At 56.2% G+C, this 41,928-nt stretch carries 27 protein-coding genes and 1 pseudogene; 18 read left to right on the top strand and 10 right to left on the bottom strand.

Annotated elements, in window-relative coordinates:
• Positions 1–470 precede the first annotated feature (470 nt).
• Positions 471–674 (bottom strand): glycine zipper 2TM domain-containing protein, encoded by a 204-nt coding sequence (locus EV680_RS09130; RefSeq protein ID WP_132954436.1) that lies wholly within the window; start codon positions 672–674, stop codon positions 471–473.
• 146 nt (positions 675–820) lie between these two features.
• On the opposite strand from EV680_RS09130, the gene EV680_RS09125 reads away from it, so the two are divergent.
• The 3 genes from EV680_RS09125 to EV680_RS09115 all read left to right on the top strand — a co-directional run bounded on the left by EV680_RS09125 (position 821) and on the right by EV680_RS09115 (position 3,569).
• Positions 821–1,267, top strand: coding sequence for a CopD family copper resistance protein (locus tag EV680_RS09125; RefSeq protein ID WP_132954435.1), 447 nt, complete (start codon positions 821–823; stop codon positions 1,265–1,267).
• Between the two features lie 196 nt (positions 1,268–1,463).
• Positions 1,464–2,333, top strand: a complete 870-nt coding sequence (locus EV680_RS09120; protein ID WP_165870931.1) for a helix-turn-helix domain-containing protein — start codon at positions 1,464–1,466, stop codon at positions 2,331–2,333.
• A 267-nt stretch (positions 2,334–2,600) separates the two neighbouring features.
• Positions 2,601–3,569, top strand: a complete 969-nt coding sequence (locus EV680_RS09115) for a TerC family protein (RefSeq protein ID WP_132954433.1) — start codon at positions 2,601–2,603, stop codon at positions 3,567–3,569.
• A 399-nt stretch (positions 3,570–3,968) separates the two neighbouring features.
• Here EV680_RS09115 and EV680_RS09110 read toward each other — a convergent pair whose 3' ends face one another.
• The 4 genes from EV680_RS09110 to minC all read right to left on the bottom strand — a co-directional run bounded on the left by EV680_RS09110 (position 3,969) and on the right by minC (position 6,825).
• Positions 3,969–4,889 (bottom strand): hydrogen peroxide-inducible genes activator, encoded by a 921-nt coding sequence (locus EV680_RS09110; protein WP_132954432.1) that lies wholly within the window; start codon positions 4,887–4,889, stop codon positions 3,969–3,971.
• Between the two features lie 4 nt (positions 4,890–4,893).
• A complete protein-coding gene (gene minE / locus EV680_RS09105) occupies positions 4,894–5,157 on the bottom strand; it encodes a cell division topological specificity factor MinE (RefSeq protein WP_132954431.1) in 264 nt (87 codons plus the stop codon).
• 3 nt (positions 5,158–5,160) lie between these two features.
• On the bottom strand, positions 5,161–5,973 hold the full coding sequence (gene minD, locus EV680_RS09100) for a septum site-determining protein MinD (RefSeq protein ID WP_132954430.1): 813 nt from the start codon (positions 5,971–5,973) through the stop codon (positions 5,161–5,163).
• 135 nt (positions 5,974–6,108) lie between these two features.
• The gene (minC, locus tag EV680_RS09095; protein ID WP_132954429.1) at positions 6,109–6,825 is read right to left on the bottom strand and encodes a septum site-determining protein MinC; all 717 of its coding nucleotides are present in this window, start codon (positions 6,823–6,825) and stop codon (positions 6,109–6,111) included.
• Between the two features lie 81 nt (positions 6,826–6,906).
• Between minC and EV680_RS09090 the strand changes: the two genes are divergently transcribed.
• Positions 6,907–7,773, top strand: coding sequence for a Rossmann-like and DUF2520 domain-containing protein (locus EV680_RS09090; protein WP_132954428.1), 867 nt, complete (start codon positions 6,907–6,909; stop codon positions 7,771–7,773).
• Positions 7,774–8,345: 572 nt separating this feature from the next.
• Here EV680_RS09090 and EV680_RS09085 read toward each other — a convergent pair.
• Both EV680_RS09085 and EV680_RS09080 read right to left on the bottom strand, forming a co-directional pair.
• The gene (locus EV680_RS09085) at positions 8,346–9,179 is read right to left on the bottom strand and encodes a factor H binding protein domain-containing protein (RefSeq protein WP_132954427.1); all 834 of its coding nucleotides are present in this window, start codon (positions 9,177–9,179) and stop codon (positions 8,346–8,348) included.
• 140 nt (positions 9,180–9,319) lie between these two features.
• Positions 9,320–9,763: a YiiD C-terminal domain-containing protein gene (locus EV680_RS09080; protein WP_132954426.1), complete on the bottom strand. Its 444-nt coding sequence runs from the start codon at positions 9,761–9,763 to the stop codon at positions 9,320–9,322.
• Positions 9,764–10,001: 238 nt separating this feature from the next.
• Here EV680_RS09080 and EV680_RS09075 point away from each other — a divergent pair, with 238 nt between their 5' ends.
• From EV680_RS09075 to EV680_RS09045, 7 genes are all read left to right on the top strand, one after another.
• Positions 10,002–11,408, top strand: a complete 1,407-nt coding sequence (locus EV680_RS09075; RefSeq protein ID WP_132954425.1) for a cryptochrome/photolyase family protein — start codon at positions 10,002–10,004, stop codon at positions 11,406–11,408.
• A gap of 29 nt (positions 11,409–11,437) precedes the next feature.
• A complete protein-coding gene (locus tag EV680_RS09070) occupies positions 11,438–11,725 on the top strand; it encodes a hypothetical protein (protein ID WP_132954424.1) in 288 nt (95 codons plus the stop codon).
• Between the two features lie 116 nt (positions 11,726–11,841).
• Entirely contained in the window at positions 11,842–13,011 is a 1,170-nt protein-coding gene (locus EV680_RS09065) for an FUSC family protein (RefSeq protein ID WP_132954423.1), read from the top strand.
• Positions 13,012–13,136: 125 nt separating this feature from the next.
• Positions 13,137–14,237 carry an FAD-dependent oxidoreductase gene (locus EV680_RS09060; protein ID WP_132954422.1) on the top strand — a complete coding sequence of 367 codons (1,101 nt, stop codon included), beginning with the start codon at positions 13,137–13,139 and terminating at the stop codon, positions 14,235–14,237.
• A 56-nt stretch (positions 14,238–14,293) separates the two neighbouring features.
• Entirely contained in the window at positions 14,294–14,488 is a 195-nt protein-coding gene (gene thiS / locus EV680_RS09055; protein WP_132954421.1) for a sulfur carrier protein ThiS, read from the top strand.
• A gap of 26 nt (positions 14,489–14,514) precedes the next feature.
• Positions 14,515–14,922, top strand: a complete 408-nt coding sequence (locus EV680_RS09050) for a GFA family protein (RefSeq protein ID WP_132954420.1) — start codon at positions 14,515–14,517, stop codon at positions 14,920–14,922.
• A 147-nt stretch (positions 14,923–15,069) separates the two neighbouring features.
• Positions 15,070–15,864 (top strand): thiazole synthase, encoded by a 795-nt coding sequence (locus tag EV680_RS09045; protein ID WP_132954419.1) that lies wholly within the window; start codon positions 15,070–15,072, stop codon positions 15,862–15,864.
• Between the two features lie 225 nt (positions 15,865–16,089).
• Here the strand turns inward: EV680_RS09045 and argE are convergent, their stop codons facing one another.
• Positions 16,090–17,247 carry an acetylornithine deacetylase gene (gene argE, locus EV680_RS09040; RefSeq protein ID WP_132954418.1) on the bottom strand — a complete coding sequence of 386 codons (1,158 nt, stop codon included), beginning with the start codon at positions 17,245–17,247 and terminating at the stop codon, positions 16,090–16,092.
• A gap of 129 nt (positions 17,248–17,376) precedes the next feature.
• Here argE and EV680_RS09035 point away from each other — a divergent pair, with 129 nt between their 5' ends.
• Both EV680_RS09035 and pyk read left to right on the top strand, forming a co-directional pair.
• Positions 17,377–17,925, top strand: coding sequence for a gamma carbonic anhydrase family protein (locus tag EV680_RS09035; protein WP_132954417.1), 549 nt, complete (start codon positions 17,377–17,379; stop codon positions 17,923–17,925).
• A 143-nt stretch (positions 17,926–18,068) separates the two neighbouring features.
• On the top strand, positions 18,069–19,535 hold the full coding sequence (pyk, locus tag EV680_RS09030) for a pyruvate kinase (protein ID WP_132954416.1): 1,467 nt from the start codon (positions 18,069–18,071) through the stop codon (positions 19,533–19,535).
• A gap of 513 nt (positions 19,536–20,048) precedes the next feature.
• Here pyk and ubiG read toward each other — a convergent pair.
• Positions 20,049–20,780, bottom strand: a complete 732-nt coding sequence (gene ubiG, locus EV680_RS09025) for a bifunctional 2-polyprenyl-6-hydroxyphenol methylase/3-demethylubiquinol 3-O-methyltransferase UbiG (RefSeq protein ID WP_132954415.1) — start codon at positions 20,778–20,780, stop codon at positions 20,049–20,051.
• A 72-nt stretch (positions 20,781–20,852) separates the two neighbouring features.
• Complete coding sequence (locus EV680_RS09020; RefSeq protein WP_132954414.1) at positions 20,853–21,839, bottom strand: hypothetical protein; 987 nt, start codon at positions 21,837–21,839, stop codon at positions 20,853–20,855.
• Between the two features lie 309 nt (positions 21,840–22,148).
• On the opposite strand from EV680_RS09020, the gene EV680_RS09015 reads away from it, so the two are divergent.
• From EV680_RS09015 to EV680_RS12140, 5 genes and pseudogenes are all read left to right on the top strand, one after another.
• Positions 22,149–23,465 (top strand): M23 family metallopeptidase, encoded by a 1,317-nt coding sequence (locus EV680_RS09015; protein WP_424580118.1) that lies wholly within the window; start codon positions 22,149–22,151, stop codon positions 23,463–23,465.
• Positions 23,466–23,997: 532 nt separating this feature from the next.
• On the top strand, positions 23,998–25,470 hold the full coding sequence (locus EV680_RS09010; protein ID WP_132954413.1) for an amino acid permease: 1,473 nt from the start codon (positions 23,998–24,000) through the stop codon (positions 25,468–25,470).
• A gap of 1,021 nt (positions 25,471–26,491) precedes the next feature.
• Entirely contained in the window at positions 26,492–40,774 is a 14,283-nt protein-coding gene (locus tag EV680_RS09005) for an ESPR-type extended signal peptide-containing protein (RefSeq protein ID WP_132954412.1), read from the top strand.
• 60 nt (positions 40,775–40,834) lie between these two features.
• Positions 40,835–41,266, top strand: a pseudogene (locus EV680_RS12145) (outer membrane protein assembly factor BamE); the annotation flags it as partial.
• A gap of 60 nt (positions 41,267–41,326) precedes the next feature.
• Entirely contained in the window at positions 41,327–41,659 is a 333-nt protein-coding gene (locus EV680_RS12140; protein WP_243650381.1) for an OmpA family protein, read from the top strand.
• Positions 41,660–41,928 lie beyond the last annotated feature (269 nt).

Raw genomic sequence — 41,928 nt, 5'->3', positions numbered from 1 at the left:
GTAAGTACTGTGCGCCAACTCGGCCAGGATTTTTTTACGGATATGAAGTGGATAGGTCATGATATTTGTGTAAGTTTTTTAGGCATTCTACTATAGTTGTACTGTCTGCGGCTCGCCGCCTTGTTAGCTTACTTTTTTGAATTGGTATAACTGTACGCATGCGACAGATATCCTCAATAATAATCAAAAGCGGCCGAGACCTTTTCAAAACGCTCTTTCCGCCGCGCCTGCGCAGGCAGGGAGCCAGCCTGAAGCGCAGCTTCAGTTGTTTGACAGGTAGCCGACATCAAGACAGGAACAATCAAGTCTTTTGATAGAGAATTGATTATTTTCAGAAAAGTGTGAGATAAGCAAAGCGCTGCTTTGCACTGGGCACCCGCCTGCGCGGGTGCGACTGATATCTGGTTTTGCAAAAGCTATGAAGGCCGTCTGAAACATTTTTCAGACGGCCTTCATTCGGAAGGTGAAACTTATTTGATTTGGCTGCCAATCACGCCGCCCAATGCAGCGCCGCCCAAGGTCGAGCCGGTGTCGCCTCCGAGCAGGTTGCCGGCCACGCCGCCCACCACTGCGCCGGTGGCGGTGTTGCGCTGAGAAGTGGTCATGCTGCCGCAAGCGCTCAGAGTGGCGGCAATGGCCAGCAGGGCAAAGGTTTTTGTTATGGTGGATTTCATGTTAATGCTCCTGATATTTTCAGTGGTTTATCGAAAACAACATGTTTTCAAGTATGGCACATTTCGCCTGAAATGCGTATATTGACGAGCGTAAAGACGTTTAAAAGCTAATAAAAGTTCCGGTCAAAATTTGCAAAGGAAATGAGATGAGTGCTTATGCCGTTGCCCATATTATTCATTTGTTCTGCGCGATTGCCTTTGTGGGCGGCGTGTTTTTCGAAACCTTGGTGCTCTCGGTGCTGCACACCAAACGGGTGTCGCGCGAGGGGCGGCGCGAGGCGGAAAAAGCGCTCTCTTATCGTGCGCCCAAAGTGATGCCGTGGATTGTGGCCGGCTTGTTTGGCTCGGGGCTTTTTATGGCGCATCGCTATGCGGAGGTGTTTGCCGACCCGCTGGCCACATCGTTCGGCACGCAGCTGGTGTTGAAAGTGGTGCTGGCTTTCAGCGTGTTGGCGCATTTTGTGATTGCGGTGGTGAAAATGCGGCGCGGCACACTCACGGCGGCTTGGTCTAAATATATCCACGCGGCGGTGTTGGTGCAGATGATTTTGATTGTGCTGCTGGCCAAAACCATGTTTTATGTGAGCTGGTAAAAGGCGGGCTGTCATCAAGGTAAAATCAAGCCGGCAGGTTTTTGATTTGATAGGGTTAATCCGGCGGTGCTGCGTTTGTTGGTTTTCCTGATAATGTAAATATGTTTTAATATGGCCAGATTGTTGTCAATGCGCAGCCGTTTTTAAAATAAAAATGGCACATCATAATAATAATCAGCTCAGGAAACAGTGGTTTATGTCGGCGTTATTAAAGCAATTGGGAGAAACCATTCGGCAGCAGCGCTTGTCGTTGCAGCCGCAAGATGTCGGCCTGCCCGCCGCCGGCCGCCGCCGCGGCGGCTTGAGCCAGCAGGAGGTGGCGGTGTTGAGCGGGGTGAGCACGCGTTGGTTGGCGCGCTTGGAGCAGGGCCAGTTTAAAGCGGCCGACACCGAGCTTTTCCGGCGGGTGTTGAATATCTTGTGTTTCAGCACGCAAGAGCAGGAGCGGCTGCTGCGCCAGGCGGGCTGGCAGCCGGAATATTGGAGCGAGGTGTCGCAACAGCAGCTGCAAAATCACCTGCAAAAATTGCTCGACGGCATGGATTATCCGGCTTATGTGGTGGATCATTTGTGGAACCGGGTGCGCTGGAACAAACCGGCCGCGCGCCTGTTTACCCACTGGCTGGGCAAGCAGGTGCAATACACCAATTTTATCGATTATCTGCTGCTCGACCCGCACAGCCGCCTGTTTATCCTGCATTGGGAAAAACATGTGGTGCTGTGGCTGGGGCGCTTTTTCAATAAAATCCAACCTTATCTGGATAACGAAAGCGTGGCGCAGTTTGTGGCCGAACGCTGCGGCAAAAGCCCGGTGTTTGAGCGGCTTTACCACAAACGGCGGCAACAGCGCGGCCACAAGCTGGGCATGCGTTATGTGTTTCGCACCGGCAAAGGCGAGCGCGCGTTTAACCGCATGGCTTTTCCCGTGCAGGGCAGTAGCGGCTGGCAGCTGATTGTGTGGCTGCCGGTGCCGGTGAAAAAAGCGCCGGCGGCGGAAGAAGTTGCGGTAGCACATGCAGCGGATGCCGCTGTTTCGGTGGCGGCGCATGAGTCGGCTGCCGATTGAATCAAGGCCGTCTGAAGCTTTCATTCCTATTCAAATAAATAAGCTATTCTAAATATGATATGCACAAAGGCCGTCTGAAAACCTTTCAGACGGCCTTTGCTTTATTTTTCAAGTGTTATGTTTGGAAAATAAAAGATTGTCGGCGGCCCGCCACCTTGTAAGCTTACTTTTTTGAATGGGCATGAAAGCTTCAGACGGCCTGGTTTCGGTTTGTAAAACGGATATGCTACAATGCGCGGCTAAGCAACTGATAATCAAGGAACCTGAATGGAACATGCTTCCGTAGGCTCGCCGTTATTTTACGGCGTGTTTTTTATTGCCATTTTGGTGATGATCGGCATCGATATGTTGTCGCTCAAGAAAACCGGCGTGCACAAAGTGAGCGTGAAAGAGGCGCTGATTTGGAGCCTGGTGTGGGTAGGCGTGTCGTGTGCGTTTGGCGGCTGGCTCTATTGGGAGCTGGGGCACAATCAGGCTTACGGCCATGCCGTGGCCTCGCAAAAAGTGCTGGAATTTTTCACCGGCTATGTGTTGGAAAAATCGCTGGCGGTGGATAATATCTTTGTGTTTTTAATGATATTTTCTTATTTCAAAGTGCCGCCGCAATATCAGCACCGGGTGCTGCTCTATGGTGTGCTCGGCGCGATTGTGCTGCGGGCGGTGATGATTTTTATCGGCGCGGCGCTGGTGCGCGAATTTGAGTGGATTCTGTATATTTTCGGTGCGTTTCTGCTCTACACCGGCGTGAAGATGTTCCGCCACCACGATGATGATGCGGAAGATTTATCCGACAATAAAATACTCAATTGGCTGAAAAAACGCATTCACGTGAGTCAGAATTTCGATAAAGAGAAATTTTTCACCATTGAAAACGGCAAACGCGTGGCCACGCCGTTGTTGCTGGTGTTGGTGATGGTGGAGCTGAGCGATGTGGTGTTTGCGGTGGACAGCATTCCCGCTGTGTTTGCGGTAACTACCGACCCTTTTATTGTGCTCACTTCAAATATTTTCGCCGTGTTGGGCTTGCGGGCCATGTATTTCCTGTTGGCCGATGTTGCCGACCGCTTTGTGTTTTTGAAATACGGGCTGGCGTTTATTTTGAGCTTTATCGGTATCAAAATGCTGATTATGAAATGGGTGCACATCCCGGTGGCCGGCTCGCTGGCGGTGGTGTTTGGCGCGCTGGGCGTGTCGATTGCCATTTCGCTGTTGTATAACCGCAAAAAGCAAGGCTGAGCATTACTGACTGACAAAAAGGCCGTCTGAAACTTTTGCTTTCAGACGGCCTTTTGGTTGGATGAAAAAGTGCGTGCGTACCGATATAGTGAAATCAAAGAAAAAAGGATACAAAAATAAGAAATTTCAAATCGTGTATAGGGTGTGTGGCGCAGCCACGCACGCGCTTTCTGTATAAGTTTTTCATTCATTCCGTTATAGTGGAACGAATGCAAAACTTATACAACGTAGCAAGTCACAGCGGCGTAGGTTGGGTTTGCAACCCAACCTACTCGTTGTGGCACTTTTTTAAGCATTTCACTATAAAAACAACGGGATTTAAGTTTTCAAAGGCCGTCTGAAACTTTTTCAGACGGCCTTTGCATTCATACAATAATGGTTAATTGATTTGAATGGGTATTATTCTTTAATAAAGGTTACGCCGCTCAAATGTGACGACAAAATCGCGTTGCGGATGGCGCTGAGCGCTTGCGGGCGCACGAAGTTGCGGCGGTAGGCCAGCACCACGCGGCGGTGCGGCACAGCGCCTTCAAACGGGATAATGCTGAAGAGCATGTGGTCGTTTTCGGTGAGCGCGGTGGCCGGCAACACGCTGATGCTCAGGCCGCTGGCCACCATGTGGCGGATGGTGTTGATGGAGCTGCCCTGCAAGGTGTTGGTGAGGCCGATAATTTTTTGCTTCGAGGCCAATTCGGAGCAGCTGTCGAGCACCTGATCGCGCATGCAGTTGCCCTCGGTGAGCAGCAACACTTGCTCTTCGGCCAAGCATTGCGGCGTAACCGCATCCAGCTCTTCAAAATGATGCCCTTTGGGTACAATCACGAAAAACGGCTCGTCGTATAAAGGCAGCGTGACCACGCCCGGCTCTTGATAAGGCTCGGCCACCACCACTGCATCCAAATCGCCGCGTTTGAGCATTTCGGTGAGCGTGTCGGTGTAGTTTTCTTCCAGCATCAGCGGCATTTTCGGCGCTTCGCTGCGCAGCGACATAATCAGCTTGGGCAAAAGATAGGGCGCCACGGTGAAAATCAGGCCCAGCTTAAACGGGCCTTCTAGTTCGTTTTGCTCTTCTGTGGCCAAATGCCTGATAAGATCGGCTTCTTCCAACACGCGGCGGGCTTGTGCCACAATGCGCTCGCCCGCATCGGTGGTGATGATTTCATTACTGCTGCGGTCAAACAACGACACCGCCAGCTCTTCTTCCAGCTTTTTGATGGCGATAGAGAGCGTGGGCTGGCTGACAAAGCAGCGTTGGGCGGCGCGGCCGAAATGGCGCTCCTGAGCCACGGCCACGATATAGCGCAATTCGGTCAGCGTCATGGCATCAGGCCTTTTTTTGGGTTTCCGGCAGCGTGATGTTGAGCTCCAGCACGTCCACACCGTCTTGCGTTTCTTGGGAAATGCGGATGTCGTCGAGCGATACATGCACATATTTCGACAACACTTCCAGCAATTCTTTTTGCAGCGTGGGCAGATAATCGGGCGCTTGCGCTTTCACGCGCTCTTGCGCGATGATGATTTGCAGGCGGTCGCGTGCCACTTCGGCGGTTTTTTGTTTTTTACCAAACAGCAATTCAATCAAAGACATGGCTTAACCTCCAAACAGCTTTTTGAAGAAGCCTTTTTTCTCGGCATCCAGGAAACGCATTTCGCGGTTTTCGCCCAGCAGGCGGGCAATCACGTCTTTATAGGCTTCGGCTGCGATGGCGTCGCCTTGATGGATAACGGGCGAGCCGGCGTTGGAAGCTTGCAGCACGTTTTGCGATTCGGGAATCACGCCGATAAGCGGAATGCGCAAAATATCGCAAATATCCTGCACCGAGAGCATCTCGCCTTTTTCCACGCGCTCGGGCGAATAGCGGGTGATGAGCAGATATTCTTTCACCGCTTCGCCTTGTTCGGCTTTGCGGCTCTTACTTTGCAAAATGCCCAAAATGCGGTCGGAATCGCGCACGCTCGACACTTCGGGGTTGGTGGTGACAATGGCTTCGTCGGCAAAATAAAGCGCCATCAGCGCGCCTTGTTCGATGCCGGCGGGCGAATCGCAAATCACATATTCAAAGCCCATTTCTTCGGTGAGGGTGTTGAGCACTTTTTCTACGCCTTCGCGCGAAAGCGCATCTTTGTCGCGCGTTTGCGAGGCGGGCAGAATAAAGAGGTTGTCGCAGTGTTTGTCTTTAATCAGCGCCTGATTCAGCGAAGCTTCGCCCTGAATCACGTTAATCAGGTCATACACCACGCGGCGCTCGCAGCCCATAATCAAATCCAGGTTGCGCAAGCCCACGTCGAAATCGATAACGGCGGTTTTGTGGCCGCGCAAGGCGAGGCCGGTTGCAATGCTGGCGCTGGTGGTGGTTTTGCCCACACCGCCTTTGCCTGAGGTGATTACAATGATTTTTGCCACGATGTTTCCTTTTGCTGATTCAAATTGACTTTATTGCAGTGAAATGAAGAATGAAGGTGATACAAGGCAGGCAGTGCAGAGATACAGCAAGGCGCTGCAACGCTGTAGCACTTTAAGTTATCCATTTCACTCTATTTATTCGGCATCGATGGCGCCGATAACCAAACGCTCGTCTTGCAGCGACACCTGCACCGGTTTTTTATGCAGGTGCGCCGGCAGATCTTGCTCGAAATTGCGGTAGATACCGGCCACCGACACCAATTCGGCCTGCATCGAATGAATGAAAATGCGCGCCTGGCGGTTGCCCGCGGCGCCGGCCAGCGCGCGCCCGCGCATGGGGCCGTAAACATGGATGTTGCCGTCGGCAATGATTTCCGCGCCTTCGCTGACCATGCCGGTCACAATCAGATCGGCATTCTCGGCATACACTTGCTGGCCGGTGCGGATGGGGGTGTTGACAAACACGGTGGGCTGGCTGATTACCTGTGCCTGCACCGGAGCGGGTGCCGGCGGCTCGATTACGGATTTGAGCTGGCTCTCTGCGGTGGTTTTGTCGGCGGGGCTGAAGGCCAAATGGGCTGCGGCGGCATAAGGTGCCCAAGCTTCATCGCTGTGGCGCAAGCCGATGATTTGCAGGCCGTGGCGGGCAAACAGGGAGGCCACGGTGGCAATATCGAGCGCTTCGGGGCGGCTGAAATCTTGCACGTCAAGCAAAAAAGGCATGCTGGAAAGCTCTTGATATTGGCCGATGCGCTGTTGCAGATGGGCTTCCAGCTCTGCGCTGTCGGCGGTGTGCAGTTGCACCGCCAGCGCATCCAAGCGCGCCGATTTCACTTCAAAAGCCGGTTTCATACTGTGTTGTTACCATAAAAAAATTTAATAGGCGAAGTTTACCGTGTTAATCTAGTCTATTCAACACAGAGGCCGTCTGAAATGCAAAAAACCTTTCATATCATCGGCGCAGGCAAAGTGGGGCACACGCTCGCGCTGCTTTTGCAGCAGCAAGGCTGGAAGCTGGCGGCGGTGGTGAGCCGCAGCGGCCGGGCATTATGGGCAGACTGTTGCGGCGGCAGAATGGTTCCTTGCATTGCCGATTTGCCGCGCGCCGATGTGCTGATTATTAGCACACCTGATGATGCGATTGCGGCAGCTGCCCAAGAGGCGGCCGCTTTGCCGTGGCTGCACGGGGGCGTGTTGGCGCTGCATTTGAGCGGGGCGAAAAGTGCGGCGGCGCTGGATGCGTTGGCCGCGCGCGGAGTGCGCACCGGCAGCCTGCATCCGGTGTTTGCTTTTGCCGATGTGGCGGCGGCCGTGCGCACGCTGCCCGGCCGATTGTGTGCGCTGGAAGCACCCGATGCGGCGGCTTTGGCCGGCTTGCGGGAAGTGGCGGCGGCTTTGGGGCTGCGGGCGTTTGAGATGCCGTCTGAACAAAAAGCGCGCTATCATGCCGCGCTCTCTGCAGCTTCTAATTTTTCGGTGGCGCTGGCCGCTTATGCGCAAAACCTGCTGCAACCGCTGGCGCTGCCCGAAGCCTTGTCGCGCGAGTTGGTGGTGAATCTGATGCGGCAAAGTGTAGAGAACGTGGCTGCCATGCCGCCGGCCGCCGCGCTCACCGGGCCGATTGTGCGCGGTGATGAAGGCACCGTGGCCGCGCATTTGGCGGCTTTGTCGGCGGTCGAGCGCGAAGCTTACGTCGCTTGGGCGCGGCAAACCTTGATATTGGCAGCGGCGCGGCTGGATGAAGAGGCGTATGCGCGGGTGGAAAAAGTGCTGGCGTGCGGTGAAGTGGCGCAGGATTGAGCTGGTGCGGGCAGGCTGATATTGGGAGACATGAGGCCGTCTGAAAGCTTTTCAGACGGCCTTTGCGTGTCCGTATGATTGATTACGGGCGGGTTATATCCATTCGAAAAAATAACCTAACTGCGTTGGCTCGCCTAGCCGTACTATAGTGAAATGCAAGAAAAAGTTATACGAACTGCATTCTGAAACAGCGTAGGTTGGGTTGCCAAACCCAACGTTTCAGAGGGCTTGTGGATTTGTTGGGTTTTCAACCCAACCTACCCGCCGTATCACTTTTTTATGCATTTCACTCTAGTTGTACTGTCGCAGGCTCGCCGCCTTGTTATACCAATCCAAAAAAATAACCTAACTGCGTTGGCTCGCCTAGCCGTACTATCTGTACTGTCTTCGGCTCGCCGCCTTGTTAGCTTACTTTTTTGAATTGGTATTATCTTATTTTTTCGAATGGGTATTATTTAAATTGATGTGATGTAAATCCCTACCGCTTCTGCCAAACAACAGGCCGTCTGAAAACCTTTTCACGTTTTCAGACGGCCTGTTGTAATGCGCTTAAATCAATTCAATAAACGGGCTTAACGTTTCCCGCCAAAGCCGATTTCAAAATCCTGCGCTGCTGTTGTCGAACCCGGATTGCCGGGGCGGGTTAACTCGACCATGCCCGCGATTTCATTGGCTTTGGGGCCGAAAAAGCCCAGCCCGTATTTTCCTGCACCCAATTTTGCAGAAGCGGCGTCGCCGCTGATGCCCATGCCTTTAAATCCCGGTTCGTTAATCGCCGCAATGGGGGCGTTTTGGAGGGTAATCGTGCCTGCCTCGGATAAGCCGGTGATGCTGCCTTGGCCGCGGCGGCGTGAAAAATCAACCGTATAGGTGAGCGCGCCGGTTTCGCTTTGGTTAAAAGCTTGGCCTTTGTAGGTGTAGTTTCCGCTGTTTGGCAAGGCGGTACTGGGCGTGGCCTCTCCTTGTATGCTGCTAATGGAAAATTTATCAACTAATTTAGTCCAGGTGGGGTTGTTCTGATCAGATAGATTGCGTATGTAACTCCCCAATACGACAGAATAGGCTTGTTTATAAAGATGAATATTGCCATCAAGCGATTCGCGGTAATCGCCATTGCTGTCTTTGTACACAATGCTGCTGGATTTAAACGGCTCAACCGACAGCCCTTGCGGATAAGCGGAAATATCAACTTTATCACCGCCACGATAGCTTTTCCCCTTGATTTCAAGGCGGTAATCATTATCGTCATTCGGTATTTGTACATAGCGGTAGCCGTTGCCGCCGGCAGACGGGTTGTCGGGCGTGGGGGTGGCACCGCTGGAGAGCCCTGAGCTGCCGCCCCCGCCACCACAGGCGGCAAGGGCAAAAATGATGGTTGCGGCCGGCATAATGGATAAACGGGACATAATGTTTCCTTAGTTGATTCAATTGAATGATTGAATGGGTTTATGCTTTACGTCACAAAGGGTGAATAAATTTGAATGTTTAACCTGTTTTTGCAGGGAAATTATAACATTATTTACCAGCCTTGCCGGCATTGCTGCTTTTAAGTTTCTTTGGCAAACACCACATATTTGCCCTCAAATTCCGCCGCCAAAACGCCCTTGCTGTATAAGCGGCAGGTCAGGGTGATGCGTCCTTTGCCGCGCTGCGCCAAGGCTTGTGTGCAAGCGGCCCAAGCGGTGTTGTCGTCGGGTGTGCACACGGCGCTCAAATCGGCGGGGGCGGGCTTGAGGTAGCGGATGTTGCTCTCTTGAATCACAATGCGTCCGCCGCTTTCGGGATAGCGCAAATGTACCAGCGACCAGCCGCACAAAGTGGCCAAAAGCGCGATGCTGCCGCCAAACACGGTGTGGTGGTGGTTGCAGTTGCGCGCAATCGGTGCGCACAAAATCACCTGCTCGGGCGCGCTTTCGTTCACGCGTATGCCCAGTGCGGCGCTGGCGGGAATATTTTGATGCAAAAAGGCTTGCAGCTCGTTGGGGGACATGGCGGCTCCTGAGTGGCGGGTTATGCCCATCCAAAAAAATAACCTAATTTCGTTGCCTCGCCTTGCCGGACTCGTTGTACTGTCGCAGGCTCGCCGCCTTGTTAGCTTACTTTTTTTGAATGGGTGTTATTGCTATCGTTTCTAAATATAGCCTATCTTGCAGGCCGTCTGAAAGCCGCATGGCGCACAAGCTGCATCGGCGCTACAATAAGCGCTTCTTTCAGACGGCCTGAAGTTTATGAGTTTGCCCATCACTTTGGTGTGGTTGCGCCGCGATTTGCGCCTGTTTGACCACACCGCCCTGCAAACCGCCATCCGCCTTGGCCGGCCGCTGGCGGCGGTGTTTGTGTTTGACCGCGATATTATTGATGACTTGCCTGCCGATGATAGGCGCTTGAGCTTTATTCACGAGAGCATCAGCGAAATGCAGGCGGCTTTGCACGCCAAAAACGTGCCGTTGTGGGTGTTGCACGGCCGCGCGGCAGAGGCGCTGCCCGCATTGGCCGCGCAGCTCAATGCAGCCGCGGTGGTGTGCGCCGAAGATTACGAGCCGCAAGCGATTGCGCGCGACAATCAGGTGTGGCGCGCGCTCGATGCCGATGGCCGTGCGCTTGTGCGCGTAACCGATCAGGTGATGCTGGCCAAGGCCGAGGTAATGACGCAGCAGGGGCGGCCTTACAGCGTGTTCACCCCCTATAAAAAAGCCTGGCTGCACACGATGGCGCAGCGCTATGCCGGCTGGCAGCCTGCCGATGATTGGGCGGCGCTAGCGGCTTTGCAAACGCAGCTGCCCGCCGCCGCACGCGCCGCGCCGCGCCTGCCTGCCTTGGCCGATTTGGGCTTTGTGCGCCAAGCGCTGCCGCTCGCGGGCGGCGAAGCTGCGGCGCAAAAGCAGCTGGGCGATTTTCTGCCGCAGCTGGGTCAATATCACCTCAAGCGCGATTTTCCGGCGCAAAAAAGCACTTCGCAGCTTTCGGTTTATTTGCGCTTCGGCCTGCTTTCCATCCGCCATTTGGTGCAGCTGGCGCGCCAGGCCGACAACGAAGGCGCGGCGGCCTGGCTCAACGAGCTGGTGTGGCGCGAGTTTTACCAGCAGTTTCTCTACCATCATCCCAATGTGGTGCGGGAAAGCTGGCGGCCGGAATATCGCGCACTGCCTTGGCCGAATCAACCCGAATATCTGGCGCGCTGGCAAGCGGGGCAAACAGGCTATCCGATTATTGATGCGGCCATGCGCCAGCTCAAACACAGCGGCCAAATGCACAACCGCCTGCGCATGCTTTGCGCCGGTTTTTTAAGCAAAGATTTGCTGACTGATTGGCGCTTGGGCGAGGCTTGGTTTGCGGCGCAGCTTTTGGATTTCGACTTGGCCGCCAACAACGGCGGCTGGCAATGGGCAGCGGGCACCGGCTGTGATGCGCAGCCTTATTTCCGCATTTTCAACCCGGTGATCCAGTCGCAAAAATACGATCCCGACGGCACGTTTATCCGCCGCCATGTGCCTGAGCTGGCGCATTTGGGCAAAGAGGTGATACACGCCCCTTGGCTCGCCAAACACGATATCGACACCCACGGCTACCCCGCGCCCATCGTCAACCACGCGCTGCAAAGAGAAAAAGCGCTGGCTTTTTACCGAGCCGTCTGAAAACTTGAAACACTCATCAGGTATTGTTTATGAATGCTTCTCCTTATTGGCTGCAACCCGCGCCTTACCGCAACTTGGCCGCGCTCACCGCTTTTGCCGGCAGCCTGCTTTTGTGGCGCTATTGGCCGCAGCAGGATATGGCCGCTTTTGCGGCGGTGTTGCTGCTTTTTTTCGGCGCGCTGGTGGCAATGGCCGCCGTGCTGCTGGCCTTGCGCCTGCGCCAAAGCGGCACCACGGTGCAATGTCTGCTTTTAATGCTGTGGCAGATCGGCCTGCCGCTGGTGTTGATGTCGCGGCTGTATCATCAGGCCGTCTGAAAGAATGTGCGCAACGTTCACCAAGCTTTTGATGCAAAACAAAAAAGCGCTGCCGTAATGGTTTACCATAAGCGCCGCCCGCTTTTTAACCCATGCCGTCTGAAACCCGAAACGCTATGCCCCATCCTTATTTGCAGGCCGCCCGCGAGCGCTGGTTCAACCCTTATAAGCGCTATCAATACAGCCGCCTGATTCATGCCGTCCGCCTCGGCTTGGCGGTGATTGCCGCCACGCTGCTGGCGCGACTTTTGCAGCTTGCGCACGGCGAATGGGTGGCCATCACCGTGTTTGTGGTGTTGGGCATGCTGCAATTTCAAGGTGCGATTTATTCCAAAGCGGCCGAGCGCATGATAGGCACCATTATCGGTTTGGGTGCAGGTTTGCTGCTTTTGTGGCTCAACCAACATTATCTGCACAACAACGGGCTTTATTTCATTTTAATCGGCCTGCTCAGTGCGCTGGCCGGCTGGGCGGCGGTGGGCAAATACGGCTATATGCCCATGCTCGCCGGCCTCACCATGTGTATGCTTATCGGCGACCAAGGCAGCGAATGGCTCAGCGACGGGCTGATGCGCGCGCTTAATGTGTTGCTCGGCGCCGCCATCGCCATCGGTGCGGCCAAGCTGATGCCGCTCAAATCCACCCTGATGTGGCGCTTTTTGCTGGCCGACAACCTTATCGACAGCAGCCGCCTGATTGCCGAAATCAGCAACGGTGAATACATGGGCCGCCGGCGCTGGCGCAGCCTGCAAAAAGACATGCAATTAATCAATCACCGTTTGGTGAAAAGCCGCAGCCACTTGGCCGCCACCGCGCAAGAGAGCCGCATCAGCATCAATGTGATGGAAACCATGCAGCACACCCACCGCAAAATCGTCAGCAGCATCGATTTGCTGCTGCATGCCGTGCCCAAGCTGCCGCGCCCTGAAATCAGCGAGAGCGACGAAGCCTTGCTGCATCAGCACTTTATCGGCCTGCAACAAGAATTACGCCACACCGCGCGCCTGCTCAAAGGCCGCTACGCCCGCCGCATCCGCATCGACACCCGCATCGATCCGCGCCTGCGCGCGCTGGCGCACCGGCTGCCGTTTGAATGGCAGGGTTTTGTTTGGCTGAGCATCAACATTCGAGTCGAGCTGGCCAATCTGGTGATGATGTTGCACCGCAGCCGCAGCAAATGGCTGGAGCCCGGCGAATGGCGCAAGCTGCACCAGCACCTCACCCGCCAGCACCAGCAATTGGACATAGCGGAAAAACCGCCGGCAGTCGAAGCGCCGCCCCAATAATCCCCATTCAAAAAAGTAAGCTTGCAAGGCGGAAGCCGGCGACAGTGCAGAAAACATGGCAAGGCGCGACAAGGCAGTCAGGTTGTTTTTGAATGGGAACAAGAATCGGTATGAAAGGATAGCTCATGCCCCGTATCGCCATAATCGGCGGCGGCCTTGTCGGCCGACTCACCGCTTTGCAGCTGGCCGAGCAAGGCTTTCAGACGGCCTTGTTCGACCGTGCATCCCGCGCCGGCGAGCAATCGGCCGCCTATATCGCCGCCGCCATGCTGGCTCCTTTGGCCGAATCGGTGGAAGCCACGGCGCAAGTGGTGGCGCTGGGGCGGCAAAGCCTGCCGATGTGGCAGGCGCTGGTGCGCCGCTTCAGCACCTCCGTGTTTATGCAGCAGGCCGGCAGCCTGATGGTGTGGCACCGGCAAGACAAGCCCCTGGCGGTGCAATTCGAGCAACATCTGCACCGTGCCACCGGCCGCGCCGATGCCGCCGAGCATTGGCAGGCCGCCCACATCGCCGCGCAGGAGCCGCAGCTTGCCGGCCGCTTTCAGACGGCCTTATACCTGCCGGAAGAAGGCCAGCTCGACAACCGCCAAGTGCTGTTGGCGCTGGCCGACGCGCTCGAGCAAGCCGGCGCGGCCTGCCATTGGCACAGCGGCGCTGAAGCCGACGATTTGCAAGCGCAATTCGACTGGCTCATCGATTGCCGCGGCACCGGCGCACAAAGCGATTGGAACAGGCCGTCTGAAGCCGCAGCGGGCAGCCGCCTGCGCGGCGTGCGCGGCGAAGTGGCGCGGGTGTATGCGCCCGAAATCTGCCTCAACCGCCCCGTGCGCCTGCTGCACCCGCGTTATCCACTTTATATCGCGCCCAAGCCCGATCACATTTTCGTGGTGGGCGCCACCCAAATCGAGAGCGAAAACAGCGCGCCCGTGAGCGTGCGCTCGGGGCTGGAGCTGCTCTCGGCGCTTTATGCCGTGCATCCTGCGTTTGGCGAAGCGGATATTCTCGAGCTGGCCGCCAACTTGCGCCCCACGCTCAACCACCACAATCCCGAAATCCGCTGGCATCAAAACCGAAACCTGATTGAAATCAACGGCCTTTTCCGGCACGGCTTTATGATTGCGCCCGCTGTTACCGCTGCCGCCGTGCGCCTGCTCACGGCCTTGCTGCGCCACGAAACACCAAGCGTGCAAGACCGGCCAAGCGGTTTGGTTTATACTTTTCTTTAAAATAGCTTGGCCGCCGCTGTTTGACGGCCTGTTTCCACTATCCACAGGAGCGCAGCATGAACATCAGCCTCAACGGCGAATCCTTCGAATTTCACGGCCAAACCGTGGCCGAGCTGATTGCCGCGCAAATGCCGCCTGCGCCGTTTGCCGTGGCGGTGAACACCCGTTTCGTGCCCAAAACACAATACAGCGGCCATCTGCTGCAAGCGGGCGACCAAGTGGATATCGTGCGTCCGGTGGTGGGCGGTTGAGGCCGTCTGAAAACAAGGAATCTACCATGATGGGAAGCTGCTTGTGCGGTGCGGTGCAATATGAAGCCGACGAAATCCAGTTTATCCAATTGTGCCACTGCCGCACCTGCCAAGTGGCGCAAGGTGCGCCTTATATCGCGGGCGGCGCGGTGAAGCGCGAGCATTTCCGCTGGCTCGCCGGCGCCGACAAGCTGAGCGCTTATGAATCCAGCCCCGGCAAATACCGCCGCTTCTGCGCCGTGTGCGGCACACCCTTATTGAGCGACCGCGCCAGCCTGCCCCACATCGCCTTGCGTGTGACCACTCTGCACGCCGACCCCGGCATCCGGCCGGCCTACCACATCTGGACCGAACACGATTGCCCGTGGACGCAAGATCATCCCGACTTGCCGCGCCATCCGCAATGGCCGTCTGATACCAATCCAAAAAAATAACCTAACTTCGTTGTTTCGCCTTGCCGTACTATCTGTACTGTCTGCGGCTCGCCGCCTTGTTAGCTTACTTTTTTGAATTGGTATGAAAGCCCTTCAAAAACGTAAGCCGCCCGTCGGATTATTTTTGAATTGCCATGAAAGCCCTAAATGAACCCGCTCACCCTTTATAACCAAACCTTCTCCGACCGCCTGCTGTTGGGCACCGCCGCCTATCCCACCACCGAAATTCTGCGCCGCTCGGTGGCTGCGGCCGAGCCGGCCATGATTACTGTGTCGCTGCGCCGCCAAAGCGCCGCCGGCCACGCGCACGGGCAGGGTTTTTGGGATTTGCTGCAAGCAATGCAAGTGCCCATTCTGCCCAACACCGCCGGTTGCCAAAGCGTGCAAGAAGCCGTGGCCACCGCCCACATGGCGCGCGAAGTGTTTGACACACCTTGGATCAAACTCGAATTAATCGGCGACGACGACACCTTGCAGCCCGATGTGTTCCAACTCGTGGAAGCGGCCAAAATTCTGATTGACGACGGTTTTTATGTGCTGCCTTACTGCACTGAAGACTTAATCGCCTGCCGCCGCCTGCTTGATGCCGGCTGCCGCGCGCTGATGCCCTGGGCCGCGCCCATCGGCACCGGCTTGGGCGTGGTGCACGAATATGCCTTGCGCGTATTGCGCGAGCGCCTGCCCAACACCCCGCTGATTATCGACGCCGGCCTCGGCCTGCCCTCGCAAGCCGCGCAGGTGATGGAATGGGGCTATGATGCCGTGCTGCTCAACACCGCCGTGTCGCGCTCTGGCAACCCTGTCGACATGGCGCGCGCTTTTTCGCTGGCGGTGGCATCCGGCCGCCTCGCCCACCAAGCCTGCCCCGTGCCGCCGCGCGAACAGGCGCAAGCCAGCACGCCCACCGTGGGGCAGCCGTTTTGGCACAGCGCCGAATATTGAGCAGCGTTTAAGTAAAAGGCCGTCTGAAAAGTTTTTTTCAGACGGCCTTGTTTTCATGCGTACGATTACGCTTTGTTTTCACAAAGCTAATCGTACCTACGATTGGTTTGCATGTGGGAAATACAGTGAGGCCGTCTGAAAGAAGGTTCAGACGGCTTTGTTTTCATGCGTACGATTACGCTTTGTTTTGACAAAGCTAATCGTACCTACGCTTGGCTGACGGCATCACACGCTTTGTGCGGTAATGAGCTTGTGCAAAAACGCATCGCAACGCGCCAATTGCGAGAGCTCGACAAATTCATCGGCTTTGTGCGCCTGCTCGATATTGCCGGGGCCGCAAATCACGGTGGCGATGCCGGCCTGCTGGAATTGACCGCCTTCGGTGGCATAAGCCACTTTCAGACGGCTTGAGTCTTCCACCAATTGCGTAATCAAATCGTGCAGCAAAGCCGCTTCGGCTTCGGGCATGGCGGGCACGTTTTCGCCGTGGTGCATGTCGATGCGGCAGGCGGCATCCACCGCCTGCATTTGCGGCTGCAACACTTCGCGGATGTGGGCTTCGATCGGCGCGGTGATGTCGGCGGGGCTCATGTGCGGCAGGTTGCGGTAGTCGAATTCGAATTCGCACAATTGCGGCACGATATTGCCGGCAATGCCGCCGGCGATGGTGTTTACGCTTAAGGTGGAAAAGGGCACATCGTAATCGGGGTCGGTGTCGTGGCGTGCTTTCAGACGGCCTGCCAATTCGTTGATAAACACGATTAATTTCGCCGCGTATTCAATGGCATTTACGCCTTGCGGGGTGAGTGAAGAATGTGCGGCTTTGCCGTGCACGGCGCAGCGGAAGGTGTGGATGCCTTTGTGCGCCACCACCATGCGCATCGAAGTGGGCTCGCCCACAATGCAATGCTCGGGTGTGAGGCCGCGCTTTTGCAATTCGGCAATCATCACCGGTGCGCCGAGGCAGCCGATTTCTTCATCGTATGACAAGGCAATGTGCAAAGGGCGCTTCAACTCAGCCTGCACCATCGCGGGCGCGGCGGCGAGCACGGCGGCGATAAAGCCTTTCATGTCGGCGCTGCCGCGCCCGTAAAGCCGGCCTTCGCGGATGTCGGCGCGATAGGGATCGGATTGCCAGGCTTGGCCGTCGGTGGGCACCACGTCGGTGTGGCCGCTCAAAATCAGGCCGCCTTCGGTGCTGCCGTCGGCAGCGGCAATGGTGGCAAAAAGATTGGCCTTGCTCTGATCGGCATTGTGCGAAAGCCACGGTTTGAGGCCGAGCGATTCGAGATAATCGGCGCAATCGTGTATCAGCGCGAGGTTGGAATGGCGGCTGGTGGTGTCGAAAGCAATCAGGCGGCTGAGGCGGTTTATCGTGTTCATGGCGCGGTGTGGGAATAAACAGGGTTTTGATTATAAAGCTTTTCAGACGGCATCGTTGTATTATATGCTGCGAAAAACAGGCCTCAAGGCCGTCTGAAAACACACCGCCATCTATTCAAGGAGAAAACGATGAACATCCGCCCCTATCTGGAACACCGCCCCGAAATCGACGAGAGCTGCTATATCGACCCCGCCTGCGTGGTAATCGGCGAAGTGTCGCTGGCCGAGCAGGTGTCGGTGTGGCCGTTTGCGGTGATACGCGGCGATGTAAACAGCATCAGCATCGGCGCGCGCAGCAATGTGCAGGATTTGAGCATGCTGCATGTGTCGCACAAAAACGAAGCCAAGCCCGAAGGCTCGCCGCTGGTGATCGGCGAAGATGTCACCATCGGCCACAAAGTGATGCTGCACGGCTGCCGCATCGGCAACCGCGTGTTGGTGGGCATGGACAGCACCATTATGGATGACGTGGTGATTGAAGACGATGTGATGATAGGCGCCTGCAGCCTGGTGCCGCCACGCAAGCGCCTACAAAGCGGCTATTTATATGTGGGCGTGCCGGTGAAGCAGGTGCGGCCGCTCACCGAAGAAGAAAAAGCCTTTTTGGTGTATTCGGCGCAACATTATATGCGGGTGGCTGCCAACCATAGGAAGAGCGCCGGAATGGCAGCAGATTGAAATAATATTACCAAATCAGCGCAGGCCGTCTGAAAACTTGGTTTAAATCATAAAAAACTGTAATTTTCCAACGATTGTAATCAAATCGGGTTACAATCGCGCCATTCTGAAAACCCTCGCAAAAGATTGAAAGGAACGCCGCAATGAGCACCAAACGCGACTTGACCCGCATCCGTCACAACACCAAAATCGTGGCCACACTGGGCCCCGGCAGCAACAATGTGGAGCTGCTCGAAGACATGATCCGCGTTGGCGGCCTCAACGTGGTGCGTTTCAACTTCAGCCACGGCACCGCCGAATTCCATCAGGAAAACGCCCGCATCGTGCGCGAAGCGGCCAAAAAAGCCGGCCGCGAAGTGGCGATTATGGCCGATTTGCAAGGCCCGAAAATCCGCGTCGGCAAGCTGGAAAACGGCTTTGTCGAATTGCTCGCCGGCGAAAAGCTGCTGCTCGATGCCGCCCATGAAGGCGAAGGCAACCGCGACCGGGTGGGCCTCGATTACCGCGACCTGCCCAACGATGTGAAAGCCGGCGACATTCTGCTGCTCGACGACGGCTTGCTCACTTTGGTGGTAGACAGCGTCAACGGCAGCGAAATCCACACCACCGTGCAAAACAGCCACAAATTGAAATCCAACAAAGGCATCAACAAACAAGGCGGCGGCCTTTCAGCCGGCGCGCTCACCGAAAAAGATTTCCGCGACCTCAAAACCGCCATCGGCATCGGCTGCGATTACCTGGCCGTGAGCTTCGTGAAATCTGCCGAAGACATGCAGATCGCCCGCAATCTGGTGGAGCAGGAAATGCAGGGCAGCAAAGCCGTGCGCCCTGGTTTGGTGTCGAAAATCGAGCGCGTGGAAGCCATCACCAACCTCGATGAAATCATTCTCGCTTCAGACGGCATCATGGTAGCCCGCGGCGATTTGGCCGTGGAAGTGGGCAACGCCGCCGTGCCCGCGCTGCAAAAACGCATGATCAAGCGCGCCCGCGAATTGCGCCGCTTCAGCATCACCGCCACCCAAATGATGGAAAGCATGATTACCAACCCCGTGCCCACCCGCGCCGAAGTGAGCGATGTGGCCAACGCTGTGCTCGACGGCACCGATGCGGTGATGTGTTCTGCCGAAACCGCCGTGGGCGCTTACCCCTTTGAAACCGTGCGCCAAATGGCGGTTATCTGCGCTGCGGCCGAAGCCGAGCAAGATTCGCTCAACGGTGTGGACGAAAGCCATCAAGAAGCGGCTGTCAACACCAATTTGGCCATTGCCAGCGGCGCGGTGCATGTGGCGCGCGCTATCGACGCCACCGCCATCGTGGCGCTCACCGAGAGCGGCGGCACCGCTTTCGAAATCAGCCGCCACAGCATCCAGCTGCCGATTTACGCCTTCACCCCCAGCATTTCCGCCCAGCGCCGCATGGCGATGTATCGCGGCGTGCGCCCGCTGATGCTGGCCACCAGCTGCGACCACGACACCGCGCTGAACGAAGTGGAAAGCATGTTGGTTGAGCGCAAAGTGCTCAAGAGCGGCGAACAATACATCGTCACCAGCGGCTCGCGCATGCGCGAAAGCGGCTCCACCGATATGCTGCAAGTGGTGAAAGTACGCTAAAAGCAGTAGATTTGCATAGTAAAGGCCGTCTGAAAGAAATTTCAGACGGCCTTTTGTTATCGGGCTTTATAGCAATTCTAAAAAATAACCTTACCAAATAAAAATAGTTCGACAGCATCATCCGCGTAGCTTGGGTTGTAAACCCAACAAGCCCACAGTCCGTCTGATACCAATTCGAAAAAATAATATACAAACGGGCAGCCTGTAGGTCGGATTCTCGAATCCGACACTTGTTCGCAGAACAAGGCACGCACATCGCTTTGGCCGTTGGCCAAACGTCGGATTCAAGAATCCGACCTACGCGGATGATGCTGCCGAACTATTTTTATTTGGTAAGGTTATTTTTTTGAATTGGTATGAAACGTTGGGTTTATCAACCCAACCTACGCCGTTTCAGAATGCAGTTTTGTGTAGCTTTTTATGCATTTCACTATGGATTACATGCGTGTGCGCCTATGCCCAAAGGCCGTCTGAAGCCCTCTGCTCATGCGGTCAATCATTTCTACGCGTGCATCACACAGCTGCGGCCGGGCGGCACACCACCATATAATTCACATCCACATTGTCGCTGAGGCTGTAAACCTTGCTCAGCGGGTTGTAAACCATGCCTTTGCTGCCGATGATTTCCAGGCCGGCGTTGCGGCACATGCGCGCGAGCTCGGCCGGGGTGATGAATTTCTGCCAATCGTGCGTGCCGCGCGGCACCAGCCCCAACAGATATTCCGCGCCCACAATGGCGTGCAGATAAGATTTCGGGTTGCGGTTGATGGTGGAAAAAAACACCGTGCCATCAGGCTTCACCAGACGGGCGCAGGCGGCCACGATGGCGGCGGGGTCGGGCACATGTTCCATCATTTCCATGCAGGTCACCACATCGAAGCTGTGCGGTGCTTCGGCGGCCAAATCTTCTACGCGGATGCAGCGGTAGGCCACATTGCTTACACCTTGGTCGAGCGCATGCAGTTTGGCGATTTTCAGCGATTTTTCAGCCATATCGATGCCGGTGGCGTGTGCGGCGCCGAGCTTGGCCATGCTTTCGGTGAGAATGCCGCCGCCGCAACCCACATCGAGCACGGTTTTGCCGCCGATGCGGCCATATTGGTCGATATAGCCCAAGCGCAGCGGGTTGATATCGTGCAAGGGTTTGAATTCGCTGGTTTCATCCCACCATTTGTGGGCCAGCTGGCTGAATTTGTCGATTTCGCCCGCGTCGACATTGTGCGGGGCTGAGGTGGGCTTGCTCATTATATTTGTCCGGTTGGTTTAGAGGGCTATTTTACTGGATTTTTCAGGCCGTCTGAAAGTGTGTTTGCACAATCAGTCCAGCTCGCCGGCAAAGGTTTTTTTCTTTTTCCAAAATGCGCGGCCGGCTTTGGCTTTAATGCTCAGCATGCCGCCGTGGCTGCCGTCGGTGCTGATGCACAGGCTTTTCAAGCGGCCTCGCTGCAAAGCCTGCCAAGCGGGTGAGAAAAAGCGCGCTTCCCATGCCAGCAGGGTTTCGCGGTAAGCCCAAATATCGTCGGTGGCTTGTGCGGCGGCCAAGTCGTGCAAAAAAAGCAGGCTCTCGGCACCGGCGCAGCCGGCTTCCTGCTGCATCGCCTGCCAAGCGGCGAAATCATAAGGCGCATCCAAGCGGCGGCCGGGATAATATTGCGCCCACGGGCTGTCGCTGCCCAGCGTAGCCGTGCCGTGGGCGTGGCCGATTATGTCTTGCCAAAGCCACACGCCGTTGATGGCGGGCGCACCTTCTCTTTGGCGCTCGGCATTGAGCGCATGGCTGTGCAGCCACATTTGGATTTCGGTTTGCGCTTGCAGCCAAGCTGCGGCATCGCGGCCTTCGGCGCGCACCATGCCATCGTTGTGGCCGATGGCATCGGGCAGCGGCGGCACTTGCCAATCGGGCAGCGCCGGCAGCACCAGCAACCATAAATCGGCGCGCACGGGCAAAAAGCGCCAGCCGTCGGCCTGATAAAAATCGTCCAGCCCCGCGCAAAGCCGCTGCGCTTGCTGCATATTGATGCCGATATCCGCGCCGGCGAGCATGCTCATGCTGTGCATGCCCATTTGCTGCCACACCGGCGTGGCAAAGGCGGTGGGCGCGTTTGTGGCCAAACCAAGCTGCGCTTTGGCGTGCGCCAGCAGGCTGCCCTGCCACAGATAGTGGCCGTAAAATTCAGACGGCCGCGCCGCTTGCGGGGTGAATGTGCCAAAACGCAACAATTGGTTCAGCGCCGGCGTGAGCGTGGCGGGCAGCTTGGCAAAATCGGGTTGGTTTAAGGCAGGAAGCGCCAGAGTCAGGTGCATGAACGGCTCGCAAAATAGGGGAAAAGAAGATGAATGGCTGCATTTTACGCATGCTTTGAGCAAACGCAAAAGCCGCATTCGGCAAGCCGGTGCTTATTATGGTAAACTGTTTAATCGGGTAAAAAACCGAAAACTCCCGTGTAAATCAAGGCAATAGCCGCGATAATGCCAGTTGCAGCAGATTTGCTGCCGAGAAAACAGCCGTTTGCAACAGCACGGCCGCCGTTTGACACGGCCATGATTTCAAGCGCCGCGCGCCGCCCTTTAATGTTAATGTGCCGCGCCGGCCCGCAACAGGAAAATATATCAGTGATTCAAAAGCATTTTACTTTTTTCCGCCATTTTTGGCACAACAAGCCCGTGCGCTGGTCGCTTTTGGGCATTTTGCTGCCCGTGTCGGGCGTGATGACCGCTTATGCCGTAACCGAGCCTTTGCCGCAAGCCAGCCTTTATCAGGCCGAACGCGTGGTGGAAGAGCTGCCGGCCGTGTTTGTGGAGCCGGGCAGCTTTCAGGGCAGCTATTGGACCGAGGAGGCCGTGCAGCCGGGCGACACGCTCACCGATGTGCTCACCCGCCTGAACGTGCCGCAAAAAAGCATCAAGCAAGTGTTGGCCAAAAGCCCCATCGACACCAAACTCAAGCAATTGCGCGCAGGCCAAACCGTGAGCGTGCGCCTGGATTCCAGCGGCGACGCCACCGACATTCAGTTTTTCAACGATGACGACAACGGCGAGCGCAACCTCGTGGCGATTGAAAAGGTAAACGGCCAGTGGCAGGCTTCGGCTTCCGAGCTCGCCATGGAAACCATGCCTTCGCTGCGCTCCGTGGTGGTGCGCACTTCCGCCCGTGGTGCGATGGCGCAAGCCGGCATTCCGGTGGAAATCCGCGAATCGCTCAACGAATTGTTTGCCGATGTGCTCGATTTGAATAATTTAAAGCCGGGCGACACCATCCGCCTGCTCTATAACAGCCTTTATTTCCGCGGCCAAGAAATGGCCACCGGCGATATTTTGGCGGCCGAAGTGGTAAAAGGCGGCCAAACCTATCAGGCTTATTATTTTGCCCAAGCCGATGATCAGGGCGGCAGCTATTACGACCAAAACGGTAAAACCTTGCAGCAAAAGCTGGGCTTCAGCAACCAGCCCGTAGATTTTGCCCGCATTTCTTCACCTTACGGCGTGCGCTTCCACCCCGTGTTGCGCACTGTGAAAATGCACACCGGCATCGACTATGCCGCACCCTCCGGCACGCCGATTAAAGCGCCGGCCGATGGCGAAATCGTGTTTAAAGGCTGGAAAGGCGGCTACGGCAACACCGTGATGCTGCAACACAGCAACGGCGTGGAAACCCTCTATGCCCACATGAGCGCTTTTTCTCCGGCCGGCGGCAAAGTGCGCGCCGGTGAAATCATCGGCTATGTGGGCAGCACCGGCCGCTCCACCGGCCCGCATCTGCATTATGAAGCCCGCCTCAACGGCCAACCGGTAAACCCCGCCACCGTGGCGCTGCCCACTCCGAAATTGAGCCAAACCGAAATGGCCGAATTCCGCCGCCAGCAGCAAGATGCCAGCAACACCTTGGCCGCCGTGCGCAACCTGCCGGTAACTGTGGCACAGCTTGACTGATGCTTAGTCTGAAATAAGTTTATTGCGTTGTTTCGCTTTGGGTTTGGAAAACAAAATAAGGCCGTCTGAAGAAATGTTTCAGACGGCCTTTGTGCGCTATGCATACGATTGCGATTTATTTTGACAAAACCAATCGGGTCTACGTTTTTTGTTCAGACGGCCAAGAGCGTTGTAGGTCGGATACTCGTATCCGACATTTTCCCAGCTCCGGAAAACTTGTTCTGCGAACAAGCGTCGGATTCGAGAATCCGACCTACGCCTACTGCGTTGTTTCGCTTTAAATTCGGGAAATAAAAAGATGCCGTCTGAAAAAGAAATTTCAGACGGCCTTTGTGTATCATGCGTACGATGATGCTTTGTTTTGACAAAGAACCGTATCTACGTTTGCTGTTCAGACGGCCAGGGCCTGTGTGTCTGTGGTGAATCATATCTAAAACCAAACATTTGCGCGCGGGGAGGGCGGTTGTTTGATATAATATTGCACTTTTATTTTATAGAAGGCCGCGCCGTTTGGTGCGGCCTGTTTCTGATTATGTCTGATACGCCTTACAACACGCAGGTTAAACGCCATCTGAAAACCCGCCATTTGTCGATGATTGCCATCGGCGGCTGCATCGGCACGGGTTTGTTTATGGCCAGCGGCACCGCCATCAGCGAGGCGGGCCCCGGCGGTGCGCTTTTCGCTTATGCGGCCATCGGCCTGATGGTTTATTTTCTGATGACTTCGCTGGGCGAAATGGCCACTTATCTGCCCACATCCGGCTCGTTCAGCACTTATGCCACGCGCTTTGTCGACCCTTCATTGGGCTTTGCGCTGGGCTGGAATTATTGGTTCAACTGGGTGATCACCGTGGCTGCCGATATTTCCATTGCCGCGCTGGTGGTCACTTATTGGGAGCCGCTGCGCTTTATGGCGCCCTGGGCGTGGAGCCTGCTCTTTTTCGCCATTATTTTCCTGCTCAACACTTTATCGGTGCGCGCTTATGGCGAATCGGAATATTGGTTTGCGCTGATTAAAGTGGTGACGGTGATTGTGTTTTTGGGCGTGGGCGTGCTCACCATTTTCGGCATTTTGGGCGGCGAATACATCGGCTTGGCCAATATGACAGCCGGCGAAGCGCCTTTTTTGGGCGAGGGCGTGTCGGGCAAGTTTCTCACCATGCTGGGTGTGTTTCTGATTGCGGGCTTTTCGTTTCAGGGCACCGAGCTTATCGGCATCACCGCCGGCGAATCGGAAGACCCGGAAAAAAGCATACCCAAAGCCATCAAGCAGGTGTTTTGGCGCATTTTGATTTTCTATATTCTCGCCATTTTGGTAATCGGCCTTTTGATTCCCTATACCAGCCCGCAATTGCTGGGCGCAGATGTGAATGAAATCGCCAAATCGCCGTTTACGCTGGTGTTTGAAAAAGCCGGCTTGGCTTTTGCGGCGGCGGTGATGAATGCGGTGATTCTCACCTCGATTTTATCGGCCGGCAATTCGGGCATGTATGCTTCCACCCGTATGCTTTATGCCATGGCCAAAGATGGCTTGGCTTATCGCAGCTTTTCGCGCACCAACACCACCGGCGTGCCGGTGGTGGCGCTCTTGGCCACGGCGGTGATTGTGCTGGCGGTGTTTTTGCTGCAATTGGCGAGCGACAAAATGTATGAATATATTTTGGCCGCTTCCGGCCTCACCGGCTTTATCGCGTGGCTGGGCATTGCGGTGAGCCATTACCGTTTCCGCCGCGCTTATCTGGCGCAGGGCAAAGATCTGAATGCGCTGGTTTACCGCGCCAAATGGTTTCCCTTCGGCCCCTTGCTGGCGCTGGCATTGTGTGTGCTTGTGATTATCGGGCAAGACACCGAATTGGTGCTCAAAGGCGATTTCAGTTGGGACAGATTGGTGATTACCTATATGGGCTTGCCCGTGTTTTTGGGCTTTTATGCCTATCACAAGCTGCGCTACAAAACGCATAAAGTGCCGTTGCAGCAAGTGGATTTGCGGCAAGATTCGCATTAAAGCTGAAAGCAAACCGCTGTTGCCGGCAAATCAAAAGAGGCCGTCTGAAAAAAATTCAGACGGCCTCTTTTGTGTGTGGCGCGTTTGGCATAATGTTTTGTAAATACAACAATATAACCCGTAGGTCGGATTCTTGAATCCGACACTTGTTCGCAGAACAAGGCGCTCGCATTGCTTTGGCCGATGGCCAAACTTTTATGTTCAGACGGTTTGTTTGAGGGTTGAGGCAGATTTCATGCGTGCGATTACGCCGCCTTGGGGCGGCGTGCGTACCTACGGATTGTTGCCGGCAAATCAAAAGAGGCCGTCTGAAAAAAATTCAGACGGCCTCTTTCGTGTGTGGCGTGTTTGGCATAATGTTTTGTAAATACAACAATATAACCCGTAGGTCGGATTCTTGAATCCGACACTTGTTCGCAGAACAAGACACTCGCATTGCTTTGGCCGATGGCCAAACTTTCATGTTCAGACGGTTTGTTTGAGGGTTGAGGCAGATTTCATGCGTACGATTACGCCGCCTTTGGGCGGCGTGCGTACCTACGGATTGTTGTTGGCAAATCAAAAGAGGCCGTCTGAAAAAAATTCAGACGGCCTCTTTTGTGTGTGGCGTGTTTAGCACAATGCGTTGCAAACGCAACAATATGGTAAGGTTTGCGATAGTTTGGCGTGAAAATATTTGATTTAAATAGATAAAAGTGACAATTTGTGTCAAAATAGTGCCGATTTGGTATAGCTTGGTTTGGGTATTATCAATTCCAAAACAGGCAAAAATCAGCCTTTTCCTTGTTGCAAAAGGATTGGCACGGAAATTGCTTAATACAAGACACTTGTTTTACCGGCTGCTGCAGCGCGTTTGCGTGCCATTGGCGCCAAGGCGCATGAATGATGCCGGCCGGTGCTGCTGAAAAAACGCCTTTGCGGCGATTGAGCTTGAATAACAAATTAAGAAATGATTTCTTAAGCAAATATTATACACAGAAAAATATCTCAGCCATATTATTTACATCATATTGGAGCCATTATGAACAAAATTTATAAAACAGTTTGGAATGAAGCCAGCCAAAGCTGGGTGGCCGTTTCCGAATTAGACACTGCTCATGGAAAACGCAATGTGCGCAGCAGCACCGGCGCGGCCGGCAAAGCAGGCTTTGCATTCAATCTGGCCGGCATAGCGGCTGCCTGCATGATGGCGCTGGGTGCTTTTGTCAGCACACCGGCATCCGCCTCCAATCTTCAGTGCACCACTTCTAATGACACTGGCAATATTAATGATCCCGGCGGCAACGTGATTTGCGGCCCGGGTGCCACGGCCAACACCGGCCAAGGCGTCGCCATCGGCGGCGCAGCCAATGCTGCCGGCGATCAGGCCGTGGCCGTGGGTGCCAACACCATTGCGCAAGGCAATTCTTCTGTGGCCATCGGCGGCGATGATTTGGATAAAGTGGCCAGCAACAACCCGCCCGGCTATCAAACGCCCGGCAACAACGCCACTTACAACAATCGGAATGCCGCCAAAATCTATTCCGCGCTAACCGGCGATTATCTGGTGAACTTTGCCGACCCCACCAAGCGCTATATCCCCACTAAAGCCGGCCATGGCGCGGTGGCCTTGGGCGTGCAGGCGCTGGCCGGCGGTGAATTGTCCACCGCCTTCGGCACCCGCGCCGCCGCAAACGGCGTGGCTTCGCTGGCTTTGGGCGTGGGCGCGAATGCCAGCAAAGATGGTGCCGTGGCCTTGGGCGCCGGCAGCACCACCGCCACCAATGCCGAGGGCATTACCCAAGCCACAGTGGGCGGCGTAACCTACTCCGGCTTTGCCGGCGGCGGCAATATTGTGGCCGGCGATCAAGTGTCTATCGGCAGCGTCGGTTTTGAAAGCCAATTGAAAAATCTGGCACCCGGCGCCATCAGCGCCACCAGCACCGATGCCGTGAACGGCAGCCAGCTTTATGCCACGCAAAACGTGATCGGCAAAGCAGCAGCCAGCACCGCTAATATTTTGGGCGGCAATGCCAAAGTGGCTTCAGACGGCACCTTAACCATGAGCAATATCGGCGGCACCGGCAAAAGCAATGTCAACGATGCAATCAAAGCAGCCAACACCCAAGTGCTCAACGGCACCAATGTAAGCAGCGTGGTGAAAACAGAGGGTTCAGACGGCCAAAGTGTTTATACCGTTAATGCCGATGGCGCCAAAGTATCCGGCTCAAGTGCGGTAACGGTAACTGCGGGTGAGAAAAATGCCGACACCAATATCACCGACTATGCCGTTGATTTGTCAACCGACACCAAGGCCGATATCGCCAAAGGCGTAGCTGCGTCTAATGATATTGCTGATATTGCCGGCAAAGGCTTAACCTTCACCGGCGACAGCGGCACCACCGGCATCAAAAAACTGGGCGACAGCGTGGCCGTGAAGGGCGACAGCAACATCACCACCGCAGCCACTTCAGACGGCCTCAAAGTTGAGCTGAATAAAACCCTCACCGGCTTAACCAGCATCACTGCCGGCCCGGTAACCATCAATAGCGATGGCATCAATGCGGGCAACAAAGCCATCACCAATGTGGCCAGCGGGGGCACCACCACTACCAATGCAGCCAATATCGGCGATGTGAACACAGCCGTGAATGCCGCTAAAACGCATTTCTACAGCGTGAAATCCACCGACACAGCAGCCGGCAACTACAACAACGACGGCGCCACCGGCATCAATGCGTTGGCCGCGGGCGTGGCAGCGAAAGCGATGGGCAGCGGTGATACCGCCATCGGTTTCGGAGCCAATGCCAATGCTGGCGATGCTGTAGCCATCGGCACCAATGCCAAAGTATTAACTGGCACTTCCGGTGTGACCTCAGCAGCCCGCGGCATTGCCATCGGTTTCAACGCCAATGCACAAGTGGCCAGCTCGATTGCCATGGGTAATGGCGCCACCACCACCGGCACAACAGGCGTTGCCAATGCCATCGCTATCGGCACTGATGCCTATACTTATGGCGCCAACGGCGTGGCCATCGGCATGAATGCCGGCAAAGGCAGCACTGCCACCAGCGGCAATAATGTGACCGTGGGCGCGGATTCCGGTCAAAGAAACCAAGGCACCAATAACGTGGCCATCGGCCCGGGCTCGGGCAATGATTTGGGCGAAAATGTCCGCCAAAATATCGCTTTGGGTTCGGGCGCAGGTAATCAAATTAAATCCAGCAGCGGTTTTGCCGACTACAACATCAACGGCGGCAAGGGCTACGGCCACAATATTTCTATCGGTAACGGCTCCGGCCGTGATTCGGATGGCAATGTAAACGTGGCGATGGGGCAGCTGGCCGGTCAGGGCGTTATCGGCAATGCCAACACCGGCATCGGTATGTGGACCGGGTGGAATGCAAAAGGCGATCGCAACTCTGCTTTTGGTGCAGCATCGGGTGGCTATGTGACCGGCAACAACAACAGCAGCTTGGGTCGCGGAGCGGGCAATAATGTTATCGGCGACAACAACACCGGGCTGGGCAACCAAACAGGCAACCATATTACCGGCGCGGGCAATGTTTCTATCGGTAATGGCACCAATAATGCAACCAGCACAACGGTTAGAAACCTAGATCGCGCCGTGGCAATTGGCGACAACGCCAACACTTATGGCAATGACTCGATTGCTATGGGCTCGGGTGCCGTGGCCGGCGTGAGCGGCAGCAACACTAGCGTGATTAACGCCATCGCCCTTGGCACAGGCGCACAAGCCACCGCAGCCAATGCCATTGCTATCGGCACCGGCAATATCGTGAGCGGTGAAGGCTCCGGCGCACTGGGCGATCCGTCGCACATTTCCGGCGCAGGCACCTACACCGTCGGCAACAACAACGGCACTTCTGCCGCTCCGATTGCCGCCGATAATGCCGGTGCATTCGGCAACAGCAACCTGATGAGCGCCGATGCAGACGGCAGCCGCATTGTCGGCAACAGCAATAATGTGCAATCTGCCAACACCATGGTGATGGGCAACAACGTTACCGTAGGCGCGGGCATGGATGGCGCAGTGGTTTTGGGCGACAGCTCAACCGCCGATGCCGCCGTGGCCACCAATGAGGCTACTGTAAACAACCTGACTTACAGCGGCTTTGCCGGCAATAGCCCGGCTGCGGGCGATATTGTGTCCGTGGGTGCCGCAGGCAGCGAGCGTCAAATCAAAAACGTGGCCGCCGGCCAAATCAGCGAGAGCAGCACCGATGCGATTAACGGCAGCCAGCTTTATGCCACACAAAACGTAATCGGCAATGTGGCCGCCAGCACCGCTAATATCTTGGGCGGCGATGCCAAAGTGGCTTCAGACGGCAGCTTGAGCATGAGCGATGTGGGCGGCACCGGCAAAGCCACCGTGCATGAAGCCATCGAATATGCCGCACAAGGCTGGAATGTGACGGCAAACGGCAACGGCAGCACCAAAGTGGCACCGGGCAGCACCGTTGATTTTGTTAACGGCACCGGCACCACCGCTAAGCTGGATACCAGCGGCGCCAACCCGCAAGTGAGCTACTCGGTTAACACTTCCACGCTTACCACCGCTTCAGACGGCACCGTCAGCGCCGGCACGGCAGGCAATAACTTTGCCACCGCCGAGAGCGTGGCCGATGCCATCAACAGCGCCCAAAAAACCACCACCGTTGCCGCAGGCACCAATATTGCCGGTGTGAGCAACACCAGCGACGGCAAAAACACCACTTACACCGTGAATGCCGATGGCGCAAGTGTGTCCGGCACAGATGCGGTAAAAGTAACGGCGGGCGCGAAAGATGCCACCAGCAACATCACTGACTATGCTGTTGATTTGTCTGATAAAACTAAAGAAGATATCGCCAAAGGCGTTACCGCGTCTGACGATATTGCCGACAAAGGCATCACCTTCACCGGCGACAACGGCTCCACCGATGCGAAAAAACTGGGCGAAAGCGTGGCCATAACAGGTGACAACAACATCACCACCACGGCAAGTTCAGACGGCCTCAAAGTTGAGCTGAGTAAAAACCTCACCGGCTTAACCAGCATCAGCGCCGGCCCGGTAACCATCAATGCTGAGGGCATCAATGCGGGCGGCAAACCCATCACCAATGTGGCCAGCGGCGGCAACGTGACGACCAATGCCGCCAATATCGGCGATGTAAACACCGCTGTGAATGCCGCGAAAACGCATTTCTACAGCGTGAAATCCACCGACACAACAGCCGGCAACTACAACAACGACGGCGCCAGCGGCGCCAACGCGCTGGCCGCCGGCGTGGCGGCGAAAGCAGCCGGTGCCAATGCAGTTGCCGTGGGCAACACGGCCAACGCCACAGTAGCAGGCTCGTTGGCCTTGGGTGACCGCGCCAGCACCGGTGCCAGTATCGGCTCAGTTTTGCAAAATGCGCCCGGTGTGCCTACCAATATTGTGAATAACAATTCCACGCCCGGCCTGGGTGCCATTGCCATCGGCCAACAAGCCATTGCTTTGGGCAACCACACCACAGCCATCGGCACGCGAGCGGGTGAAGGTGCCAAGGGCTCTGAAAATATTATGATTGGCCGCCAGGCCGGCCAGAATACTGAAACCGGCAACAATATCTTTATGGGCATTATGTCGGGCAGCGGCTTGGCCGCCGACCCCAATGGCAACACCGGAGCGCCTTATCTGCGCGGCCATAACGTGGCCATCGGTATGCAGGCGCTGGATGCCGGCAGTGCGACTGAAGCGGGCTATGGCGAAAACAACACCGCTGTGGGCTTGCGCGCCGGCCGTTGGCAGCAGGGCAGCAGCAATACCCATATGGGCTCATTTGCCGGCACCGGCCAGCATGGCAATTACAACGTGAACAGCGGTTATTTTGCCGGCTCATATCAAACCGGCGAGAAAAATGTCAATATCGGCATCAATGCCGGCTCAGGCAGCAGCATGACCGACCGCATCACCGCCACTCAAACGGTGAATATCGGTGATCACGCTAAATCTAAACAAAGCAGTGCGGTGGCTATCGGCCTTAATGCACTCACAGATGGTACAAGTGCGGTGGCTATCGGCCATGGCGCACAAGCCACCGCAGCCAATGCCATTGCCATCGGCACCGGTAATATCGTGAGCGGTGAAGGCTCCGGCGCATTGGGCGACCCGTCGCACATTTCCGGCGCAGGCACCTACACCATCGGCAACAACAACGGCACTTCTGCCGCGCCGATTGCCGCCGATAACGCCGGCGCATTCGGCAACAGCAACCTGATGAGCGCCGATGCAGACGGTAGCCGCATTGTCGGCAACAGCAATAATGTGCAATCTGCCAACACCATGGTGATGGGCAATAACGTCACCGTAGGCGCGGGCATGGATGGCGCAGTGGTTTTGGGCGACAGCTCAACCGCCGATGCCGCCGTGGCCACCAATGAGGCTACTGTAAACAACCTGACTTACAGCGGCTTTGCCGGCAATAGCCCGGCTGCGGGCGATATTGTGTCCGTGGGTGCCGCAGGCAGCGAGCGTCAAATCAAAAACGTGGCCGCCGGCCAAATCAGCGAGAGCAGCACCGATGCGATTAACGGCAGCCAGCTTTATGCCACACAAAACGTAATCGGCAATGTGGCCGCCAGCACCGCTAATATCTTGGGCGGCGATGCCAAAGTGGCTTCAGACGGCAGCTTGAGCATGAGCGATGTGGGCGGCACCGGCAAAGCCACCGTGCATGAAGCCATCGAATATGCCGCACAAGGCTGGAATGTGACGGCAAACGGCAACGGCAGCACCAAAGTGGCACCGGGCAGCACCGTTGATTTTGTTAACGGCACCGGCACCACCGCTAAGCTGGATACCAGCGGCGCCAACCCGCAAGTGAGCTACTCGGTTAACACTTCCACGCTTACCACCGCTTCAGACGGCACCGTCAGCGCCGGCACGGCAGGCAATAACTTTGCCACCGCCGAGAGCGTGGCCGATGCCATCAACAGCGCCCAAAAAACCACCACCGTTGCCGCAGGCACCAATATTGCCGGTGTGAGCAGCAACAGCGACGGCAAAAACACCACTTACACCGTGAATGCCGATGGCGCAAGTGTGTCCGGCACGGATGCGGTAAAAGTAACGGCGGGCGCGAAAGATGCCACCAGCAACATCACTGACTATGCTGTTGATTTGTCTGATAAGACTAAAGAAGATATCGCCAAAGGCGTTACCGCGTCTGACGATATCGCCAACAAAGGCTTGACCTTTACCGGCGACAACAGCTCTACCACCGATGCGAAAAAACTGGGCGATACCTTGGCGGTGAAGGGCGATAACAACATCACCACCACCGCCGGTTCAGACGGCCTCAAAGTCGAGCTGAATAAAACCCTCACCGGCTTAACCAGCATCAGCGCCGGCCCGGTAACCATCAATGCTGACGGCATCAATGCGGGCAGCAAACCCATCACCAACGTGGCCAGCGGCGGCAGCACGCCCACCAATGCGGCCAATATCGGTGATGTGAAGAGCGCTGTGGATGCAGCGAAAACGCATTATTACAGTGTAAATGACAATGGCGTACAGGGCGACAACTACAACAACGACGGTGCCACCGGCATCAATGCACTGGCCGCCGGTGCGGACGCATCCGCCCGAGGGGAAGGCTCTGTTGCAATCGGTTATGCCGCTGTGGCCAAAGATGATGCCTCAATTGCATTAGGCAGTGGCGCATCGGCCAATTCAAACGATATCGCTATAGGTGCCGGCACAGGTGTGGATTCCTCAGGCAATGAAAATACCTGGATTGGCAATGGAGCAGGCAATTCGGCTGGCGGTACTTTCAATATGGCGCTGGGCAATGCGGCAGGCAATAGTTTGACAGGGTCATACAATGTGGCGTTTGGTGTAGAGAGTGGAACGGAGATGTCCGGTGCCGGTAATATGGCATTGGGCTTGCAGTCGGGCCAGAATATTGCCGGTAACGACAATGTCGCCTTGGGTCGTGCCGCTGGGACATTGGTGAATGGTAATAATAATATTGCTATCGGCCGTCAAGCCGGCACCGAAGTGGTGTTGTCCGATGATGCGGAATCGATGATATGGTCAAGCGTTCCTCAAGACAAAATCGCATTTAATGATGCTGTCAGCATCGGCTCAAATGCGCAAGCCCGCCAAGATGATGCCGTGGCGATGGGCACAGATTCTCTGGCCTCAGGTGCGGCCGCCGTTGCCATGGGCAAAGGCGCAAAAGCCACACAGGCCAAATCGGTTGCGTTAGGTGAGGGCAGCACAACCGCCACCAATGCCACCGCTGAAACCACGGCCACAGTTAACGGCATCACCTATGGCGGCTTTGCTGCCCAGGCGGCAGAGGGCGGCATGCAGCTGTCTGTGGGTGCCGCAGGTGCCGAGCGCCAAATTAAAAACGTGGCCGCCGGCCAAATCAGCGAGAGCAGCACCGATGCGATTAACGGCAGCCAGCTTTATGCCACGCAAAACGTGATTGGTAATGTGGCAAACAGCACCGCTGCCATTCTGGGCGGCAATGCTAAAGTAGATTCAGACGGCATCTTAACCATGAGCGATGTTGGAGGCACCGGCAAAAACAATGTCAACGACGCGATTAAAGCGGCCAACACTCAAGTGGCTGCCGGCACCAATGTGGCTAACGTAGAGAAAGCAGAAGGTTCAGACGGCCAAAGCGTTTACACCGTCAATGCCAAAGGCACCACCGCGTCAGCCGGTTCGACCGCAGTAACGGTGAGCGGAGCCGACAAAGGCAGCAACGTTACCGACTATGCAATCGACCTGTCGCAAGCCACCAAAGATTCATTGGTTAAAGCCGATAATGCCGTTCAATACGACAACGCAGGCAAAACCAGCGTAACTTTAGGCGGCACAGGTAGCACCACGCCGGTGGCATTAACCAACCTGAAGGATGGCAATGTGGCCGCAGGCAGCAGCGATGCGGTGACGGGCAACCAATTGTTTGCAGTACAAGACAATTTGGACAAGGCCACCTTCGGCCTGACCGCCCAAGACGGCACTAGCGTGACAAAAACCCTGAACAACACCATTGAAGTGGTGGGCGGCGCAACAGCCGAGGCCTCATCTTCCAATGTGAAAACAGTGGTCAACAACGGCAAGATTGAAGTGCAAATTGTCGACGCACCGACTTTTGCCGGCACAGTCACCTCGAATACCGGCTTCCAAGTTGCCGGCGGCCCGGGCATGACCAAAGACGGCATTGATGCAGGCAGCAAACCCATCACCAATGTAGCCAGCGGCGGCGACACCGCCACCAATGCAGCGAATATCGGCGATGTGCAAAAAGCGGCAGCGGCGTCTAAAACCACCGTTACCCAAGGTGACAACATCGTTGTTACGCCGACCAACAACATCGATGGCAGCACCAGCTATGAAGTGGCCACTGCCAAAGACGTTAACTTTGACAAAACCACCGTAGGCAGCGTGGTAACTGATGGCACCACCAACAAAATCAGTGGTTTGGCTGAGGGTGAGCTTGCCGCAAACAGCACCGATGCGGTAACAGGCAGCCAGCTGTATGCCACCAACCAAAATGTGGCAACCAACGCCGGTAATATTGCCACCAATGCCGCCGCCATCGCCAAAGGCATCAAGTTTGGCGACGGCAGCACCAGCACGCAATATGCGTTGGGCGACACCATCAACGTGAAAGGTGACGGCAACATCACCAGCACCACCACGGCAGACGGCGTACAGCTCGGCTTGGGCAACAGCATCAGCATCGGCAGCACCAATCCGGTGCGCATCGACGGCAACGCCGGCACCATCGGCGGGCTGAGCAACACCGCTTTCGACCCGAATAGCATTGTTAGCGGCCAGGCCGCCACCGAAGACCAGCTCAAAGCCGTCAGCGATGTGGCCAACACCGGCTGGAATCTGCAAGCCAACGCCGACTCAGCCAGCAAAGTGGCACCGGGCGACACCGTTCAGTTTATCAATGGCGACAACATTGAGATTACCCGCAACGGTAACGACATCACCGTTGCCACAGCCAAAGCGCTGACGGTAGACAGCATCACCGCCGGCGGCAACAAGCTCGATAGCACCGGCTTAACCATAGCCAACGGCCCGAGCGTGACCGCAGGCGGCATCAATGCGGGCAGCAAACCCATCACCGATGTAGCCAGCGGCGGCGACACCGCCACCAACGCAGCCAATATCGGTGATGTGCAAAAAGCCGCTGCGGGCGCGAAAACCGAGGTGAAAGCGGGCACTAACGTGACCAGCGTGGCAGAGAGCAAAGGTTCAGGCGGCCAAAGCATTTACACCGTGAATGCCGATGGTGCAAGTGTATCCGGCTCGGATGCGGTGAAAGTAACCGCAGGCGCGAAAGATGCCACCAGCAACATCACCGACTATGCTGTTGATTTGTCTGATAAGACTAAAGCCGATATAACCAAAGGCGTTACCGCGTCTGAAGATATTGCCAACAAAGGCATCACCTTCACCGGCGACAATAGCACCACCACCGATGAGAAAAAGCTGGGCGACACCTTGGCGCTGAAAGGTGATAACAACATCACCACCACCGCCGGTTCAGACGGCCTTGGCATTGCGTTGAACAAAAACCTAGTTGTCGACAGCATCAGCGCCGGCGACAGCAAGCTCGACACCGATGGTTTAACCATCACCGGCGGCCCGAGCTTCACCAAAACCGGTATCAATGCAGCCGGCAACAAAATCACCAATCTTGCCAACGGCACCGATGCCGGCGATGCAGTGAATGCCAGCCAGCTCAATGCGCTGGGCAGCAGCACCGCATCATCTTTGGGCGGCACGTCCAGCTATGACGCAGCCACCAACAGCGTGACCGCCGGGCTGAAAGTGGGCAGCAACACCTACAGCAGTGTGCAAGATGCACTCAACAGCATCGACGGCGTGGCTAACAGCGGCTGGAATTTAACCACCACCGCTTCGGGCGGCAGCGTGAGCGGCAGCAAAACGCAAGAAATCCACCCGAGCGACACGGTAACCATTGATGCCGGTAAAAACATTGCCATCACCCAAAACGACGGCACCATCAGCATCGCCACCAGCGACATGCCGGAATTCACCAGCGTTACCGTGGGCGAAGCAGGTAACAACACCGTGTTGAGCAGCGGCGCAAACGGGTTGGATGTGGGCGGCGATAAAGTGACCAACCTTGCCGATGGCACGATTGCAGCCGGCAGCACCGATGCGGTAACAGGCAGCCAGCTGTATGCCACCAACCAAAATGTCGCAACCAACGCCGGCAATATTGCCACCAACACCGCCGCCATCGCCAAAGGCATCAAGTTCGGCGACGGCAGCACCAGCACGCAATATGCGTTGGGCGACACCATCAACGTGAAAGGTGACGGCAACATCACCAGCACCACCACGGCAGACGGCGTGCAGCTCGGCTTGGGCAACAGCATCAGCATCGGCAGCACCAATCCGGTGCGCATCAACGGCAACGCCGGCACCATTGGCGGGCTGACCAACACCGCTTTCGACCCGAATAGCATTGTTAGCGGCCAGGCCGCCACCGAAGACCAACTCAAAGCGGTTAGCACCGTGGCCAACACCGGCTGGAATATTCAGGCCAATGGCGACACAGCCGACAAAGTGGCACCGGGCGACACGGTTCAGTTTATCAATGGCGACAACATTGAGATTACCCGCAACGGTAACGACATCACCGTTGCCACAGCCAAAGCGCTGACGGTAGACAGCATCACCGCCGGCGGCAACAAGCTCGATAGCACCGGCTTGACCATAGCCAACGGCCCGAGCGTGACCGCAGGCGGCATCAATGCGGGCAGCAAACCCATCACCAACGTAGCCAGCGGCGGCGACACGCTCACCAACGCAGCTAATATCGGTGATGTGCAAAAAGCCGCTGCGGGTGCGAAAACCGAGGTGAAAGCGGGCACTAACGTGACCAGCGTGGCAGAGAGCAAAGGTTCAGACGGCCAAAGCATTTACACCGTGAATGCCGATGGTGCAAGTGTATCCGGCTCCGATGCGGTGAAAGTAACCGCAGGCGCGAAAGATGCCACCAGCAACATCACCGACTATGCTGTTGATTTGTCTGATAAGACTAAAGCCGATATAACCAAAGGCGTTACCGCGTCTGAAGATATTGCCAACAAAGGCATCACCTTCACCGGCGACAACAGCACCACCACCGATGCGAAAAAGCTGGGCGACACCTTGGCGGTGAAAGGTGATAACAACATCACCACCACCGCCGGTTCAGACGGCCTTGGCATTGCGTTGAATAAAAACCTGGTTGTCGACAGCATCAGCGCCGGCGACAGCAAGCTCGACACCGATGGTTTAACCATCACCGGCGGCCCGAGCTTCACCAAAACCGGTATCAATGCAGCCGGCAACAAAATCACCAACGTGGCTGCAGGCAGCGTGGGCGCAAGCTCGACCGATGCTGTCAACGGCAGCCAGCTGTATGGCGTAGCCGACTCGGTGAAAACTGTGTTGGGCGGCAATGCAGCGGTGGGCAACGATGGCAGCTTGAGCATGAGCGACATCGGCGGCACCGGTGAAAATAACATCAACGATGCGATTAAAACCGTTGCCGGCACGGCAGCCAAGCACAACACCGTGGTGGCGGGCGACAATATTGAGGTCACCTCAGGCGTCAATGCGGCCGGCGGCATCGAATACAAAGTGGCCACTGCTAAAGATGTAAGCTTTGACACCGTGAAGGTGGGAGATGTGAAAATTGACGGCGCCACCAACAAAATCAGCGGTTTGGCAGCGGGCGACATCGGCGCTGGCAGCACCGATGCGGTGAACGGCAGCCAGTTGTTTGCGCAAGGTGAAGGCGTGAAGAACATTATCGGCGGCAACACCGCCTATGATCCGAGCACCGGTGTTTACACCAACGCCGACATTGGTGGCACCGGCAAAGGCAACATCAACGACGCGATTAAAGCGGCGAACGATCAAGCCAACAAGCCGCTCACCTTTGCGGGCGACAGCGGTACGTCGGTTAACCGCAAACTGGGCGAAACCGTTAACGTGAAAGGCGGCAATACCGGCAATCTGACCGAGGGCAATATCGGCGTGGTAGCAGGCACCGATACGTTGACGGTGAAACTGGCCGAAACCATTGATTTGGGCAGCAACGGCAGCATTGCGATGGGCAACACCAAAGTGAACAGCGATGGTTTGACCATCACCGGCGGCCCGAGCATGACCGGCGGCGGCATTGATGCCGGCGGCAAAGCCATCACCAATGTAGCCAGCGGCGGCACTACTGCCACCAACGCAGCCAATATCGGTGATGTGCAAAAAGCCGCTGCGGGTGCAAAAACCGAGGTGAAAGAAGGCGAAAACATCAAGGTGAGCAGCACCACCGGTGCCGATGGCCAAACCATCTACACCGTGGCCACGGCCAAAGATGTCAGCTTTAACACTGTGAATGTGGGTGGCGTGAAAATCGACAGCACCACCAACAAAATCAGCGGCTTGACCGGCGGCAATATTGCGGCCGGCAGCACTGAAGCGGTGAACGGCGGCCAAATCAAAACCATTGCCGATGCCAACCAAGCCATTTTGGGTGGCAACAGCAAGGTGAATGCAGACGGCACCACCACCATGAGCAACATTGGCGGCACCGGTAAAGACAATATCAATGACGCGATTGCCGCGGCCAACACCGCCGCCACCCAAGCGAAGAGCACGGTGAGCGCGGGCGACAATATTGTGGTTACCCCGAGCACCAATGCCGATGGCAGCACCCATTATCAAGTGGCCACAGCCAAAGACCTGAAGGCCGACAGCCTCACCACCGGCAACACCGTGGTGAACAGCGACGGCATCACCATTGGCAACGGCGCAGCAGGCAGCAATGTGAGCCTGAGCAAAGACGGCTTGAATAATGGCGGCAACACCATCACCAATGTGGCCGACGGCGTGAATGCCACCGATGCGGTAAACAAAGGCCAGCTGGATAGCGCCATCGCTTCGGTGAACACCGATGTGACCAACATCACCAATAATGTGAGCAACATCAATCAGATTATTGGCGGCGATAATTATGTGAACCAAGACGGCAGCTTAACGCCGGAAGGCCAACTGGCGCTGAAAACCTATAACGTTCAAGGGCAAACTGAATATGTTCACAATTCGGTGATTTCCGCCATTAAAAACATGAACGAGCAAGGCATTAAGTTCTTCCACACCAATGACGGCCAAGCATTCACCGCCGACACCAGCAACACGGAAGACTCCAGCGCCGGCGGCAGCTTCTCTACCGCCATCGGTTATCAGGCATCCACCAGCGGCGAAGCGGCCAATGGTGTGGCCATCGGCAACCAAAGCAAGGTGAGCGCCGCCAATGGCGTGGCCATCGGCAGCAAAGCCACAGCCGGCGGCACCAATGCCATCGCAATCGGCTCCGGTGCTGAAGCCACGGGCAGCAACAGCATCAGCATCGGCACCGGCAACAAGGTATCCGGCAATAATTCCGGCGCCTTTGGCGACCCGAGCACCATCAGCGGCAACAACAGCTATGTGGTGGGCAACGACAACACCGTGGCCACCGACAACAGCTTTGTGATCGGCAACAATGTGAAAACAACCGCCGCCAATTCGGTGAACTTGGGCAGCGAATCGGCAGCCATCACCGCACGCACCGATCAAACCGCCGGCACCACCGAATATGCCTCCACCACCATCAACGGCAAAACCTACAATTTTGCCGGCGCCACCCCGACAGGTGTGGTGAGCGTGGGCGATGTGGGCAGTGAACGGCGCGTGCAAAATGTGGCGGCCGGCCTGATTGGTGAGAAGAGCACCGATGCCATCAACGGAAGCCAGCTCTATGCCACCAATAAAGCGGTGGAAGCGCTGCAAACCGGCGGCGCGGGCATTGTGCAGTATTCCAATGCCGACAGCCCCACCACGCCCAACGGCGGCACAGCCAGCAATGATGTTACCCTCGTGGGCGCCGACCAAAACGCGCCCGTGGTGATCCACAACGTGGGCGCAGGCGTGCACGGCACCGATGCGGTGAATGTCAACCAGCTGCAAACCTTGGGCAACCAGCTCAACAGCCGCATCGACGGCATTGAAAACAATGCCAACGCCGGCACCGCAGCAGCCATGGCCGTGGCCGGCTTGCCGCAGGCTTATCTGCCCGGCAAGAGCATGATGGCCGTGGCCGGCAGTACCTATCGCGGCGAGGGCGGCTATGCCATCGGCTTCTCCAGCATCTCCGATGGCGGCAACTGGGTGATTAAAGGTACTGCTTCGGGCAACTCGCGCGGTCATTACGGCGCCACCGCAGGTGTAGGCTATCAGTGGTAATCGTGCTTTCAGACGGCCTGTGTCAACAGGCCGTCTGAACCCCATATTAAGGAATACGCAATGAAAGTAAATCAAATGATCAAAACCGCTTTTCCCTTGCTGGCCGTGGCTTTGTTGGCCGCTTGTGCCACCAAAAGCAACGTAAAGGCCAACGGCACCACCGATGAGCCGGTGTGGCCCAAACCTTATTCCGTTACCTTCGATAAACATCGCGGCACCTTCCCCACGCAAGCCGAATTGGCCGCGATTGAGGCGGGCATGACCAAAGACGAGCTCTATAAGCTGATCGGCCGCCCGCATTATGATGAAGGCATGTTTAACGTGCGCGAATGGGATTATCTGTTTCACTTCCGCACACCGGGGCAGGGCACCGACAACATCACCACCTGCCAATACAAAGTGATTTTCGACAAGCATAAATTCGCCCGCAGCTTCCATTGGCGCGCCGTAGACCCGGCCGAAGCCGCCTGCCCGCCCGCCGCAGCAGAAGCCCGCCGCTACACCTTGTCTGCCGATGCCTTGTTTGCCTTCGATAAAGGCGATGCTGCGAGCATGAATGCCAAAGGCCGCGCCGAGCTGGATGATTTGGCCGGTAAGCTCAAATCGTTTGACCGCCTGCAAAGCATCCGCGTTACCGGCTACACCGATTATTTGGGCAGCGACAGCTATAATCTGGCCTTGTCGCAGCAGCGCGCCGACACCGTGCGCCAATACCTAATCGCGCAAGGCATCGCGGCCGGCCTGATCCAGGCACACGGCGCAGGCAAGCAGCAGCCGGTGAAAGAGTGCGCGCACACAGGCAGCCGCGAAGCGCTGATTGCCTGCCTGCAACCCAACCGCCGTGTGGAAATCGAAGTCAACGGCTCGGCACCTGTCCAACCTTGATGCAGGCCGTCTGAAAGCCTTCCGCGAAATGCGGAAGGCTTTTTTGCAGCAGCTTGCCGCCCTTTTTGTCGCTCCTGCGCAGGCAGGAGCCTAGTCTGAAGCACAGCTTCAGTTATACCAATCCAAAAAAATAACCTATAGATTCGGCAATTAAATATTGAAATTTCAACATTAATCCCCATTTCTCCCCAATGGAAAAAGAAGACGGAAGAAAACTTGCAGCCGAAGCCCAATTCGAACGGCGCAAGCAAGCAGTCAGACTGCACAAA

Source organism: Uruburuella suis (assembly GCF_004341385.1).
Classification (GTDB): Bacteria; Pseudomonadota; Gammaproteobacteria; order Burkholderiales; family Neisseriaceae; genus Neisseria; species Neisseria suis.
The sequence above is the reverse complement of the archived record's forward strand: the minus strand, read 5'-3'. Positions and strand labels throughout refer to the sequence as shown.

Bases quoted from the DNA above. Each gene is read 5' to 3' on its own strand.
- EV680_RS09060 (WP_132954422.1), top strand. From the start codon at position 13,137: ATGCCCCGTATCGCCATAATCGGCGGCGGCCTTGTCGGCCGACTCACC.
- minE (WP_132954431.1), bottom strand. From the start codon at position 5,157: ATGTCTTTGATTGAATTGCTGTTTGGTAAAAAACAAAAAACCGCCGAA.
- EV680_RS09125 (WP_132954435.1), top strand. From the start codon at position 821: ATGAGTGCTTATGCCGTTGCCCATATTATTCATTTGTTCTGCGCGATT.
- EV680_RS09110 (WP_132954432.1), bottom strand. From the start codon at position 4,889: ATGACGCTGACCGAATTGCGCTATATCGTGGCCGTGGCTCAGGAGCGC.
- EV680_RS09020 (WP_132954414.1), bottom strand. From the start codon at position 21,839: ATGCACCTGACTCTGGCGCTTCCTGCCTTAAACCAACCCGATTTTGCC.
- EV680_RS09045 (WP_132954419.1), top strand. From the start codon at position 15,070: ATGAACCCGCTCACCCTTTATAACCAAACCTTCTCCGACCGCCTGCTG.
- EV680_RS09050 (WP_132954420.1), top strand. From the start codon at position 14,515: ATGATGGGAAGCTGCTTGTGCGGTGCGGTGCAATATGAAGCCGACGAA.
- EV680_RS09065 (WP_132954423.1), top strand. From the start codon at position 11,842: ATGCCCCATCCTTATTTGCAGGCCGCCCGCGAGCGCTGGTTCAACCCT.
- EV680_RS09075 (WP_132954425.1), top strand. From the start codon at position 10,002: ATGAGTTTGCCCATCACTTTGGTGTGGTTGCGCCGCGATTTGCGCCTG.
- EV680_RS09010 (WP_132954413.1), top strand. From the start codon at position 23,998: ATGTCTGATACGCCTTACAACACGCAGGTTAAACGCCATCTGAAAACC.
- EV680_RS09080 (WP_132954426.1), bottom strand. From the start codon at position 9,763: ATGTCCCCCAACGAGCTGCAAGCCTTTTTGCATCAAAATATTCCCGCC.
- EV680_RS09090 (WP_132954428.1), top strand. From the start codon at position 6,907: ATGCAAAAAACCTTTCATATCATCGGCGCAGGCAAAGTGGGGCACACG.
- thiS (WP_132954421.1), top strand. From the start codon at position 14,294: ATGAACATCAGCCTCAACGGCGAATCCTTCGAATTTCACGGCCAAACC.
- ubiG (WP_132954415.1), bottom strand. From the start codon at position 20,780: ATGAGCAAGCCCACCTCAGCCCCGCACAATGTCGACGCGGGCGAAATC.
- pyk (WP_132954416.1), top strand. From the start codon at position 18,069: ATGAGCACCAAACGCGACTTGACCCGCATCCGTCACAACACCAAAATC.
- argE (WP_132954418.1), bottom strand. From the start codon at position 17,247: ATGAACACGATAAACCGCCTCAGCCGCCTGATTGCTTTCGACACCACC.
- EV680_RS12140 (WP_243650381.1), top strand. From the start codon at position 41,327: ATGAATGCCAAAGGCCGCGCCGAGCTGGATGATTTGGCCGGTAAGCTC.
- EV680_RS09130 (WP_132954436.1), bottom strand. From the start codon at position 674: ATGAAATCCACCATAACAAAAACCTTTGCCCTGCTGGCCATTGCCGCC.
- EV680_RS09120 (WP_165870931.1), top strand. From the start codon at position 1,464: ATGTCGGCGTTATTAAAGCAATTGGGAGAAACCATTCGGCAGCAGCGC.
- EV680_RS09035 (WP_132954417.1), top strand. From the start codon at position 17,377: ATGAACATCCGCCCCTATCTGGAACACCGCCCCGAAATCGACGAGAGC.
- EV680_RS09115 (WP_132954433.1), top strand. From the start codon at position 2,601: ATGGAACATGCTTCCGTAGGCTCGCCGTTATTTTACGGCGTGTTTTTT.
- minC (WP_132954429.1), bottom strand. From the start codon at position 6,825: ATGAAACCGGCTTTTGAAGTGAAATCGGCGCGCTTGGATGCGCTGGCG.
- EV680_RS09085 (WP_132954427.1), bottom strand. From the start codon at position 9,179: ATGTCCCGTTTATCCATTATGCCGGCCGCAACCATCATTTTTGCCCTT.
- EV680_RS09070 (WP_132954424.1), top strand. From the start codon at position 11,438: ATGAATGCTTCTCCTTATTGGCTGCAACCCGCGCCTTACCGCAACTTG.
- EV680_RS09005 (WP_132954412.1), top strand. From the start codon at position 26,492: ATGAACAAAATTTATAAAACAGTTTGGAATGAAGCCAGCCAAAGCTGG.